This window comes from Allorhizobium ampelinum S4 (assembly GCF_000016285.1).
Taxonomy (GTDB): domain Bacteria; phylum Pseudomonadota; class Alphaproteobacteria; order Rhizobiales; family Rhizobiaceae; genus Allorhizobium; species Allorhizobium ampelinum.
Map to the genome: position 1 here is coordinate 863,677 of NC_011988.1, position 57,671 is coordinate 921,347.

52 protein-coding genes and 1 other annotated feature (2 of these 53 only partly in view) are annotated in these 57,671 nt (G+C 58.9%); of the genes, 30 read left to right on the top strand and 22 right to left on the bottom strand.

What is annotated here, in order from left to right:
* Positions 1–975, top strand: partial view of a saccharopine dehydrogenase family protein gene (locus AVI_RS20935; RefSeq protein ID WP_012654138.1) — the 3' portion only. It extends 267 nt beyond the left edge of the window; 975 of the gene's 1,242 nt are visible here — the last part of the coding sequence; the start codon falls outside the window, past its left edge; its stop codon occupies positions 973–975.
* Between the two features lie 68 nt (positions 976–1,043).
* On the opposite strand, the gene AVI_RS20940 is transcribed toward AVI_RS20935, so the two are convergent.
* From AVI_RS20940 to AVI_RS20960, 5 genes are all read right to left on the bottom strand, one after another.
* Positions 1,044–2,780 (bottom strand): acetyl/propionyl/methylcrotonyl-CoA carboxylase subunit alpha, encoded by a 1,737-nt coding sequence (locus AVI_RS20940; RefSeq protein ID WP_012654139.1) that lies wholly within the window; start codon positions 2,778–2,780, stop codon positions 1,044–1,046.
* Positions 2,781–2,800: 20 nt separating this feature from the next.
* Entirely contained in the window at positions 2,801–4,426 is a 1,626-nt protein-coding gene (locus tag AVI_RS20945; protein WP_012654140.1) for a 5-oxoprolinase subunit B/C family protein, read from the bottom strand.
* A gap of 7 nt (positions 4,427–4,433) precedes the next feature.
* On the bottom strand, positions 4,434–5,240 hold the full coding sequence (locus AVI_RS20950) for a putative hydro-lyase (RefSeq protein ID WP_012654141.1): 807 nt from the start codon (positions 5,238–5,240) through the stop codon (positions 4,434–4,436).
* Between the two features lie 114 nt (positions 5,241–5,354).
* A complete protein-coding gene (locus AVI_RS20955; protein ID WP_012654142.1) occupies positions 5,355–6,119 on the bottom strand; it encodes a LamB/YcsF family protein in 765 nt (254 codons plus the stop codon).
* Positions 6,120–6,153: 34 nt separating this feature from the next.
* Complete coding sequence (locus AVI_RS20960; RefSeq protein ID WP_012654143.1) at positions 6,154–7,431, bottom strand: NRAMP family divalent metal transporter; 1,278 nt, start codon at positions 7,429–7,431, stop codon at positions 6,154–6,156.
* A 285-nt stretch (positions 7,432–7,716) separates the two neighbouring features.
* Between AVI_RS20960 and AVI_RS20965 the strand changes: the two genes are divergently transcribed.
* Positions 7,717–8,382: a GntR family transcriptional regulator gene (locus AVI_RS20965; RefSeq protein ID WP_012654144.1), complete on the top strand. Its 666-nt coding sequence runs from the start codon at positions 7,717–7,719 to the stop codon at positions 8,380–8,382.
* Here the strand turns inward: AVI_RS20965 and AVI_RS20970 are convergent, their stop codons facing one another.
* Entirely contained in the window at positions 8,383–8,847 is a 465-nt protein-coding gene (locus tag AVI_RS20970; RefSeq protein ID WP_012654145.1) for an Lrp/AsnC family transcriptional regulator, read from the bottom strand.
* A gap of 162 nt (positions 8,848–9,009) precedes the next feature.
* On the opposite strand from AVI_RS20970, the gene AVI_RS20975 reads away from it, so the two are divergent.
* Positions 9,010–10,023, top strand: a complete 1,014-nt coding sequence (locus tag AVI_RS20975; RefSeq protein ID WP_012654146.1) for a 1-aminocyclopropane-1-carboxylate deaminase — start codon at positions 9,010–9,012, stop codon at positions 10,021–10,023.
* A 48-nt stretch (positions 10,024–10,071) separates the two neighbouring features.
* Here the strand turns inward: AVI_RS20975 and AVI_RS20980 are convergent, their stop codons facing one another.
* Both AVI_RS20980 and AVI_RS20985 read right to left on the bottom strand, forming a co-directional pair.
* Positions 10,072–10,554, bottom strand: a complete 483-nt coding sequence (locus tag AVI_RS20980) for a hypothetical protein (RefSeq protein ID WP_012654147.1) — start codon at positions 10,552–10,554, stop codon at positions 10,072–10,074.
* 272 nt (positions 10,555–10,826) lie between these two features.
* Positions 10,827–11,765: a GNAT family N-acetyltransferase gene (locus AVI_RS20985; protein WP_012654148.1), complete on the bottom strand. Its 939-nt coding sequence runs from the start codon at positions 11,763–11,765 to the stop codon at positions 10,827–10,829.
* 237 nt (positions 11,766–12,002) lie between these two features.
* On the opposite strand from AVI_RS20985, the gene AVI_RS20990 reads away from it, so the two are divergent.
* Both AVI_RS20990 and AVI_RS20995 read left to right on the top strand, forming a co-directional pair.
* A complete protein-coding gene (locus tag AVI_RS20990; protein WP_012654149.1) occupies positions 12,003–12,926 on the top strand; it encodes a 2-hydroxyacid dehydrogenase in 924 nt (307 codons plus the stop codon).
* Between the two features lie 94 nt (positions 12,927–13,020).
* The gene (locus tag AVI_RS20995) at positions 13,021–14,478 is read left to right on the top strand and encodes an NAD-dependent succinate-semialdehyde dehydrogenase (RefSeq protein ID WP_012654150.1); all 1,458 of its coding nucleotides are present in this window, start codon (positions 13,021–13,023) and stop codon (positions 14,476–14,478) included.
* A 30-nt stretch (positions 14,479–14,508) separates the two neighbouring features.
* Here AVI_RS20995 and AVI_RS21000 read toward each other — a convergent pair whose 3' ends face one another.
* Positions 14,509–15,408 (bottom strand): LysR family transcriptional regulator, encoded by a 900-nt coding sequence (locus AVI_RS21000; protein ID WP_012654151.1) that lies wholly within the window; start codon positions 15,406–15,408, stop codon positions 14,509–14,511.
* 279 nt (positions 15,409–15,687) lie between these two features.
* On the opposite strand from AVI_RS21000, the gene AVI_RS21005 reads away from it, so the two are divergent.
* Genes AVI_RS21005 through AVI_RS21025 form a run of 5 tightly spaced genes read left to right on the top strand, consistent with a single transcriptional unit; the run spans position 15,688 to position 19,946 of the window.
* Positions 15,688–16,464 (top strand): 5-oxoprolinase subunit PxpA, encoded by a 777-nt coding sequence (locus AVI_RS21005; protein ID WP_012654152.1) that lies wholly within the window; start codon positions 15,688–15,690, stop codon positions 16,462–16,464.
* Positions 16,465–16,476: 12 nt separating this feature from the next.
* Positions 16,477–16,719 (top strand): acetyl-CoA carboxylase, encoded by a 243-nt coding sequence (locus AVI_RS21010; RefSeq protein ID WP_012654153.1) that lies wholly within the window; start codon positions 16,477–16,479, stop codon positions 16,717–16,719.
* Positions 16,716–18,104, top strand: coding sequence for an acetyl-CoA carboxylase biotin carboxylase subunit (locus tag AVI_RS21015; RefSeq protein WP_012654154.1), 1,389 nt, complete (start codon positions 16,716–16,718; stop codon positions 18,102–18,104). Before AVI_RS21010 ends, AVI_RS21015 begins: the two co-directional genes overlap by 4 nt.
* Positions 18,104–18,979: a 5-oxoprolinase subunit B family protein gene (locus tag AVI_RS21020; protein ID WP_012654155.1), complete on the top strand. Its 876-nt coding sequence runs from the start codon at positions 18,104–18,106 to the stop codon at positions 18,977–18,979. Before AVI_RS21015 ends, AVI_RS21020 begins: the two co-directional genes overlap by 1 nt.
* A complete protein-coding gene (locus tag AVI_RS21025; RefSeq protein ID WP_012654156.1) occupies positions 18,969–19,946 on the top strand; it encodes a 5-oxoprolinase subunit C family protein in 978 nt (325 codons plus the stop codon). The genes AVI_RS21020 and AVI_RS21025 overlap by 11 nt, the downstream gene beginning before the upstream one ends.
* A 32-nt stretch (positions 19,947–19,978) precedes the next feature.
* On the opposite strand, the gene AVI_RS21030 is transcribed toward AVI_RS21025, so the two are convergent.
* Positions 19,979–20,977, bottom strand: coding sequence for a GntR family transcriptional regulator (locus AVI_RS21030; RefSeq protein ID WP_012654157.1), 999 nt, complete (start codon positions 20,975–20,977; stop codon positions 19,979–19,981).
* A gap of 530 nt (positions 20,978–21,507) precedes the next feature.
* Between AVI_RS21030 and AVI_RS21035 the strand changes: the two genes are divergently transcribed.
* The 12 genes from AVI_RS21035 to AVI_RS21090 all read left to right on the top strand — a co-directional run bounded on the left by AVI_RS21035 (position 21,508) and on the right by AVI_RS21090 (position 33,490).
* A complete protein-coding gene (locus AVI_RS21035; protein ID WP_012654158.1) occupies positions 21,508–22,581 on the top strand; it encodes an ABC transporter ATP-binding protein in 1,074 nt (357 codons plus the stop codon).
* Positions 22,574–23,473, top strand: coding sequence for an ABC transporter permease (locus AVI_RS21040; RefSeq protein ID WP_012654159.1), 900 nt, complete (start codon positions 22,574–22,576; stop codon positions 23,471–23,473). Before AVI_RS21035 ends, AVI_RS21040 begins: the two co-directional genes overlap by 8 nt.
* A gap of 1 nt (position 23,474) precedes the next feature.
* Complete coding sequence (locus AVI_RS21045; RefSeq protein WP_012654160.1) at positions 23,475–24,320, top strand: ABC transporter permease; 846 nt, start codon at positions 23,475–23,477, stop codon at positions 24,318–24,320.
* A complete protein-coding gene (locus tag AVI_RS21050; RefSeq protein ID WP_012654161.1) occupies positions 24,317–25,066 on the top strand; it encodes an SDR family NAD(P)-dependent oxidoreductase in 750 nt (249 codons plus the stop codon). Before AVI_RS21045 ends, AVI_RS21050 begins: the two co-directional genes overlap by 4 nt.
* A 19-nt stretch (positions 25,067–25,085) precedes the next feature.
* On the top strand, positions 25,086–25,853 hold the full coding sequence (locus AVI_RS21055; protein ID WP_012654162.1) for an SDR family NAD(P)-dependent oxidoreductase: 768 nt from the start codon (positions 25,086–25,088) through the stop codon (positions 25,851–25,853).
* 67 nt (positions 25,854–25,920) lie between these two features.
* Complete coding sequence (locus AVI_RS21060) at positions 25,921–27,153, top strand: ABC transporter substrate-binding protein (RefSeq protein WP_041698608.1); 1,233 nt, start codon at positions 25,921–25,923, stop codon at positions 27,151–27,153.
* Positions 27,154–27,362: 209 nt separating this feature from the next.
* Positions 27,363–28,472: an ABC transporter ATP-binding protein gene (locus AVI_RS21065; RefSeq protein ID WP_012654164.1), complete on the top strand. Its 1,110-nt coding sequence runs from the start codon at positions 27,363–27,365 to the stop codon at positions 28,470–28,472.
* Positions 28,473–28,519: 47 nt separating this feature from the next.
* Positions 28,520–29,401: a polysaccharide deacetylase family protein gene (locus tag AVI_RS21070; protein ID WP_012654165.1), complete on the top strand. Its 882-nt coding sequence runs from the start codon at positions 28,520–28,522 to the stop codon at positions 29,399–29,401.
* A 54-nt stretch (positions 29,402–29,455) separates the two neighbouring features.
* Positions 29,456–29,788 carry a hypothetical protein gene (locus tag AVI_RS21075; RefSeq protein ID WP_012654166.1) on the top strand — a complete coding sequence of 111 codons (333 nt, stop codon included), beginning with the start codon at positions 29,456–29,458 and terminating at the stop codon, positions 29,786–29,788.
* Positions 29,781–30,797: a CobW family GTP-binding protein gene (locus AVI_RS21080; RefSeq protein ID WP_012654167.1), complete on the top strand. Its 1,017-nt coding sequence runs from the start codon at positions 29,781–29,783 to the stop codon at positions 30,795–30,797. Before AVI_RS21075 ends, AVI_RS21080 begins: the two co-directional genes overlap by 8 nt.
* A 73-nt stretch (positions 30,798–30,870) precedes the next feature.
* Complete coding sequence (locus AVI_RS21085; RefSeq protein ID WP_012654168.1) at positions 30,871–32,088, top strand: ABC transporter substrate-binding protein; 1,218 nt, start codon at positions 30,871–30,873, stop codon at positions 32,086–32,088.
* Positions 32,089–32,110: 22 nt separating this feature from the next.
* Positions 32,111–33,490 (top strand): amidase, encoded by a 1,380-nt coding sequence (locus AVI_RS21090; protein WP_012654169.1) that lies wholly within the window; start codon positions 32,111–32,113, stop codon positions 33,488–33,490.
* A gap of 6 nt (positions 33,491–33,496) precedes the next feature.
* Here AVI_RS21090 and AVI_RS21095 read toward each other — a convergent pair whose 3' ends face one another.
* Complete coding sequence (locus AVI_RS21095) at positions 33,497–33,973, bottom strand: Lrp/AsnC family transcriptional regulator (RefSeq protein ID WP_012654170.1); 477 nt, start codon at positions 33,971–33,973, stop codon at positions 33,497–33,499.
* Between the two features lie 223 nt (positions 33,974–34,196).
* Between AVI_RS21095 and AVI_RS21100 the strand changes: the two genes are divergently transcribed.
* Both AVI_RS21100 and AVI_RS21105 read left to right on the top strand, forming a co-directional pair.
* Complete coding sequence (locus AVI_RS21100; RefSeq protein WP_012654171.1) at positions 34,197–35,534, top strand: NAD(P)/FAD-dependent oxidoreductase; 1,338 nt, start codon at positions 34,197–34,199, stop codon at positions 35,532–35,534.
* A gap of 75 nt (positions 35,535–35,609) precedes the next feature.
* Positions 35,610–35,665: a sequence feature (sul1 is cis-regulatory element that is thought to sense ions involved in sulfur or methionine metabolism; They are found in Alphaproteobacteria), on the top strand.
* A gap of 86 nt (positions 35,666–35,751) precedes the next feature.
* On the top strand, positions 35,752–37,233 hold the full coding sequence (locus AVI_RS21105; RefSeq protein ID WP_012654172.1) for a SulP family inorganic anion transporter: 1,482 nt from the start codon (positions 35,752–35,754) through the stop codon (positions 37,231–37,233).
* A gap of 268 nt (positions 37,234–37,501) precedes the next feature.
* On the opposite strand, the gene cysG is transcribed toward AVI_RS21105, so the two are convergent.
* The 9 genes from cysG to AVI_RS21155 all read right to left on the bottom strand — a co-directional run bounded on the left by cysG (position 37,502) and on the right by AVI_RS21155 (position 49,719).
* Positions 37,502–38,983, bottom strand: a complete 1,482-nt coding sequence (gene cysG / locus AVI_RS21110; protein WP_012654173.1) for a siroheme synthase CysG — start codon at positions 38,981–38,983, stop codon at positions 37,502–37,504.
* Entirely contained in the window at positions 38,955–41,612 is a 2,658-nt protein-coding gene (locus AVI_RS21115; protein ID WP_012654174.1) for a nitrate reductase, read from the bottom strand. The genes cysG and AVI_RS21115 overlap by 29 nt, the downstream gene beginning before the upstream one ends.
* 5 nt (positions 41,613–41,617) lie before the next feature.
* The gene (gene nirD, locus AVI_RS21120) at positions 41,618–41,953 is read right to left on the bottom strand and encodes a nitrite reductase small subunit NirD (protein WP_012654175.1); all 336 of its coding nucleotides are present in this window, start codon (positions 41,951–41,953) and stop codon (positions 41,618–41,620) included.
* A gap of 4 nt (positions 41,954–41,957) precedes the next feature.
* A complete protein-coding gene (gene nirB, locus AVI_RS21125; RefSeq protein ID WP_012654176.1) occupies positions 41,958–44,405 on the bottom strand; it encodes a nitrite reductase large subunit NirB in 2,448 nt (815 codons plus the stop codon).
* A 5-nt stretch (positions 44,406–44,410) separates the two neighbouring features.
* Complete coding sequence (locus AVI_RS21130) at positions 44,411–45,208, bottom strand: ABC transporter ATP-binding protein (protein WP_041698612.1); 798 nt, start codon at positions 45,206–45,208, stop codon at positions 44,411–44,413.
* 14 nt (positions 45,209–45,222) lie between these two features.
* Positions 45,223–46,116, bottom strand: coding sequence for a nitrate ABC transporter permease (gene ntrB, locus AVI_RS21135; RefSeq protein WP_012654178.1), 894 nt, complete (start codon positions 46,114–46,116; stop codon positions 45,223–45,225).
* A gap of 23 nt (positions 46,117–46,139) precedes the next feature.
* A complete protein-coding gene (locus AVI_RS21140) occupies positions 46,140–47,438 on the bottom strand; it encodes a CmpA/NrtA family ABC transporter substrate-binding protein (protein WP_012654179.1) in 1,299 nt (432 codons plus the stop codon).
* A gap of 409 nt (positions 47,439–47,847) precedes the next feature.
* Positions 47,848–49,119, bottom strand: a complete 1,272-nt coding sequence (locus tag AVI_RS21150; RefSeq protein WP_012654180.1) for a CmpA/NrtA family ABC transporter substrate-binding protein — start codon at positions 49,117–49,119, stop codon at positions 47,848–47,850.
* A 12-nt stretch (positions 49,120–49,131) separates the two neighbouring features.
* Positions 49,132–49,719, bottom strand: coding sequence for an ANTAR domain-containing response regulator (locus tag AVI_RS21155; protein ID WP_012654181.1), 588 nt, complete (start codon positions 49,717–49,719; stop codon positions 49,132–49,134).
* A gap of 468 nt (positions 49,720–50,187) precedes the next feature.
* On the opposite strand from AVI_RS21155, the gene AVI_RS21160 reads away from it, so the two are divergent.
* Positions 50,188–50,913, top strand: coding sequence for a pentapeptide repeat-containing protein (locus AVI_RS21160; protein WP_012654182.1), 726 nt, complete (start codon positions 50,188–50,190; stop codon positions 50,911–50,913).
* Positions 50,914–50,959: 46 nt separating this feature from the next.
* Here the strand turns inward: AVI_RS21160 and AVI_RS21165 are convergent, their stop codons facing one another.
* A complete protein-coding gene (locus AVI_RS21165; protein ID WP_012654183.1) occupies positions 50,960–51,919 on the bottom strand; it encodes a phytanoyl-CoA dioxygenase family protein in 960 nt (319 codons plus the stop codon).
* Positions 51,920–52,158: 239 nt separating this feature from the next.
* Between AVI_RS21165 and AVI_RS21170 the strand changes: the two genes are divergently transcribed.
* Complete coding sequence (locus AVI_RS21170) at positions 52,159–52,809, top strand: DUF922 domain-containing Zn-dependent protease (RefSeq protein WP_012654184.1); 651 nt, start codon at positions 52,159–52,161, stop codon at positions 52,807–52,809.
* A gap of 7 nt (positions 52,810–52,816) precedes the next feature.
* Here AVI_RS21170 and AVI_RS21175 read toward each other — a convergent pair whose 3' ends face one another.
* A complete protein-coding gene (locus tag AVI_RS21175) occupies positions 52,817–53,731 on the bottom strand; it encodes a LysR family transcriptional regulator (protein ID WP_041698618.1) in 915 nt (304 codons plus the stop codon).
* A 151-nt stretch (positions 53,732–53,882) separates the two neighbouring features.
* Between AVI_RS21175 and AVI_RS21180 the strand changes: the two genes are divergently transcribed.
* The 4 genes from AVI_RS21180 to AVI_RS21195 form a co-directional block, all read left to right on the top strand.
* The gene (locus AVI_RS21180; RefSeq protein ID WP_012654186.1) at positions 53,883–55,058 is read left to right on the top strand and encodes an acyl-CoA dehydrogenase; all 1,176 of its coding nucleotides are present in this window, start codon (positions 53,883–53,885) and stop codon (positions 55,056–55,058) included.
* 10 nt (positions 55,059–55,068) lie between these two features.
* On the top strand, positions 55,069–56,220 hold the full coding sequence (locus tag AVI_RS21185; protein WP_012654187.1) for a CaiB/BaiF CoA transferase family protein: 1,152 nt from the start codon (positions 55,069–55,071) through the stop codon (positions 56,218–56,220).
* Positions 56,221–56,326: 106 nt separating this feature from the next.
* On the top strand, positions 56,327–56,815 hold the full coding sequence (locus AVI_RS21190) for a nuclear transport factor 2 family protein (RefSeq protein WP_012654188.1): 489 nt from the start codon (positions 56,327–56,329) through the stop codon (positions 56,813–56,815).
* 211 nt (positions 56,816–57,026) lie between these two features.
* On the top strand, positions 57,027–57,671 hold the 5' portion of the coding sequence (locus AVI_RS21195; protein WP_012654189.1) for a DmpA family aminopeptidase. 405 nt of this gene lie beyond the right edge of the window; only the first 645 of its 1,050 coding nucleotides appear in the window; it begins with the start codon at positions 57,027–57,029; its stop codon lies off the right edge, out of view.

Here is a 57,671-nt window from a genome sequence, read left to right on the forward strand (position 1 = left end):
ACCGCTTTCCTCAACATGTCGGTGCTGCGCGCATGCATGGATACCGGCGTTGCCTATATCGACACGGCGATCCACGAAGAGCCGAACAAGATCTGTGAGACGCCGCCATGGTATGGAAACTACGAATGGAAGCGGGCCGCGGAATGTGAAGAGAAGGGCATTACCGCCATTCTCGGCGCTGGTTTCGACCCCGGCGTTGTCAATGCCTATGCCCGCCTTGCCAAGGATGAATATCTCGACAAGGTCACGGATGTCGATATCGTCGATATCAACGCTGGCAGCCATGGCAAATATTTTGCCACCAACTTCGACCCCGAAATCAACTTCCGCGAATTCACGGGCGTTGTCTATTCGTGGCAGAAGGGCGAATGGCAGGTCAACAAGATGTTCGAGATCGGCAAGGATTACGACCTGCCGGTGGTCGGCACGCGCCGCGCCTATCTCTGCGGTCATGACGAAGTGCATTCGCTGGCCAAGAACATGGACGGTGCCGATGTGCGCTTCTGGATGGGCTTCGGCGATCACTATATCAATGTCTTCACCGTGCTGAAGAGCATTGGTCTGCTTTCCGAACAGCCGGTCAAGTTGGCCGATGGCTCGGACGTCGTGCCGCTGAAAGTGGTCAAGGCCTGCCTGCCCGACCCGTCATCGCTGGCACCTGACTATGAAGGCAAGACCTGCATTGGCGATTACGTGAAGGGGCTGAAGGACGGCAAGGAAAAGACCGTCTTCATCTACAATGTCGCCGACCATAAGGAAGCCTATAACGAAGTCGGCTCCCAGGGCATTTCCTACACGGCTGGCGTTCCGCCGGTGGCGGCTGCCATGCTGGTGGCGACCGGCGAATGGGACGTGAAGAAAATGGCCAATGTCGAGGAACTGCCGCCACGGCCTTTCCTCAACATCCTCAACCATATCGGCCTGCCGACCCGCATCAAGGATGAAGACGGCGACCGGGCGTTGGATTTTTCGTAAGTTTTTTGAAACGGCATTGCCCGTCTCCACCCTTGGTCTTTTCCAAGGGTGGAGAAAATCAAACGTTGTTACGCGACAATCTTCAACAGCAGGCTTCCCGCAGCCAGATAGTCGCCTTCGCTTGCGACGAGACTGACGGTTCCAGCTGTTGTCGCCGTGATCTGCGTCTCCATCTTCATCGCCTCCATAACGGCGAGAAGATCACCTGCCGCAACCCGATCTCCATCCTTCACCTTGAATGATTGTACCGTGCCGGATACCGGGGCTGTGATGGCGCCTTTTTCCGGCGTGTTTCCTGTATCGCCTGCCGCTGTCTGTCCAGCATTGACTGACAGACTGCCAAGCCCGGCGAGAAGCTGGGCCGGAATGCCGAGGGCATGGCGCTTGCCATCGATTTCCACATGGGTGCGGATCAGCGAGGTGTCGATGGCTGGCTCTGGTCGCATGGCTGCTTCAGGCATGGCGGCGAAATCGGTCTCGATCCAACGGGTATGGACCTTGAAACCATCAGTGCCGATGAAATCGACGGTTTCAATGGCGGCACGGTGGAAGGGTAGCACGGTTGCCACGCCTTCGATCTGGAATTCCTTCAGGGCGCGTCTTGCCCTTTGCAGGGCCTGCTCGCGGGTGGCACCGGTGACGATCAGCTTGGCCATCAGCGAATCATAGACGCCGGGAATGGTGGATCCGGTATCCACACCACTATCGAGCCGCACGCCGGGGCCGGACGGGGCCGTAAACCGGGTGATCGTGCCCGGGGTTGGCAGAAAGCCACGGCCCGGATCTTCGGCATTGATGCGAAACTCGATGGAATGACCGCGTGGCGCGGGTGTTTGCGTGATCGCCAAGGGCAGACCTTCTGCAATGCGGAACTGTTCGATGACGAGATCGATGCCGGTGGTTTCTTCCGTCACCGGATGCTCGACCTGTAGCCGGGTGTTCACTTCCAGAAAGGAAATCGTACCGTCAACGCCCAGCAGGAATTCCACCGTTCCCGCGCCGCTATAGCCCGCTGCTGCGCAGATCGCCTTGGCGGCATCATGGATGGATTGGCGCTGCGTATCGGTGAGGAAGGGTGCCGGGGCCTCTTCCACCAGTTTCTGGTTTCGCCGCTGCAAGGAGCAATCGCGGGTGCCGAGCACCAGCACGGTGCCGTGCTTATCGGCAATCACCTGCGCTTCGATATGGCGGGGCCGGTCGAGGAAGCGCTCCAAAAAGCATTCGCCACGGCCAAAGGCGACGGTCGCCTCGCGGACTGCCGATGCGTAAAGCTCCGGAATCTCTTCCATTTTCCAGGCGACTTTCAAGCCACGCCCACCGCCGCCATGGGCAGCCTTGATGGCAACAGGCAGGCCGTGGCGCTCAGCAAAGGCAATCACCTCCTCGGCGGTGTCCACCGGCCCATCGCTGCCCGCCACCAGTGGCGCGCCGACGCTGGTGGCAATCCGCCGCGCCTCAACCTTGTCGCCTAGCGCTTCGATGACTTGCGGATCAGGGCCGATCCAGGTCAGACCGGCATCGATCACCGCACGCGCAAATTCGGAGCGCTCCGACAGAAAGCCGTAGCCGGGATGGACGGCGTCCGCGCCGGATCGTTTGGCAATGTCGATCAGCTTGGCGATATCGAGATAGGTCTCCGACGGCTTGGCACCGGACAGCCCATAGGCTTCATCGGCAAGCTGCACGAACAGCGCGTCGATATCCGGATCGGCATAGACCGCGACGGATTGCAGCCCGTAATCGCGACAGGCGCGGATGATGCGAACGGCGATTTCGCCCCGGTTGGCGATCAGCACTTTCTTCATCGGTGTCTCCTCTTTTATCACTATGCGTTCGCGGCTGGGGCATCGACAGGGGTGATGTCTGCGAAAGGGGCAATGGGCCGGAAGCGGATGCGGGCGTTGATCGGGATCTGTCCCGCAAGATCCAGATGATATTCGGCAACCGTGCCGATGACGGGATAGCCACCGGTCAGCGGATGGTCTGCCAGAAACAGCACCGGCTGGCCGCTATGCGGCACCTGAATGGCACCGGTGGCGGTGCCTTCGCTTGGCAGTTCGGCGCTGTCGATCCGCTCCAGCGGCACGTCGCCCGCAAGCCGGATACCGACGCGGCTGGATTGCGGCGTCACCTGCCAAAGCTGGTCCGTCAGCGTCGCCAGACCTTTTTCGGTGAACCAATCGGTGCGCGGCCCAAGCACGACGTCCAGCGTGACGATATCGCCTGCGCTCGGCAGATCTTGCGGTGGAGATTCATGCAGGGAAACGGCGGCGAGACCCTCGCTGTTGCCCTTCAGCGTCAGAACCGTGCCTGCCGTCACCGGCTCAGGTCCGACCACGGCCAGCGTATCGGTGGCATAGCTGCCCAGCACCGGCTGGACCGCAAAACCACCGCGCACGGCAAGATAGCTGCGCATGCCCTGTGGAGGCTGGCCAAGGCTGACGATATCGCCGGGTTCCAGCGCAATCGGCTGATAGGTTTCAGCTTGCATCACCCGACCCGAGGCATCCCGAATAGCGACCGGGCAGGGCGCACCGGTCAGCGCGATGACGGCGCGGCTATCGCTTTCAAAAGAAAAGCCACCAAGGGTGATTTCCAGACAGGGGAGGCCCGATGGATTGCCCACCACGCGATTGGCTGCCTTCAAGGCTCCCTGGTCCAGAGCACCGGAGGCGGAAACGCCCTGGCCGGTCTGGCCGAGACGGCCAAGGTCCTGGAACACCGCAGGCATGGGGGCGGCAAGCACGGTCAAATGCCCCGCGCCATTCGTCTCGGAAAGCCCATCAGCCGGATTGCTAGGGGCTTCATCGCTTGCAGGAATAACAACCGGATGGACCGCTTTTGCCATATCGGTGAAGCGCACCTGATAGCCGGGCTGAAACAGTGCTGGCGGATCGCGGCTGAGATCCCACATTTTCTCCGGTGTCACGCCGATGATTTGCCAACCGCCGGGGCTGGCCTGCGGATAGACACCGCTGAAGGCACCTGCCAGTGCCACGGCGCCAGCGGGAATGCGGGTGCGCGGGCTTTTGCGGCGCGGCACATGCAAGGCCGGGTCGCCGCCGACGAGATAGCCGAAGCCCGGCGCAAAGCCACAAAAAGCAACCGTAAACGTGCTTTCCGTATGGCGGCGGATAACCTCTTCCACGGCAAGCCCGGTCAGTTCCGCCACGTCGGCCAGATCTTCGCCGTCATAGTCTACGGGTATTTCGACCAGATGATCGGATGGGGCCAGTTTGGCGGACAGGTCGCGGGTGCTAACCTCAGCCGCCAGGGCTTGCGCGCTGATGGTCTGCGGGCGAAACCGGATCATCAAGGTCCGAGCGGCGGGTACCATTTCATCGATGCCGGGGATGGGGCTTGCCTGAAGCGAGGCGAACAGAGCCAAGGTCTCATCGAGATTGGCAAGCTCGACCAGCATCGTCGTCAGGCTGACGGGGAGAAAGCGCATCGGAACCTCAGGCGTGATAGGCGGAATCGAGAATATCGGTGATGAACATATGGCCGGGCGCATGGGTGATGGCAAAGGGGACGCCCGACGCCATTACAGCTGCTTGCGGCGTGACGCCACAGGCCCAGAATACCGGCACTTCGCCCGGCTCGATGCGGACGGGATCGCCGAATTGCGGCTTGGCCAGATCGACAATGCCGATCTGTTCCGGCGCGCCGACATGAACCGGTGCGCCATGCACAGCCGGGAACCGCCCGGAAATCGTCGCAGCATCGGCCACCCGCGAGGCAGGAATTGGCCGCATCGACACCACCATATTGCCATGCAACCGGCCTGCCGGGCGGCAGGGTTGATTGGTCAGATACATCGGCACATTGCTTTTATCTGTCATGTGGCGGATCTCGATGCCGGCCTCCACCATCGGCGTCTCAAAGGTGAAGCTGCATCCGATCAGAAAACTGACGAGATCGGGATGCTCTGCCCAGGCGGCGGTAGCGTCGGGTGTTTCCTCCGCCAGCTTGCCATCGCGCCAGATCCGGTAGAGCGGCAGATCGGTGCGCAGATCGGCACCTTTGGCCAGTTCCGTCAGATGCGAGCCGGGATCGGAAACATCAAGGACCGGGCAGGCCTTGGGATTGCGTTGCGCATAGAGCAGGAAGTCAAAGGCCCAGTCGCGCGGCAGGACGATCATATTGGCCTGGGTGAAGCCAGGGGCGACGCCAGATGTAGGTTCCACGTCTCCACTGCGATAACGGGCGCGGGCGGCACGCGCCGGTTCGACATCCCAATGCGCCAGATGCTTCAAGGCAATCATCGTCTCTCTCCCTAGAGCATGTCGCGCAAAAGTGTGCAGCGGTTTTGCGGTAACGACATGCGTAAAACAAAAACTTAAAGCGTGTTGCTTGAGGCTGATAAGCCGCAACACGCTTTAAGCAGTTACAAATGGCTGGACGGCAATGCCCTCAGCCTCGAAACGCCTGCGGATTTCCTGGGCAATGGCGACCGCGCCGGGGCTGTCGCCATGCACGCAGATTGATTGCGCTTCCACCTTGATCACGCTGCCATCGATGGCTTCCAGCGTGCCTTGGCGGGCAAGCTGCACCATGCGACTGGCGATCTTTTTCGCGTCATGCAGCACCGCGCCCGCTTCCCGGCGCGAGACAAGCTGGCCTTGCGGCGTATAGGCGCGGTCGGCAAAGGCCTCCGCCACGGTGCTCAAGCCGGACGTGCGGGCGAGATCCAGAATAGGAGCGCCTGCGAGACCCATCAGCACCAACGAGGAATCGATGGCTTTGACGGCATCGATCACCGCCTGGCCCTGACGGGCATCATTGGCGATCCGGTTATAGAGCGCCCCATGCGGCTTGACGTAGGTGACGCGGGTGTTGGCCGCCGCCGCCATGCCTTTCAGGGCGCCGATCTGGTAGATCACGTCGGCGGTCAGCTCTTCACTGGTCACGTCCATGTCGCGGCGGCCAAAGCCGACGCGATCAGGATAGGAGACATGCGCGCCGATTGACACGCCATTTTCAGCGGCGGCCTTGACGGTTTTCCAGATGCCGGACGGGTCGCCCGCATGAAAACCGCAGGCGATATTGGCGCTGGAGACCACGGCCAGCATGGCGCTATCGTCGCCCATGCTCCATGCGCCGTAGCTTTCCCCAAGGTCGCTGTTGAGATCGATGGCAGCCATGTGCGTTCCTTCCTTATCTATCGAGAACCAGCTGTTACAGGCCAAGCAGGGCAAAGATTGGCCCGACCGATTTATAGGCCATGTACCATGTCAGCGCGCAGGTGAGGACGCCGAGGATCAAAAGCCAGCGCGGATAACGATAGCCGCCCATCAGGTCGGAGCGCGCCCAGGCGGCATAGATGAAGATCGACAGGCCGATAGGCAGGACGAGACCGTTCAGGCCGCCAACGAAGACCAGCATGGCCGCGGGCGGGGTGGTGATCAGCATGTAGCTTATCAGTGAGAAGGCGATGAAGCCGACAGTGGCAAAATTGCGCTGACGCTCTGTCATGTCCTTCTTGAAGGCAGTTAGAAATGACACGGATGTATAGGCTGCACCGATAATGCTGGTCATGGCCGATGCCAGCAGCACCGCGCCGAACAGACGAAAGCCGATATTGCCGGCAGCCGCATGGAAGGCCTGGCCTGCCGGATTGGCAGCCTTACCAGACAGGTCGATGACCGTGCCGCTGGCGACAACGCCGAGAATGGCGAGAAACAGGATGTAACGTAGCACGCCGGTAATGGCGATGCCGCTGAACGCCGCGCGGTTGACGGCACCGATATTCTCAACGCCGCCCATGCCTTTGTCGAGCAGGCGGTGGGCACCAGCATAGGTAATATAGCCGCCGACGGTGCCGCCGACGATAGTGGTGATGGTGGCGAAATCAATCGTGTCGGGCAAAATGGTCTGGCGCAGCGCTTCGGCAACCGGCGGGCCGGAGACGATTGCTGCATAGAGAATGAGGGCGAGTTTGACGAAAGCCGCGACAAAGACCACCCGGTCCATGGCGACACCTGCCCGGCGAGACAGGAAAATACCGATGGCCGCAAGTGCGCCGATGGCACCGCCGATCTTCGGATCGAGATCGATCATGGCGTTAAAACCCAGACCCGCGCCGCCGATATTGCCGATATTGAAGAACAACCCGCCAATGATGACCAGCACGGCCAGCACGTAGCCTGAGCCGGGAATGGCGCTGTTGGCAATGGCCGGGGCGCGCATGCGGGTGACTGTGACGAGCCGCCAGATGTTCGCCTGGACGATGAAATCGATAATAATGGAAACGAAGATGCCGAAGGCAAAAGCTGCACCGAGCTTGACGGTGAAAGTGGCTGTCTGAGTAATGAAACCTGGGCCAACAGCCGACATCGACATCAGGAACATGGCCGATAGCAAGGCGTAACGCTTTGCCTTGGCCGATTTTGGCGTTCCCGGATCGCCGTTGGCTTCTAAATTCGTGTCTGCGGTGGCGAGCTTATTTTGCCCCATGGATTTGCTCCGTTTTATCGTCATCCGCCCCTCTGCGGATGATCCATGCAGGCAGTCTGCCACGTTTCACAATTCCGTCAATATTGTTGAACAATTTTATTTGATCGTTCTATCATTCTGTTTATTTCCTGAGCGGCTTGCCTGCGATATCGGCAGGTCATGCCAATGGTGTGGGCAAGTCTGCGCTGCTTTCCGCGCTGCCTTGCTCTGCCGGAGGGCATCGGCAATAGTCCCGGCGAAGGATGGCCGCCGCTGAACATGTTCGCGGTTGGACAAGAGGGACCTATGGCAGACGAGGATGAAAGCCTTTCGTTGGCGGAGCGACTGGTAACAAAAATCCGCGATCAACTGATCGCCGGGGAGTTGAAGCCGGGCCAGCGGCTGTCGGAGGCAGCACTCAGCACCCGGCTCGACGTGTCGCGCAATTCGCTGCGGGAAGCCTTTCGGCTGCTGACCAAGGATGGCTTGCTGCGCCACGAGGCCAATCGCGGTGTGTTTGTCGCCACTCCCAGCATGGCCTCGATCATCGATATCTACAGGGTGCGACGGCTGGTGGAGTGCAAGGCGCTGGAGCAGGCGTTTTCCGGACATCCTGCCGTCCGGCGGATGCGGTTGGCGGTGGAAACCGCACGGGCCTGTCGCAATAGCCGTGACTGGCTGGGGGTCGGCAGCGCCAATATGCAGTTTCATGCCGCTATCGTCGATCTCGCCGACAGCAGCCGTCTCAGCGACTTCTATACGCGAATCGCTGCGGAACTACGATTGAGCTTCGGCCTGCTGGACGATCCTGAACTGCTGCACGCGCCCTTCGTGGAGCTGAATGGCGAAATCCTCGGCCTGCTGGAAGCCGACAAGGCGAAAGAGGCGGCTGCCGCTCTCGATTCTTATCTGGTCCGCTCGGAGCGCACGGTGTTGGCAGCATTTGCCCGCGCCACGGCGGATGCTGGCTAATCAGAATTCCAGCGCCCGGTTATCGACCACTTCCTTCATCACGAAGAAGGTTCGGGTTTGCCGCACGCCGGGCAGGGCGATCAGCTGGCTGCCATGAATCCGGTTGAAATCGGCCATGTCGCCGACCCGAATTTTCAGGAAATAATCGAAATCGCCGGCCACCAGATGGCAATCGAGCACGAAATTCAGCTTGGCGACCGCCGCTTCAAACGCGGCAAAACTGTCCGGTGTTGACCGGTCCAGCACCACGCCAACCATGACCAGAGCCGCCCGGTTGACCTTGGCGGGTGCCACCATGGCCCGCACACCGGTGATATAGCCCTGCGCAAACAGTTTTTGGGTACGCCTATGGCAGGTGGCCGGGCTGATCGAGACCTGTTCGGCCAGTTCGGCATTGGTCAGACGACCGTTTTTCTGCAACAGGCGGATCATTTTCAGATCGATGCGATCCAGCGATTCACTCATGGAAGAAGCTTTCGTTTATATGGATAAAATGGCAGAGTCTGCATCATATTCTTCGAAAAAAATGAATTATGAGGCGCTTTATATTGTAAATTAGAAAGCACCTTTCACATCCAAAAGTCTAGCATCTGGCCATTATCAACCCCCATTTTCAATGAGGATTCCATGCTCGACGCTTTTGACCGTTACCCCCTGACCTTCGGCCCAACACCAATCGAAAAACTGGAGCGGCTGACCGATCATCTCGGTGGCAAGGTGCAGCTTTACGCCAAGCGGGAGGATTGCAATTCGGGTCTGGCCTTTGGCGGCAACAAGCTGCGCAAGCTGGAATATATCATCCCTGACGCCATTGCCTCCGGTGCCGATACGCTGGTGTCGATTGGCGGTGTCCAGTCCAATCATACCCGTATGGTGGCGGCTGTCGCGGCCAAGATCGGCTTCAAATGCCGTCTCGTACAGGAAGCCTGGGTGCCGCATGAAGACGCGGTTTACGACCGGGTTGGCAATATCATGCTGTCACGCATCATGGGTGCGGATGTTCGGCTGGTCGATGACGGGTTCGATATCGGCATCCGCCGCAGCTGGGAAGAGGCGATTGAGGAGGTAAAGGCGGCGGGCGGCAAGCCCTATGCTATCCCGGCTGGCGCTTCCGTGCATAAATATGGTGGGCTGGGCTATGTCGGTTTTGCCGAGGAAGTGCGGGCGCAGGAAGCGGCTTTGGGATTTGCATTCGATTACATCGTCGTCTGCACCGTCACCGGCTCCAGCCATGCGGGCATGGCGGTTGGCTTTGCCAAGGATGGCCGCGCCGACCATGTTATCGGCATCGATGCCTCCTTCACCCCGGATCAAACCCGCGCCCAGGTGCTGGAGATTGCCCAGCGCACAGCGGATCTGGTCAAGCTTGGCCGTGAGATGCGCCCGGAGGATATCGTCCTGGTCGAGGATTATGCCTATCCGGTTTACGGCGTCCCTTCGGAAGAAACCAAGGATGCCATTCGTCTTGTGGGCCGTCTGGAAGGAATGATCACCGATCCCGTCTATGAGGGGAAATCCATGCAGGGCATGATTGATCTGGTGAAGAAGGGATATTTCCCGGAAGGCTCGAAAGTGCTCTACGCCCATTTGGGCGGTGCGCCAGCCCTGAACGGCTATGGGTATGCGTTCCGCAACGGCTGAAACCATCAGGTAGACGACCGGCCCGAAAAGGGCCGGTCCGTAAACATGTTAGCCGCGAACGCCAGCCTTCTTGGGGGCAAATGTCGCGCGGGTCGTGGTGGTCGCTGTGGTCGCAGCGGGCATCCGATCCACCGGGCGGCGGTTGCTGTTGGCAGAGACGGTGCGCATGCCGACCGGGCGGATGATGGTCTTGGCCGCGGCGGGACGGGCGACCGGAGTAGGGGCCGGTGCGGGCGCAGCCTTGGCCTTCTGGGCCAGCGTGACCCAGCGCATGATGGCTTCAAAAGCATGGCGGCCTTCGCGGCGCGCGGTGGCGAGGCCCTCTTCACTGAGCAGACAGGTGGCGCCGATTTCTTTCCAGTTCGGACGGCCGCCATGCAAAGGCGGGGTGGCCTGACGAACGATCAGCCCGAGCATATAGCTGCGCAAATTTTGGTAATCGGATTTGGCAAGTGCCGGCGCAAGCCGCACTTCGCAAAAGGTTTCGATTTTCCGATGAAATACCGGAGCGGAAGGGGTCAATCTTGGCATAATACTCGCAACTCATGAATGGCCCGGCGGTGAGATGCCGGGGTGGCGCTGCTACAGCATAATCGGCCCAACCGCAACCGGTCAGGTTGAAAATTATGCAGTATATTGAATATGTTACAGCGTAACGCAGATGTCGTCGCCGACGCATCGCGCTGTAAGACATGGATGTTAAAAAAGTCTTGCATCAGCCTAAGGGAGAGACCGCGAAGCAGCGGTCAATCACCTTCGAACCGATAGGGGAGCGCCGCTTTACGACTGTCCGGGTGTCTTAGTCAACCCAGTGCTTGGCTCGCCAATCCATAAGTTATGGCATGGGGCTCTGAGTGGCCCTTGCCATCGGTGTCGCGTTCCCGTTTTGGCCCGACCGGCCACGGTGCTCGCAGTGACATGGTGGTGACGGTATCGAACAGGGAAAGCCCGGATTCCAGCAGAAACTCCGCAAAGGCACCGGAGCTATGCCGCGTATCCAGCCGCAGGAACCGCCCCTGATGGCGTGCGACATGAGGTCGCGTCACGGCGATGGCATCTTCATCGCTTGCGGCGACCACCGGGCCGATGACATGACCGCGCCCGAAGGGCCGCGACAGCGCGAAAGCGACGATTTTACCGGCGCGCAGCAGTGCCACGCCTTCGGACAGGGGCAGGAGGTTGGCAAGCCAGCGCTGGCGATTTGCACCGAAGGCAATTTCATCCAGCGCAGCGACATCCGGTAAATCCTCTGGTGTTATCGCGCGCAGCTGTGCGCCATCGGGGGGCTTTGTGGTTTCCGGCGGCAGCCTTGCCTCGGATAGCCTTGCCTCGCCTTGGCACTGAAAGACCGGAGCTTCGATGGCAAAGCCGATACTGCGATAGAGGCGTCTTGCCGCACGGGTAGAGTTCAGCCCCAGCCGTGCGAAGGGGATGCTGGCGAGGATATGCTCCATCAGCCAGCGGCCTGTTCCCTGCGTTTGCAGGCGTGGCGAGGTAATCACCATGCCGATGGTGGCGAAATTTTCGTCCATGGGAAACCACATTGCCGAGCCCAGCACCCGGTCAATAGGGTCAATGGCCGCGACGCCCTGGCCATTTGCCAGCAGAAAAGCCCAATCCTCAGTCCGGTGCGGCCAGCCGACAGCGACGGAAAGACCATGCAGGCGGTCGATGCCGACGTCATGAATGTCTGTTAACGTCAGTTCAAAGGATTCCACCTGGATCGACGTTTTCACCGTCACATTGTCTTCCTTGCATTGGGTCGGTTTGCAGAGGATGCCGCCGATCCTTATCTAAAACCGTCCAAGGCAATAGATTCCACTGAAACCGCATGAATTTCCAGCAGGTTTTATCGAAAAAACTGCCAAGAGCGACACTTAGCCTGATGAAAGCGCGTTACGTTCACCTCCAACTCTCATTTTTTGTCGCATCGGCCTCGTCAATGACGCCGGATGGGACCGTCCAGCTCTAGGATAATCATGGCCTTTCTCTTCAACTCAGATCCGGTGCGTGGCGCGGTCTTCGCGCAGGCCTTCGCGCGCGACATGCCCGATGTGGATTTTTATGTCGCGCCATCGCCGGTTGATCCCAAACATGTCCGCTACTTGATGACCTGGGCAATGCCGCAGGAGATCGAGCGTTATGCCAATCTCGAAGTGCTGTTTTGCATCGGCGCCGGTGTTGATCAGTTCGATCCCGGCCGGCTGCCCGATACCGTCAAGCTGGTGCGGATGGTGGAGGATGGAATCGTTCGGATGATGCAGGAATATATCACCCTTGCCGTGCTTTCCGTTCATCGCAAGCTGCCAGCCTATCTTCGCCAGCAGCAGCAAGGTGAATGGCAGTCTTTGCCGATATCTCAGGCGCCTGCTCAACGGGTGACGGTGCTGGGCCTTGGCCTGCTGGGGCAGGCGGCGCTGGAGCGGTTGAAACCGTTCGGCTTTCAGCTGTCAGGCTGGAGCCGTTCGCCGCGTGAAATCGATGATGTCACCTGTCATGCCGGAATAGAAGTGCTGCCGGATCTGCTGGAGCAGACCGATATTCTCGTCTGTCTTTTGCCCCTGACAGCAGAGACCCGGCATTTCCTCAATGCCGAACTGTTTGCCCGCCTGCCGCGCGGAGCATCGCTCGTTCACGCCGGGCGTGGTGCGCAACTGGATCAGGCGGCGTTGCTGGCTGCGCTCGAGAGCGGCCAGCTCGCCAGCGCTTTTCTCGACGTCACCGATCCCGAACCGCTGCCATCGGACCATCCTTTATGGCGGCAGGCGAATGTGATCATCACGCCCCATATTGCCAGCGTCACCCAGCCGGAGACTGCCGCCATAGCGGTGATCGACAATATCCGTCGTCATCGCGCTGGTGAAGAGATGATTGGCCTTGTTGATCGTGAGCGCGGATATTAAAGATTTTCCAATTCCAACGGTGCCAGCGGCGGCATCACTACCTATGTTTCAACGGCAGGACGGACCTTTCGTCTCACTCAATTGAGGACTTCCTATGCATAATCTCAAAGACAAGACCTTGCTGCGCCAGCAGGGCCTGATTGGCGGCGAATGGGTCGGTGCGGCCTCCAACAAGGTGATCGACGTTATCGACCCGGCCACGCAAACGGTGATCGGCACGGTGCCGGATATGGGCACCGATGACACGAGCGCTGCCATCAAGGCTGCCGAAAAGGCCTTCAAGCTCTGGAAGAAAAAGACCCATGCCGAGCGCGCCGGGCTGCTGGAAGCCTGGTACGGCCTGATGATCGAGCATGTCGAGGATCTGGCGCTGATTCTGACAATGGAACAGGGCAAGCCGCTGGATGAGGCGCGCGGCGAAATCCGCTACGGTGCCTCCTTTGTCAAATGGTTTGCGGAAGAGGCCCGCCGCATCGGTGGCCATACCATTCCCTCGCCAACCACCGACCGCCGCATCGTTGTGCTGAAGGAGCCGGTTGGTGTCTGCGGCATCATCACGCCCTGGAATTTCCCCAATGCGATGATTACCCGCAAAGTGGCCCCAGCCTTGGCGGCGGGCTGCACCGTGGTCATCAAGCCCTCGGATTTCACGCCCTATTCGGCGCTAGCGCTGGGTGTGCTGGCTGAGCGCGCCGGTATTCCGGCGGGTGTCATCAATATCGTCACCGGCATGCCGACCGAGATTGGCAATGAAATCATGGCCAATGACGTCGTGCGCAAGATTTCCTTCACCGGCTCGACCCGGGTCGGGTCGCTGCTGATGCGCGGTGCCGCCGATACGATCAAGAAGCTCAGCCTGGAGCTTGGCGGCAATGCGCCGTTCATCGTGTTCGACGATGCCGATCTTGATCTGGCGGTTGAAGGTGCGATCCTCTGCAAATTCCGCAATGGCGGCCAGACCTGCGTTTGCGCCAACCGCATCCTGGTTCAATCAGGTGTCTACGATGCCTTCGCGGCCAAGCTGACGGCCCGGGTCAATGCCATGAAGGTTGGCCCCGGAACCGAGCAAGGCGTTTCCATCGGGCCGATGATCAACGAAGCCGCGATTGGCAAGATTCGTCAGCATGTCGAGGATGCCGTTTCCAAGGGCGCGAAGATCGTCACCGATGCCCACAGATTGCCGCAGGGTGCGCAGTTTACGGCACCGGTGGTCTTGACCGGTGCGACAACCGATATGCTGCTGGCCAGCGAGGAGACTTTCGGCCCGGTCGCGCCGCTGTTCAAGTTCGAAACCGAGGAAGAAGCGCTGGAGATTGCCAATGGCACGCCCTTCGGTCTGGCTGCCTATTTCTACACCGAAAGCCTGAAGCGCTCCTGGCGGGTGGCCGAGGCGCTGGAAGCAGGCATGATCGGCCTGAATACCGGGGCGATTTCCACGGAAGTGGCACCTTTCGGTGGCGTCAAGCAATCCGGCCTTGGGCGCGAAGGCGCGCAGATCGGCATCGAGGAATATCTGGAAATGAAGACCTTCCATATCGGCGGTCTGGCCTGATATTCGCTTATGGTTCCGGGGCAGGGAAACCTACCCCGGAATATGAAAGGCCCGTCGGAAATAGGCGCGGAACGCCTCCATGGCCGGGCTGAAGTCCGCATTGCGTCGCCAGGCAAGGCCAACATCCATGGATGGTACCGGATCGGTCAGCGTGACCGTCTCGATTCGCCTGCCCTCCAGTGACCATGGCCGATGCACCATATCGGAGAGAATGGCGACGCCCTGGCCATTGGCGACCAGCGAGCGCACGGCTTCGACCGAGGATGTCCGCAGCGTGACTTTCGGCTGGTAGGGCGTCGGGCTCCAGTATTTCAGCGTGGTATGCGACGCTTCATCCACCGTCAGCATGATATAGTTTTCCTCCGCCACGTCCTTTAGCCCGACCGAGGGACGGGTCAGTAGCGGATGGCGGGCAGGGAGCCAAAGCCGCCGCTGCGAATTCAGCAGGGTTTCGGTGGTCAGTTCCGGGTTGAGAATGTTTGAGGTCAGCAGCACCGCGACATCATAGCGATTGGCAAGCAGGCCTTCCTCGACGCTTTCCCGGTTGAGTTCGAACAGCTGGATATCGACGCCCGGAAACTGCCGTTTCAACCGCTCGATATGCAGCGGCAGAAAATAACCGATCACCGTATAGCTGGCAGCGACGCTGAGTTTCCCCTGCACCTTGCCGGTGACGGGATTGAGCGTGGTGATGTCGTCAACCTTCCGCAGAATATCATAGGCCTGAGACAGCAGCAGGCGCCCGGCTTCCGTCAGATCCATGCCATGCGGCGTGCGCTCGAACAGCGGCGCACCGACAATGGTTTCAAGCTCCTTGATCGCCGTGGTCACTGCCGATTGCGAGATGGCGAGGTTGACGGCGGCCTGCGAGACCTGCCCGGATTCGGCGGTTGCCACGAAATAGCGGATCTGGCGTAGACTAAGCGACATGACGCGAACTCCCATCGTTATTTTTGATAGTGCCATCTGAAAATCAGAATGAATCATCTTTTGGTTGTAGTATCTGGAAAATTCACCTGAATTATGCGGTCTACGGTCTGAAAATCACTCAAATTTTTCCTCTGGCCTTCAAGGCTTGCCCCATCAGTAAATCAGATAATGGCTTTCTGAAAATACCATTTTTCAAATGACGATTTTCTGCCTAGCTTTTCCTGACGAAAATGATGGCACTTGAGTTTTTTGCATAAAAATAAAGCATAGAGGTTCCCTGTGGCGCTTGAATCTGTCGATATCAATTGTGATCTGGGCGAGGCCTTTGGCCGCTGGCGGGTCGGCGATACCGCCGATCAGGCTTTGATGGGGCTGATCAGTTCCGCCAATATCGCCACCGGCTTTCATGCTGGCGACCCCAACCTGATGGATGAGACCGTGCGGCTGGCGGTGGAGCATGGTGTCGGTATCGGCGCTCATCCCGGTTATGATGATCTCCAGGGGTTTGGCCGCCGCAAGATCAATGGTACGCCGCGCGAATTGGTCAATGATATCGTCTACCAGGTGGGAGCGCTGAAGGAATTCGTGCGCCGTCACGGCGCAAGTCTGCAACATGTGAAGCCGCACGGAGCGCTTTATATGGAAATGGCTGTTAATTCCGAACTGGCGCAGCTGTTCGTACACTATATGCGCACCGCCAATCCCAATGCCTATGTGCTGTGCATGGCGGGTTCGGCCACCGAAATTGCCGCGCGCGAGGCGGGACAGCCGGTGGCGCGGGAATTCTACGCTGACCGCGATTATGACGAAAGCGGCTCTATCGTCTTTACCCGCGATGTCGGGCGTCCCGATCCTGCCACCATTGCCCGAAAAGTGCTGCGTGCCTGTCTGGAGGGCAAGGTCACGGCGGTAACGGGCAAGGATATCGAGGTGCCATTCGAGACCATCTGCTTCCATTCCGACACGCTGGGCGCTTTCGATATCGTCCGCCATATGCGCGACGCCCTGGTCGCTGAGGGCATTCGCATTTCGCCTCTTTCAGACATTCTCAAATAACCGGAGACAGCCATGAGCACCCACGAGATCAGATCGCCCCTGCCTGGCACATTCTACCGCAAGCCGTCTCCCGATGCCCCGAGCTTCAAAAATGACGGAGACGCGGTGGCTGAAGGAGATGTTATCGGCCTGATTGAGGTGATGAAGACCTTTCATGAAGTGCATGCGGATGCCTCCGGCACCGGTCTGGTGTTCGTGGCGGAAGACAATGAGCCGATCATGGCCGGTCAGGTGATCGCGCAGGTGCAGGCATGAGTATTTCGTCGCTGATGGTGGCCAACAGGGGGGAGATTGCCGTTCGGATCATCCAGGCGGCCAAGGCGCTCGGCATTCGCACCGTGCAGGTTCATTCCGCCGCAGACCGTGACATGCTGGCGGTGAAACTGGCCGATCAGGCGGTGGAGATTGGCCCGCCATCGGCGGCCAAATCCTACCTGAATATCGAGGCCGTGCTGAAAGCGGCACTGGAAACCGGCGTTGATGCGGTGCATCCGGGCTATGGATTCCTCTCCGAAAATGCCGCTTTCGCCAAGGCTGTCACCGATGCCGGGCTGATTTTCATTGGTCCGAGCCATGAAGCCATCAGCCTGCTTGGCGACAAGGTCGAGGCCCGCAAGGTGGCGATGCAGGCCGGTGTGCCGACTGTGCCGGGCTCGAATGGCCGGGTGGATGATCTGGATGCAGGTCGTGCGATTGTCGAGACGATCGGCTTTCCTGTGATGATCAAGGCCGCTGCGGGCGGCGGCGGTCGAGGCATTCGGATCGCCGAGACCATGGAGGATTTCGAACGGCATTTCCCGCAAGCGTCCTCCGAAGCGCTGGCTGCCTTTGGCGATGGCGGGCTTTATATCGAGAAGGTCATTACCCGCGCGCGCCATGTCGAAGTGCAGATCCTCGGTGATGGAGAAAATGCCATTCATTGCTTTGAGCGGGAATGTTCGCTGCAACGCCGCCGCCAGAAGGTCTGGGAAGAAGGCCCATCCGTGCGCCTGCCTGATGATGTGCGAAAAGCCCTGTGCGATAGCGCGGTGGCGCTGGCGCGGTCGGTTCACTATCGCGGCGCGGGCACGGTTGAATATCTCTATGATGAGCAGAGCGGCGAATTTTACTTTATCGAGGTCAATACCCGCATCCAGGTCGAGCATCCGGTGACGGAAATGATTACCGGTATCGATCTGGTGCAGGAAATGATCCGCATTGCCGGTGGCGCGTCTTTGTCGCTGCGTCAGGAGGATGTGGTGCTCTCCGGCCACGCTATCGAATGCCGGATCAATGCCGAGGACCCGGCGCGGGGTTTCTTGCCCGGTCCCGGCACGGTCTCAACCCTGCACATTCCCGAGGGCAACGGCATCCGCTTCGATACCATGCTCTATGAAGGCTATCAGGTGCCGCCCTTCTACGATTCCCTGCTCGGCAAGCTGATCGTCTGGGCGGAAACCCGTGAAGCCTGCCTGGAAAAGCTTGGCGCGGCGCTGGAGCATTTCGAGATCGGCGGTCTTGCCACCACCATTCCGCTGCACAAAAAGCTGGTGGCTGATCCCTCCGTGCGAAGCGCCGATGTCCATACCCGGTTTCTGGAGCCGTGGCTGGAAACAGCCTTTCCGCCTGCCCAATCTGTTCCCCTGAAGGAGACTGTCTGATGGCGATGCGCTATACATTCGGCGGTGATGAGCATCTGTTCGTGGAATGCAGCGAGGCGATGTCGCTGGAGGCTTTCTTCACCTCGCTGTCGATGACCAACGGCATTTCACAAGCCCGGATCAAGGGCGTCACCGAAATCTGCCCGGCCAATGCCTCCTTCCAGGTCAAGTTCAACCCTGATGTCATTCATCCCGACGACATCCTGAAGGAAATCCAGGCCATTGAGGTGGCGGCGGCGAAAAGCGATCCGGTGATTGCCACGCGGATTGTTGAAATCCCGGTGTTCTACAACGATCCCTGGACCCATGAGACGCTGATGCGGTTTCGCGAACGCCATCAGGAGCCTGATGGTACCGATCTCGATTATGCCGCCAAGATCAACAATTACCCAAGTGTTGCGGACTTCATTGCCGCTCATTCCGGTTCGCCCTGGTTTGTCTCCATGGTCGGCTTCGTGTCTGGTCTGCCTTTCATGTATCAGATGGTCGAGCGGCAGCGGCAGATCGAAGTGCCGAAATATCTGCGGCCCCGCACGGATACGCCGAGGCTGACGGTCGGCCACGGCGGCTGTTTCGGCTGCATCTATTCGGTGCGCGGTGCCGGTGGCTACCAGATGTTCGGCATTACCCCGATGCCGATCTACGATCCGACCCAGACCACCTCTTACCTGCGCGACTTCATGGTGTTCTTCAAACCGGGCGATATCGTCAAGTTCAAGCCGGTGGATAGAGACGGTTACGATCAGGCGGTGGGAGAGGTGGACAAGGGCATATTCGTGCCGCCGATCCGCGAGGTGCGCTTTGATCTCTCGGAATTCCAGAAAGACATCAGCGGCTACAACGCCAGGCTGGAGGGCCTTCTCCATGGTCATTAAGGTTTTGCATCAAGGGCTTGCCACCACGGTTCAGGATTTGGGCCGTCCCGGCTATTTTCACCTCGGCATTCCCCAGGGCGGGGCTATGGATCGGCTGGCGCTGAAGGCCGCCAATCTGCTCGTCGGCAATGACGAAGGGGCGGCGGGGCTGGAGGCGGTGTTCATCGGGCCAAAGCTGGAATTTGCCGCCGACACCATGGTCGCCGTCACGGGAGCCGAGATGCCGATCCGGCTGGACGGCGAGGAGCAGCCCGGCTGGACCGCCTTCAAGGTGCGGGCAGGTCAGGTGCTGAGTTTCGATTTCCTGAAGGCGGGGGCGCGGATCTATATTGCCGTTGCTGGTGGTATCGATGTTCCGCTGGCGCTCGGATCACGCTCCACCTACGCCATAGGCGCGCTTGGTGGCTTTCAGGGGCGTGCGATTGCTGCTGGAGATCAATTGCCGGTCGGGCAGGCGAAGCCTGTATCGGAAGGCCGGATCATTCCGCAGGCGCTGCGCCGCCGTCCGGGCGCACCTGCCGAACTGCGGGTGTTGCCCGGTCTCTATTGGGATCGGTTGACGGAAGAGGCAAAAGGCAATTTCTTTGAAGACGAATGGAAGGTGGCACCGGAAGCCGACCGGATGGGCTACCGGTTTCGCGGTGGGCGCAAGCTGGACTTCGTGCCCCGCACCCCGCCGTTTGGGGCGGGTTCCGACCCATCCAATATTGTCGATAGCTGCTATCCCTATGGCTCGATCCAGGTGCCGGGCGGCAGCGAGCCGATCGTCTTGCACCGTGACGCCGTTTCCGGCGGCGGCTATTTCATGGTCGGCACGGTGATTTCAGCGGATATGGACCTGATCGGCCAATTGCAGCCTCATACGCCAACGCGGTTCGTCAAGGTGGATATGGAACAGGCATTGGCGGCGCGTCGTGAGCGGCAGGCGATGATCCGTGACATCAGCGCCTCTCTGTCAAACGTGTAGGAGGGCAGGTCATGACGGGGTCGGCGTCACGCTCATTCCTGAACGCGGGTCAGATAGGCCGCCGTGGCGCCGGGATCGGGAATGATCGCGACGATCTTCATCTGGGCGATGGTCCGGTTCAGGGCAGCGTCCAGATGGGTGCCATGCATGGCCGCCGCCGCTGTGGTCGCCCCACGGGCCAGCAACTCGACGATCAGCCTAAATTCGGTAATCGTCGTCAGGTCGCCTGGCAGGCCGAGGCGGGCCAGCAGGCTGGTCGCCGCCGTCACTGGCAGAAGATTGTTGCGGATCAATTCGCGCAGCTTCTCATTGGGCGTGGCGAGAATGCAGATGTCGATGAAGCCTTGCTGCATCTCCATGACATCTCTGAGGCCATCCCCGGCATGATCCCTCTCCAACTGCCGAAGCCGTTCCAGCAGGCAAAGCAGCGCCTCACTGTCGATATGGGGGGCAGCCGTCGTCAATGCCTGCGGCTCCAGCATGGCGCGCAGCCCGAAATGGTCCTTGATGGTCTGGGCGGTCAACGGGCCAGCGATCCAATGGGAGCTTTGGTTCTTGCGCACCAGTCCTCGTTCGCTCAGCCGCGCCAGCACATCGCGCACCACCGTGCGGCTGACATTGAAATGGCTGGCAAGTTCGGTCTCAATGATCCGGTAGCGACCAAACACCACGCATCCGGCCACATCGCGCTCAACGGTGTCGTAAATCCGCTCCCAGGAGGACCGGTTCTGCAAAGCGTCGTCGGCATGTTTGGCGACGGTCAGGCCAATGCTGCGGATATCGGTTCTCAACGGCTCTATGCCAAACCCTGTCGGGCCGACGAGATAGCCGCGCCCGTGAAACCTATGCACCAGCCCGTCTGCCTCCAGCGCCTGCAAGGCGCGCTGTACCGGTGCGCGGGACGTTTGCAGGATCTCGGCGATATGGCCTTCCAACAGCACAAGCCCTTGAGGCAACAGGCCTTCGGCGATGTTGGAGCGCAGCACCGCCTCGGCAATTTCATAGCGGCGTTGGCCGGTTTGTGTCGTCATGGCGCAGGCTGTTCCCGTTGGTCTGCTATCTCTGTAAGGCGAAAACCGCTTTCGAGACTAGAGGTATAAAAATCAGAATGCGCATGAAGCATCTAATTTTTGGATATCGTGTGCAATAGTCATTTTTAAACGCATGTCTGGGTTGGCCAAAGTGTGAGCCTTCCAGATGCCATTGAAGGCGTCCAATTGAAAAGAATCCGAAAAATCGGCAGGTAATGTCGGTTTTTGCAGACCGGCCTGCGCTTTTTTGTTGAGATTTGTAGGGTGTACGCTAGTGGAATCCTTGGTGTTTTACCCTAAAAATCAACTGAATTTAAAAATCATAAAAAAGTATATTGAATACAAAAATCATCCATGCCATGCTTCGTCTGTATCGTGCCAATAGAAGCACGGACAAGCGGAACGAATAGAAAAATGCCCGATTGCCGATTCCTGTGATGCGCCTTTGCTGAAGGGCGCAAGCGCTCTTCCTGTGTTTACCGGGAGGGTGTTCGGGTGCGGCTGGCTGGGCGCAACTGGCGAGAACCGACGTGACATCCGTGCTCGAGCTACATAATCTGGTCAAGACCTATGGCGACACACGCGCCCTGGATGGCTTGAGCCTTTCGCTGCCCGACAATCATTATATTTCTCTACTTGGCCCAAGCGGATCGGGAAAGACAACACTGCTCCGGGTGATTGCCGGTTTCGAGCGCTGCGAGGGCGGTTCTATCCGCTTTGCCGGACAGTCGATGCAGGACGTGGCGCCGCATCGCCGTGGCATCGGCTTCGTCTTTCAGAATTTCGCGCTGTTTCCACATCTGAGTGTGCGGGAAAATATCGCCTTCGGCCTTGCCAATCGTGAGGTGGCACCGGTGACCAATGCTGGCGAAGTGGCCGACAGGGTGCGTGACATCATCGCGCTTGTTGGCTTGCAGGGCTTGGAAACCCGCGCCGTTACCCAGATTTCCGGTGGCCAGAAACAGCGTGTTGCCTTGGCCCGCACCCTGGTTACAGAGCCGAAAATGGTGCTGCTGGACGAACCGCTTGGCGCACTGGACGCCAATCTGCGCGCCCGGATGCGCAATGAGTTGCGCGACATCCGCGAGCGCTGCGGCGTTACCTTCCTGCATGTTACCGGCAGCGAGAGCGAGGCGCTGGCCATGGGCGACATGGTTCTGGTGCTGGATCGTGGGCGGACTGCCCAGACCGGCAGTTCGGACACGATCTATAACCGTCCCATTTCCGCCGATGTGGCGCGCTTCCTGAATTGCTACAATCTGTTTTCCGGCGCTGTGGATGGCAACAGTTTCGTTGCCCCAGCAGGCCGCCTGCCGCTCGGCGGTTTCAGGCAATCCGCTTCGACACCCGCCTACGCCATTCGCCATGACCGCATCTCCATCCGTCCTGTTATCGCCGAGCGCGGCAGTGATGAAGTGGCTATCGAAGCCAGCTTTCTGGCTGAGGAATATACCGGTTCGGCGGTCTATTCGTTTTTCTCGGCCGATGACGGCTCTGTCTTCGAAGTGGAAACCCATTTGAGCAAGGACGCCCGCCCGATCCTCGAACCGCAGACCCGCTACGCGCTGGTCTGGAACAAGGAGCACGCCCTTGTCTATGCATAATCAAGCCCTTAGCGAAACCGTCGTCGCAACAGCGGAACCTGCCGCCAAGCCGTCGCGCATCTCCTTCTGGCTGGTGCTGCCGGGTGTCATCTGGATGCTGCTGTTCCTGGTGCTGCCGATGTTGATGATGGTCTATGTGTCCTTCTGGACGCAGACCACCTTCACCATCAAGCCGGTGTTGACGCTGCAAAGCTGGATCACCTTCTTTTCCAGCGATACCTATCTGGGCGCGCTCTGGACCACGGTCAGGATCTGGCTGCTGGTGCTGGTAGCGACCTTGGCTGTCGGCTATCCGGCGGCGCTGTTTGTCGGGCTGTTCGTCAAAAACAAGACGTTGCAAACCGTGCTTCTGGTGCTCTGCGTCATTCCGTTCTGGACCTCTTTCCTGATCCGCGTCCTCGCCTGGCGGCCAATGCTTGGCAAAGAAGGGGCGATCAACATGATCCTGATGAAGCTTGGCATTGTCAGCCATCCCATCGAAGTCCTGCTGTTTTCCGAACTGTCTGTGATCATCGGCATGACGCAGATCTATTGCGTGTTCATGGTCGGTCCCATCGCCTTCATGCTGGGACGGATCGAGCCGGCAATCATCGAGGCGGCGCAGGATCTCGGGGCCGGTTTCTGGCGGATCTTCCGCACCATCATCCTGCCGATGTCGATGCCGGGCGTGGTGGTGGGCGCGATCTTTGTCTCGGTCATGGTTCTCGGTGAATTCGCCACCTCGGCGGCACTGTCGGGCCGCAAGGTCAATCTGCTCGGCAATATCATTGTTACCCAGGTGGGCTCTTTGAAATGGGCTTTCGCGGCGGTGGCGGGCGTTGTGCTGACCCTGCTGATGGGGCTGGTTGTCGCGGCGCTGCTGCGGGTCGTCGATCTCAGGAAGGAGTTGTAGGATGAATTCCGGAGCGGTCAAACTGGGACTTTGCGTCTATACCACGCTGTTTCTGGTGTTTCTCTACGGGCCTTTGGTGGTTCTCGCCATCCTGTCCTTCCAGACGGGACCGGAAGGCGGTCCGCAATTTCCGATCATCGAATGGTCGGTCTATTGGTACAAGCACCTGTTCGGCCTGACGCCGCCCTCGCGCATTGCGCCACTGCCGATCAACGATGCCTTGGTGCGGTCCATGGGGCTGGCGGTGATGACGATGATCGTCTCCACCGTGCTGGGGGTTATTTCGGCGCAGGCCTTTCGCAGCCGGTTCAAAGGCTCCGGCCTGGTCTTCTACCTGATCGTGCTGGGTATGATGGTGCCGGGTGTGCTGGTCGGGCTTGGCATGGCGCTGGTTGCCAATACACTGGGCATCGACCGGCACTGGTGGGGTACCGCCTTCGTGCTGCATGTGGTCTATACCTTCCCCTTTGCCTTCCTGGTGATGCTGGCGATTTTCAATCGCTTCGACCCAAGCGTCGAGGAAGCGGCCTGGTCGCTTGGCGTCAGCCCGATGCGGACGTTTCGCAAGATCACCTTTCCACTGATCTTTCCGGGCGTGCTGTCGGCCATGCTGTTTGCCTTCACGCTGTCCTATGACGAGTTTTCCCGCACGCTGTTTGCCTCTGGCCGCGATCTCACTTTGCCGCTGGCGATCTATGGAACGTTTTCGGTGGAAGTCCATCCGAATGTCTTTGCCTTCGGCGTGCTGACCACGCTGTTTTCCTTCGCGCTGCTTGGCACTTACGCCGTGCTGATGGGGCTTTCAGTGCGCCGCGCCCGGCGCATCGCCGTGCAGGAGGATGCATGATGGAAAAGTCTGCTTTCCCTTCTGCTATTGTCACCGGAGCGGGTTCCGGCATCGGGCGAGCCATTGCACTCCGGCTGGCAAAAGACGGGTATGGCGTGTTGGTCAACGATCTTGCCATCGACCGTGCGAACGCTGTCGCCGATGAGATTGTGGCGTCGGGCGGCAAGGCCTCGGCCTATGCCGGTGACGTCTCCCACGAGACAGAAGCGGCCGCCATTTGCGCTGCCGCTGTCGTCGCCCATGGGCCGGTGGCGCTGTTGGTCAACAATGCGGGGATCGCCCATCAATCGCTGTTTGAGCATCTTGAAGTCGCTGATTTCGACCGGATGTTTGCAGTGCATGTGCGCGGTAATTTCCTGATGACCCGCGCCGTGTTACCTCCGATGCTGGAGCGGGGAGACGGCGTGATCGTCAATATTGCCTCGCAGCTTGGCCAGATCGGTGGCGTCGAACTGGTGCATTATTCCGGCGCAAAGGCAGCCATTATCGGCATGACCAAGGCACTTGCCCGTGAAGTCTCCTCCCGTGGCGTGCGTGTCAATGCGGTTGCTCCCGGCCCAATCAATACGCCGCTGGTCATGGGCCTTTCGGAAGACTGGCGGAATGCCAAGCGAGCCCAATTGCCGCTTGGCCGGTTCGGCGAACCGGAGGAAGTGGCCGCCGCCGTCTCCTTCCTTGCCTCCCCGGATGCCGCCCTGTTCGTCGGCCAGACACTGGGGCCGAATTCCGGCGATGTGATGCTTTGAACCCTGAAGGAAGAGACAGATGAGCAACCAGAACCAGCGGATCGTCATCATAACTGGAGCCGGGATCGGCATCGGCGCTGCCGCGGCTAAAGCCTTTGGTGCGCTCGGCGATCATGTCGTCGTCACCGATATTTTGGACGCCGAAGGCGAGGCGGTGGCGCAGGCCATTCGCGCTGCTGGCGGCTCGGCAGAGTTTCATCATTATGACGTGCGCTCGACACCAGCAGCCGATGCGCTGGTCGCCGATATCGAGGCACGGCTTGGCCGGATCGATGTGGTGGTCGCCAATGCAGGCATTGCGCATCGCGTGCCGCTGAAAGAGCTGACCGATGAAAAATGGGACCTGACCTTCGATATTGATCTCAAGGGTATCTTCCGCCTCGTGCGGGCGGCTACGCCTGGGATGCGCACCCGCAAAAGCGGGGCGATTGTCGCGCTGTCGTCGATCATGGGCATCGCCTATGGCTGGGATGAGCATGTGCATTATTCCGCTGCAAAATCCGGGGTGATCGGACTGGTGCGCGGTCTGTCCGTCGAGCTTGCCCGCGAAGGGGTGCGGGTCAACGGCATTGCCCCGGGCTATATCCGCACCGCGCAATTGCTGTCGGAGGAAAACTCGCTGGGGCCGGTGGGAGCGGAAAAAGCCGCCGAAATCATCCCGATGGGCCGTCTCGGAACACCCGACGATATTGCCGATGTCATCACTTTCCTTGCCTCCAATGCGGCTCGCTACATGACCGGCCAGGTGCTGGTCGTCGATGGAGGACTGCTGGTTGGGCGCTACTGACAGGAACAATCAACAACAACAAAAACCGGCAAAGCCGGATCGGGAACTCAAAAACTGGAGAACTGCCATGTCATTACTCGAATTAAACCGCAGATCGCTTCTCAAACGCTCCACCGGCATGATGGCGCTGGCCATGGGGGCGGGGACACCCTTCCTCTCGTCGCGGGCGGCCTATGCCCAGGCAACCAGCCTTGCCAGCCAGCAGCTCCGCACCATCGGCCTTTCGGTGACGGTGCAGGAACGCATTCTCAATGACTTCAAGAAAGCCTCCGGCGTCGGTGGCACATCCGGCACGGCGGCAACCTTCCCGGATGCGCAGACCAAGATCCTGTCTGGCTCGAAAGATTACGATTGCTGGGAAATCATCGCCGAGCGCCTGCCTGCCATCGTCATGACCAACAATGTCGAGCCCGTACCGGCCTCCGGCTTGAAAAATTGGGCGAATATCCGCGACACCTTCACCAAGCCATCCGACAAATGGGACTTGAAGGCGCAGATCGTTGGACAGATCTGGGCTGATGAAGGACAGACGACACTGAACATGGTGCCAGCCGTCTATAACTACGATTCCATCGGTTATAACCCGGATGTTGTCTCCGCCGAAGAGGCCAATAGCTGGGCGGCGATTTTCGACAAGAAGTGGAAGGGCAAGTCCGGCCTCAACACCGATCCGCTGATTGCCTTTGGTCAGGCGATCATGGCGATGAACACGCTTGGCCTGCTCAACGTCAAGAACCCCGGCAATCCAAGCGCCAAGGAAATCGACGAGGCCGCCGCCTTCCTGGTGTCGAAGAAGAAAGAAGGTCAGTTCCGGGCACTGTGGGGTGATTTCGGCGAACTGGTCAACCTGATGGCCTCAGGCGAAATGGTGGTTTGCGATGCCTGGCAGCCTGCGGTCATGGCGGTGAAGGCGCAGGGCAAGTCTTGCAAATATGCGGTGCCGAAGGAAGGCTACCGCGCCTGGGCCATCGGGCCGTCGATGATTGCAGGCACCACCAACAAGGAAGCCGTCACCGCCTATGCCGATTACTGGCTGTCTGGCGAGCCGGGCATTGCCGTGTCGGAGCAGGGCTATTACTCGCCCTCCACCAATATCAAAAGCGTCATGGCACCGGAAAAATATGCCTTCTGGTACGAGGGCAAGCCTTGGACCGGCGCGCCGGAGCGCGGCATCAAGGAAGGCGACCTGCGCGATGGCGGCTCGCTGGAAGAGCGCGCCAAAAACGTCGCTTATTGGCATCAATGGCCGGATGAATACGACCATCTGGTGCAGAAGTGGGACGAGTTCCTGAACGCCTGACGAGACCGCCGTAGATCGGTTACTCGGTCTGCGTTCACCCACCGTCACCCTCGGGCTTGTCCCGAGGGTCTACTGCCGAGGGCCAAGCCATGATCGTCACCTGCATATCGCATCACGGCAGATGCTCGGCACAAGGCCGAGCATGACGGCACGTTGTGTGACGGACGTGGCATCTGATCGCCCAAGAGGGCACCGCCTGGAGATTTAGGATGATTTACGACCTGGAACTAATCGATGTGGGCAAGGTCTATGACAATGGCACCACGGCTGTCAGTGCCTTCAGCCTGGCGGTGAAAAAGGGTGAGTTCATCGCTTTTCTCGGCCCATCCGGCTGCGGCAAGACCACGACGCTGAGGATGATTGCCGGGTTCGAGGGGATTTCTTCCGGCGATATGATGATCAAGGGCGTGCGGATGAACGACGTGCCGCCCCAGATGCGTCCGACCGCGACGATCTTTCAGAATTACGCGCTGTTTCCTCATATGAGCGTGCGCCGCAACGTCGCCTATGGTCTTGAAGTCAAAGGCATGGCCAAGGCCGAGCGCGACCGCAAAGTGGAGCGGATCATTGCAACGCTGGGGCTTGAAGACATAGCCGAGCGCAAGCCGGAAAAGCTTTCCGGCGGCCAGCGCCAGCGGGTGGCCTTGGCGCGGGGATTGGTGATCGAGCCTGACATTCTGCTTCTGGATGAGCCGCTTGGCGCGCTTGACGCCAATCTGCGCAAGGCGATCCAGAACGAGCTGAAAATCCTGCAACGGACGCTGGGCGTCACCTTCATCTTCGTTACCCATGCGCAATCGGAGGCGCTGGCGCTGTCCGACCGGGTGGTGGTGATGAATCAGGGCCGAGTCGAGCAGGTCAGCCCGCCGCATCAGCTCTATACCCGGCCCGCCACGCCCTTTGTGGCGCAATTCATTGGCCGAAACGCGATTTTTAAAGGGCATGCCCGCGCCGATGGCACAGGCGACTTACGGGTCGAGACCCCGGAGGGATTGCTTGCAGGCCTGGTCAATGGCCCGGTATCCGACGGTGGCCTCGCCAATCTCGTCGTTCCCGCCGAGGCCATTCAGGTTCATCATGGAAACCGCGAGCCGCTTGAGCGGGTGGCTGTGGCCCATGGTGGCAACGCGGTGCATGCCCGCATTCAACGTGCCGACGTCGTCGGTCATGTCTCGCATATCTCAGCGGTGCTGGCGGATGGGCGGTCTCTGTCTCTCGAAGCTCATGTCGAGAAATATCGCCCGGATGAGTTTCCGGTCGGCTCCGACGTGTTTCTGTCGTGGAAGCCTTCGGATGCCACCATTATCGCCGCACACTGACAGTTCCACACCTGATCAAAAAGTCTTTATCAAAAGGAGAAAACACCATGGCAAAGGAAATCTTTTGCAGCTTCGGCATCGATGTGGATGCGGTGGCCGGCTGGCTCGGCTCTTACGGCGGCGAGGATTCGCCTGACGATATTTCCCGTGGTCTGTTTGCCGGTGAGGTCGGCGCACCGCGCCTGCTGAAATTGTTCGAACGCTTCGGTATCAAGACCACCTGGTTCATTCCCGGCCATTCCATCGAGACCTTCCCGGAACAGATGCAGGCTGTGGCCGATGCAGGCCATGAAATCGGCATTCATGGCTATACCCATGAAAACCCGATTGCCATGACCCGCGAACAGGAAACCGAGGTGCTGGACAAGTGCATCGAGCTGGTCACAAGGCTGTCGGGCAAGCGCCCGACCGGCTATGTCGCGCCCTGGTGGGAATTTTCCAATGTCACCAATGAATTGCTGCTGGAGCGGGGCATCAAATACGACCACTCGCTGATGCATAATGATTTTACGCCCTATTATGTGCGCGTTGGCGATAGCTGGACCAAGATTGACTATTCCAAGAAGCCCTCCGACTGGATGGTGCCTTTGAAGCGTGGCCACGAGACCGACCTGATCGAAATTCCGGCCTCCTGGTATCTCGATGACCTGCCGCCGATGATGTTCATCAAGAAATCACCCAACAGCCACGGCTTCGTCAATCCGCATGATATCGAGCAGATCTGGCGCGACCAGTTCGATTGGGTCTATCGTGAAATGGATTATGCGGTTTTCCCGATCACCATTCACCCTGACGTTGCCGGACGCCCGCAGGTGTTGATGATGCTGGAGCGGTTGTTTGCCCATATGAGCAAGCATCCGGGGGTGAAATTCGTGACCATGAACGAGATCGCCGACGATTTCGCAAAGCGCTTTCCGCGCAAGAAGTAACAAGACGGGGAGGGGCGGCGCGATGCCGTCCCTTGGCCGTAAAAGGAGAGTGTCATGTGTTCGCTTTGCGGTGTGATCGGCGGCAATGAACATTGGGCCGATGCCGTGGCCCGACCCGGAGTCTACACCCGCAATGGCGAGCGGGTGGACCGCCGCCGTGAACGGATGAACCGTGTGAACACTGCCAACCGGGTGCTGAAGGCTTATGGCCTGTCGCTCTCCGACTGGCAGGGCTCATCCTATCTCCTATCCAGCCTGACGGGAAAGACCGAGATCATCGAGGATCTCGGCCATCTCTGGTCGGTTGCTGAGAAAATGTCCGGTCGGGCCTGCGATCCGCTTGATCCGGTGCTTATCATACGGATGGAAATGGCCCGTAATGGCTGATGCAAAGGGTGCTATTCCCCAGTTCACCCCGGTCAATTTGCTGACCGGCTTTCTCGGCTCCGGCAAGACGACGTTGCTGAAGCGTCTGCTATCAGACCCCGCCCTTGCCGATACGGCGGTGCTGATCAATGAATTCGGCGAAATCGGCCTCGATCACGACCTGGTGGAAACGGTCGATGGCGATACGGTGCTTTTGCAATCCGGCTGTGTTTGCTGCACCATTCGCGGCGATCTAGCTGAAGCCGTGCGGACCTTGCATGACCGCCGGGAGCGTGGCGAAATCGCGCCTTTTCGTCGGGTGATGATTGAAAGCACCGGGCTTGCCGATCCGTTTCCGATCTTATCGACGCTGAAAGCCGATCCTGTCCTGCGCCATCATTTCCGCCACGGCAATGTCATCACCACGGTTGATGCCATTAATGGGTTGGGGCAACTGGACGCTTATGGCGAATCGGCCCGGCAAGTGGCGATTGCCGACCGGTTGGTGATCACCAAAACCGATATGACTGAAGCCCTTGAACAGACTGAATTGACCGGACGGTTGATGGCCCGGATCGCGTCGATCAATCCGGATGCAGCGATAATTGCCGCCGCGGCCCCGGATTTTTCAGCTGCCAGCCTGCTGGATGACGATGCCAGCCTGCACAGTTCCACTCTGCAATCGGCCAGCGGTTTTTACTGCGAAGCGCCAGCAGATGCTGGCCATAGCGGCGATTTTCGTTCCTTCGTGGTGACGGTTGACGCGCCGATCGACTGGACCGCCTTCGGCATCTGGTTGACCATGCTGCTTAACCGCCATGGCGCCAGGGTTATCCGGGTGAAGGGCATTTTGAACATCGCGGGTGAGGACCGGCCCGTTGCCATTCATGGGGTCCAGCATCTTGTGCATCCGCCCGTCCATATGGGCGGCTGGCCATCGGCGGATCGACGCTCCAGGCTGGTTTTCATTGTCGATGGATTGGAGACGGCGCTGATCAGGCGGTCTTTCGAGGCCTTTGCGATAAAGTGAGAGGCATGGATGGTGGCAGAGGCTCTATGGTTTTACGATAGCTTTATAAGTGAGTCAGGAATGTCAAACGCCAATGAACACCCATAACCCACCGGCTTCTTTTCCTGCGCCCGCCCTTCATACGCAAGGCAAACCGCGTCTTCGGGTGCTCGGCACGGCGATTTCCTTGCTGGAACCGTTGCGCGTTCAAGCGCAGCAGGATCTTGGCATCGAGGTCGTGTTCGACAACAATGATTTCCTGACCACCCAGCACAAGGCGGCGCAGGCGCCGGATAGTTACGACATCTACGATCAGTGCTTTCATAACCTGGACATCGTCTGGTATTGGCGCGCCATCCAGCCGATAGAACTGAAGCGGATCGACCTCTGGAACGAGATTTCCGATCTCACCAAGACCGGACGACTGGAGTCGAGTGCCCAACTGGGTAAGGGCGATGCACCTGTCAAGAAACTGTTCGTTCAGCCGGACCTGTCGCTGGGCGATAATCCGACCGGCCATATTTCCATGTTGCCCACCACCCATAATTTCGACAGTTTTGCCTATCGCAGCGATCTGGTGAAAAGCCCCAGGTCCGTGTCCAGTTGGGCAAGTCTGTTGGACGAGACCTGGGCGGGCCGGGTGGCCCTGATTGACGAGCCCGCCATCGGTATTTTCGATGCAGCTCTTGCTGCCGAGGCGGCTGGCCTGATGCGGTTCGAGAATATCGGCAATATGACCGTGGCTGAGATCGACCGGCTGATCGCCATTCTGACCGAGAAGAAAAAGTCCGGATTTTTCAGGGACTTCTGGCGCACCGCCGAGGATGCCGCGGCCCTGATGGTCCGGGGCCGTACCGATATCCAGAGCATGTGGTCCACAGGCATTACCATCTTGAGCGGTCAGGGCATGGCCGTGGAGCAGGCGGTGCCGGTCGAAGGCTACAGGGCCTGGCATGGCGGGCTTTGCCTGTCGCGTGGCCTTGAAGGCCGGATGCTGGATGTGGCCTATGACTATCTTAACTGGTGGATTTCCGGGTTGCCAGGTGCTGTCGTTGCGCGGCAAGGCTATTACATCTCCACGCCGCAGCGCTCAAAGGCGTATCTGAGCAAGGCGGAATGGGATTATTGGTATGGCGGCCTGCCCGCCGCGCAGGACTTGCCCGGACCCGATGGCGCAATGCGGATCAAGGCTGGCGAAAGCCGCAGCGGCGGGTCCTACTGGCAGCGTGCCAACCGCATCGCGGTGTGGAACACCACCATGGACGAGCATAATTATCTGGTGCGTCGCTGGCTTCAGCTGATGGCGGCGTAATATTGTATTGAAGGAGTAACCGATGACCCCAAACTTTTCAGGCCAAGGCCTTTCAGGCAAAAGCATTGCCCAGCTTGCTGTCTTGATCCAGTCCGGCGCGCTTGATCCGCAGGATCTGGCCCATCAGACGTTGGGGGCTATCAGGGATTACGCGGATCAGACAATTTTCACCCGGCTAACGCCGGAGCGGGCGATGCAAGAGGCTCAGGCTTCGGCATTGCGCATCCGGGCCGGTTGTTCGCTTGGCCCTCTGGACGGGATACCGATTGCCTGGAAGGATCTCTTTGATCTCAAGGGCGTAACAACCACCGCTGGCTCCGTGGTGCTGGACGATCAGCCACCGGCATCGCGCGATGCGGATGTGGTCGCGGCTCTGGCAAGTGCTGGAATGGTGTCCATCGGTCAGGTCAATATGAGCGAGTTCGCCTTCTCCGGTCTTGGGGTCAATCCGCATTACGGCACACCGCGCAATCCGCACGGCGTGGGTGAGGCGCGGGTTCCCGGCGGCTCGTCCTCAGGCTCGGCTGTAGCGGTGGCTGCCGGGCTGGTGCCGGTGTCGATTGGTACGGATACGGGCGGATCTGTCCGCATTCCCTCCGCCTTTAATGGCATTGTCGGCTATAAGGCGACCCGTGGCCGCTACTCCATGCGTGGTGTCTTCCCCCTGTCAAAAAGTTTGGATTCCCTTGGGCCACTCTGCCGCACCGTGCAGGATGCGGTTTGGGTGGATGCTGCGATGCGCGGGCTGACGCATCCGCAGGTGACCCGTGCCGCCTTGGCTGGACGCCGTTTCGTCGTACCGGAAACAGTGTTTTTCGACGGTGCCGAGGATGGTGTGGTTCAAGCATTTGAGGCTGCGATACGCCGTCTGGAACAGGCGGGCGCCGTGGTGCGCCGTCAGGCCTTCCCGATCATGCAGCAGATCCTCGATGCACTCGCCAAGCATGGCCCGCTGGTGACGGCGGAAGCCTATGTTCTGCATCGCCACCGTCTGCATGGACCGGATGCAGCCCGCATGGATCACCGCGTTGCGACCCGCGCACGGCTCGGCGAAAACATCAGCCTTGCCAACTATGTCGAGCTTGTTGAGCGGCGTGAGCAATTGATTTCGGAATTTACCAGCCAGATCGGAGCGGATGAATTCATCCTGACACCAACCGTTGCGCATGTCGCACCGCTGACCGCGCGGCTTGTGGCTGACGATGACCTGTTCGTGGCCATCAACGGCAAGACATTGCGCAACACGATGCTCGGCAATTTTCTCGATTGGTGCGCGGTCTCGCTGCCGTGCGGCACGGGGGATGCCAATATGCCGGTTGGTCTGCAAGTGTCCGGGCCTGCACGGTCCGATGAGGCCCTGCTTGGTCTGGCGCTTTCGGTGGAAGCGGTGGTTTGCGGCTAAATGAGCCTATACTGGAAACAGGCTGGTGAGGGGCATATGCGATTTGACGATTGGTGATTTCAGCACCACGAAGCTGAAATATTTGTCGATACCGATATCCATGTCGGTCAGCCGCTCCATGATCGACTGATATTCGCCAATCCCCGATGTGACGAATTTCAGCATGTAATCATAGCCGCCGGAGACCAGGTGACATTCGATCACCTGGTCAACTTTTTCAACCGCGGCGAGGAACCGGGCGAAATCGATCTGCCTGTGGTTCTTCAAGGTGATTTCGGTAAACACGGTCAGCGTCTGGCCAAGCTTGCTGACATTGATCTGGGCGGAATAGCCCTCGATATAGCCATCGGCCTGAAGTTTCTTTACCCGCATCAGGCAGGGGCTGGGGGAGAGATTGACCAGTTCGGCCAGTTCCACATTGGTGATCCGACCATTCTTTTGCAGTTCATAGAGAATCTTGATGTCGATCCTGTCGAGCTTCACGCTGCTGTTTCCCTTAATGCCTGTTGGCCAGCATATTATGCTTCGAAAGCTAAAGTGCAAGCGTTCATCATCAGGAAAGCACGCTGGAAAGCTTTGAAAAACCTTATGCAACACAGGGATTGTTTGGGTTTCTAAAAACGGAAGGAAATGCTGAATCTGGCGCAATCGCGGTGCTTTTCACTGATGGAAATGCTTATGCTGATCAGCAATCAAGGAGCTTTTCATGCGTGTACCCCTGTTGCGAGTAGAGACCCACACCACTTTGCCTGAGGCAGCGGATGTCGTGGTGATTGGCGGCGGTATCGTCGGGACCTGCACCGCCTATTTCCTGGCAAAGCGCGGCGTCAAAGTCGTGCTGCTGGAAAAGGGGTTGATCGGGGCGGAGCAGTCCAGCCGCAATTGGGGTTGGTGCCGCCAGCAGAACCGCGATGCCCGCGAATTGCCGATGGCGACGAAAAGCCTGGATCTGTGGGAAAGTTTTGCCAGCGACATTGGCGAGGATGTCGGGTTTCGCCGCTGCGGCCTGCTTTACCTGAGCAATAGCGAGGCGGAAATCGCCACCTGGGCCAAATGGCGTGACTTTGCCAAAATAGTCGGTGTCACCACGCACATGCTTTCGGGCAAGGAAGCAGCCGAAAAAGGCAGAGCGACGCGAAAGCCGTGGCTTGGCGGGGTGTTTTCGCCCAGCGATGGCATAGCGGTCCCCGAAAGGGCTGCCCCTGTCATTGCGCGCGGCGTGATGAAATTTGGCGGAACCGTTATGCAGCATTGCGCGGCCCGTGGGCTGGAAACCGAGGCTGGCCGGGTCAGTGCCGTGGTGACGGAAAAGGGGACGATCCGCACGGGAACCGTGGTGATGGCGGGCGGCGCGTGGGCGTCTTCCTTCTGCAATCAGTTGAACATTCGCTTTCCGCAGGCGTCTATCCGGTCCTCTATCCTTTCTGTCGGTCCTCTTGACGGATTAGGTGCCGAAGCGTTGCCAGACGCCCTGCATACGGCGCGGGTTTCCGTGACCCGCCGGGGCGATGGCGGCTATACCTTGGCGATCAGCGGCCGTGCCAGCGTCGATCTGACCCCCCAGCAAATTCGCTATGGCAAGGCTTTCCTGCCAATGTTCCAGCGGCGGTGGAGAAGCCTGAAGCCGGGTACGATCGAAGGTCTGCGCAATGGCCATGAGACACTGGCGAAATGGGCGTTGGACAAGGCGACGCCGATGGAGCGTAACCGTATTCTCGACCCGATACCGGATCGCAAACTGATCGCCGAAACCTATCGCCGTGCCGGCGAATTGCTGCCTGCTTTGGCTGGCGCAAAGATTTCGGCCAGTTGGGCTGGCTATATCGACAGCACTCCAGATGGTGTGCCCGCCATCGGTGAGGTTCCATCTCTGCCGGGCTTTATCCTGGCGGCCGGATTCAGTGGCCATGGCTTTGGCATTGGGCCGGGGGCAGGGCATCTGATCGCCGACATCATCACCGGTTCCGAACCGATTGTCGATCCCAAAGACTATCGGCCCGAGCGGCTGGCTCATTCTGCCTGGGGCAAGGTCGCGGGCTTCTGACCCCCGCTTCTTCCTGGCCAGTGTGGGTACGGGATTGCAAAGACAGGTGCTTTCTGCGTATAGAAAGCCATGAACCACGGACCCGGTGAAATTCCGGGTGGCTATTCTGGCCGCCAATCCGCCAGACAACGCACGACATTTCTGAAACGTGATGATCCGTTTATTCGGCAAGATCTGAGCGTTTGTGAAAAATCTTCCCCGTTGCGAAACAATCTCCATGAAAAAAATTGAACGATACCAGCGAGACTGGTTCTCGAATATCCGTGGCGATGTCCTGTCGGGCATTGTCGTGGCCCTCGCCCTTATTCCCGAAGCTATCGGCTTCTCGGTGATTGCCGGGGTCGATCCGAAGATCGGGCTGTTTGCCTCGGTTATCATCGCTTGTGTATCCGCCTTCTGCGGTGGGCGTCCGGGCATGATTTCCGCTGCCACCGCCGCAACCGCTGTATTGATCGGTGGATTGGTCAAGGATCACGGCATTCAATATTTGTTTGCCGCAACGGTGCTGATGGGCCTGCTGCAAATTCTGGCGGGCTTCCTGAAGCTGGGGCGGTTGATGCGCTTCGTATCGCGTTCGGTGATGACGGGCTTCGTCAATGCGCTGGCGATCCTGATCTTCATGGCGCAATTGCCGGAATTGCTTGGTCGTCCACCATCGACGTTCGTGATGATCGGTGTGGCGCTTGCCATCATTTATCTCTTCCCGCGCCTCACCAAGGTGGTGCCGTCACCGCTGGTGGCTATCGCCGTTCTGACGGCTGCGACCTGGTGGTTCGGGTGGGATGTCCGCAGCGTCAGCGATCTCGGCGAATTGCCATCCAGCCTGCCATTGTTCGGTTGGCCGCAGGTGCCGCTGACCTTCGAGACGTTGCAGATCATTTTCCCTTATTCCATCGCGCTCGCCGCTGTCGGCCTGCTGGAATCGCTGCTGACAGCGCAGATCGTCGATGACATGACGGATACGCAAAGCAACAAGAGCCAGGAATGCATCGGCCAGGGCGCAAGCAATATCGCTTCCGGCCTGTTCGGTGGCATGGGCGGCTGCGCCATGATCGGCCAGTCGGTCATCAATGTCTCGTCCGGTGGGCGAGGGCGCCTTTCGACCTTTGTCGCGGGTGCATTCCTGCTGGTCCTGCTGCTGGTCTTGGACGATATCCTGCGCGTTGTGCCGATGGCGGCTCTGGTGGCGATCATGATCATGGTGTCGATTGGCACCTTTTCATGGCGGTCTATCCTCGATCTGCGCCGCAATCCTCCGTCCTCCTCGCTGGTCATGCTGGTGACAGTGGTGACCGTGGTTGCAACCCATGACCTGTCCAAGGGCGTGCTGGCCGGTGTGCTGCTGTCGGGGGTGTTCTTTGCCGGCAAAGTGGCGCGGATGGTGCATGTGAAGGCGGAAGACCAAGAGGATGGGTCGAGGCTTTACCGGGTCGATGGCCAGATCTTCTTTGCCTCCGCCGATGCCTTCATTGCCGCCTTCGATTTCGATGATGACGTGAAGGCGATTACCATCGACGTCACCCAGGCGCATTTCTGGGACATTACCGCTGTTGGTGCCCTGGATAAGATCGTGCTGAAGTTTCGCGCCAAGGGGGCCGAGGTCGATGTTAAGGGCATGAACATCGCCAGTGCGCATATGATGGACCGGTTTGCTGTTCACCGCGATCCGCAGGCCGTTCTGTACGCAGGGGGGCATTGACGGTTCGAGCAATTCGCTACGCGCATAGCGCATGGCTGGCGTGCGAAAAACTGCCTCGAAAATGTGCGAAAATCAGGTATAACTCTTTTCATCGAAGCGATGCATCCTCCTCCCGCTGAGCTTCGATACACCGGGCCAGCTTCTCCTCCTCCCAGAGCGGCCCGTCGGAATGACGGAACTCCTCCTCCCAGCCGTCGTTCGGTTCTTTTCGAAAAGCCTGCCGCACCTCCTCCCGCGGCAGGCTTTTCGTTTTTGGAGGTGTTTTCTTTCAATAGGCCGCCAATTGCTGTTCTGCCTGTTGGGGATAAGCACAGGGCATCGCTGTGCCTGGCTGGGCAAAGGCGGTGCCGACGCCGATGAGGATCGGGTTGCTGACGCCAAGTATAGCGACCGCATCGGCCAGTTCGCCGACCGTTCCCCGCCAACTCGTCTGTTGCGCACGGCTGATTGAGGTCATCGCCACCGCTTGCGTGTTGGAAGCCATGCCTGCGGCCATCAGATTGTCGGCAATCCGGCCTGCCATCCGACCACCCATGTAGAAGATTGTCGTGACGGATGGATCGGCCATATCGCGCCAGTTGAGGCTTTCCGGCAGGTCGCCATGCCGGGAATGGCCCGTCACCAATCGCAGCGATTGAGCGTGATCGCGGTGGGTGAGTGAAATACCAAGCGCCGCCGCCATGGCGCTGGCTGAGGTGATGCCGGGTACGACATCCACGGCAATGCCCTCATCCGCTAGCCGGGAGATTTCCTCGCCTGCTCGCCCGAAAATCATCGGATCGCCGGATTTCAGCCGCACCACACGTTTTCCAGCCTTGGCAAACCGCACCATCATCTCATTGATATCGTCCTGCTTACAGCTTTCCCGCCCGCCACGCTTGCCAACCAGCATGCGTTTGGCTTCACGGCGGGCAAGTTCGAGAACGTCAGGGGAGACGAGATCGTCAAACAGGATGACATCGGCGGCTTGCAGCGCCCGTACGGCTTTCAGGGTCAATAGTTCCGCATCGCCCGGCCCCGCGCCGACCAGTGTGACCCGCCCCAGTGCCGGGGCGTTTGCGAGCCTGGCGGTCTCGTTCAGCAGCAAATCCTCCTCATTGTCCTGCGGCGGTGCATTGCCAGCGAAGGCGCGGTCCACGAAGCGCTCCCAAAAGGCGCGGCGCGGTGCGCCGGGTGCCAGCTTCTCATTGATCCGGCCACGGATCGCTTGCGCCAGTTCTGCCCATGGTTTGAGCGCTGGCGGCAGCAGCGTTTCAATCCGCCGCCGGATCGCCTGCCCGAGGATTGGTGCCGCGCCATCGGTGGAAATCGCCACCACGACCGGCGAGCGGTTGACGATGGAGCCGAACTGGAATTGGCAATAGGCGGGCTTGTCGATGACATTGACCGGGACGCCCGCAGCTTTCGCCGCGCAATAAAACGCCTTGGCCTCGTCCTCCGTCTCGCAATCGGCAAGCGCCAAAGCGGCGTTTTCAAAAATGCCGATATGCCAGCAATGGGGATGAAGGACCATGCGGTCCGGCTCTTCAAGGAGGGTGCGGAAGGTATCGGACAATTCGTCCTCGGCGCAGAACACCTCGACATCAGCGCCGCAGGCAGCCAGCAATTCCGCCTTCCAGGCTGCCCCATCCGAACCACCGGCGACGATGACGCGCTTGCCCTCCAGCGCCCAGAACACCGGCAGTTTTGCGAGCGGCGCGACCCGTTCCGGGCGGCGGGAGTTATTCTGCGGCAAGGATTTGAACGGCATCGATAATCCTCCTGATTTCGGCGCGGCAGGAGCCGCAATTGGTTCCGGCTGACAGGGTCTGACCGACGGCTTCGACCGAGCCGCAGCCGCCCCTGACAGCACTGGTGATCTGGTTGATCCCCACGGAGAAACACGAACAGACAATTGCCCCCGGATCGATCTGGCCAGCGCCGGGCCGCCCGGCAATCAGCGCCAGCCGGGTGCGGCGATCGGTAAAGTCGTCGTCAAGCCGGGCGCTGGCCCAATTGCGCGACACCGCAACCGGTTGGCTTGCCATGAACAGCGCGGCGCAAAGCCTGCCTGCGTCAAAAAATGCCAGCCGGACATCGCCACTGGCATGGTCGCTATAGCCGATCATCTCTGCGGTGGCGGGTACGGCAAGCGCGGTTCTCGCCCAGTTTTCCCAATCCTGGCCATTTTCGAAAGCCAGCTCCAGCCGCCAGCCATGCTCGGCCTTGGCCAAAGCCCAATAGGATGCGTCCAGCGCCTGCGGCTTATGAGCTGAGACGGCAAAACCATAGGCGATTGCCGCATAGGGCTTTGCCGCAACACCCACATGTTTCAGCGCTGGTTGGCCGGAAACCGGGTCCACCCGCGAGGGTACGAGGCTATCGATGCGGGCCAGTGAGGCGGTTTCGCCGGTCCAGTGCATTGGCACGAAAATGGCGCCACGGCTCTGGCGGCTGGTCAAAAGGGCGCGAACGATCACCCGGCTGCCGGTCTGGCTGGAAATCTCCACCAGTTCCGCATCGGCAATGCCGAGATTGGCGGCGTCCAGCGGGTGGATTTCCGCGAAGGGTTCGGCCAGATGCGCTGACAGCCTCGCGCTTTTTGCCGTCCGTGTCATCGTATGCCAATGATCGCGCACCCGCCCGGTATTGAGCGTGAGGGGAAAGTCCTGGCTTGCCCTATCCGGTATTGCAGTTTCGCAAGCAATGAAACGCGCTTTGCCATCGGGATGATAAAAGCCGCCATTGGCGAAAAACCGGCTGTCCGCCGCTGGCTCGCCCTGTCTCTGTGGCCATTGGAAGGGGGCAAGCGCCTGATAGTCTGTTTCCGTGATCGCGCCGTAAGCGCCGATATTGAAATCGCGGGTGCCAGTATTTTCAAAACCCGATAGGGCGGCATGTTCAGCAAAGATGTCGGCGGGTGACTGATAGCGAAAGGCCTTGCCAAAGCCCATGCGGCGGCCAATTTCCGCCATCTGCCACCAGTCTGCCCTGGCCTCGCCGGGGGCCGGTTTGAAGGCTCGCTGGCGGGAAATCCGCCGCTCGGAATTGGTAACGGTGCCGGATTTTTCACCCCAGCCAGCCGCTGGCAGCAGCACATGCGCCAGCTTTGCCGTATCGGTATCGGCCTGCATGTCGGAGACGACAACAAAGGGGCAGGCGGCAATCGCCGCCTTGACGGCATCGGCATCGGGCATGGAGACAACAGGATTGGTGGACATGATCCACAGCGCCTTGATCTTGCCATCGGCCACCGCCTTGAACATGTCCACGGCCTTCAGGCCCGGCTTGTCGGCCATGGTGGGGGAGGCCCAGAATCGCTGCACGCGATCCCGATCCCTGGGATTGCCCAGTTCCATATGGGCGGCCAGCATGTTGGCGAGGCCACCAACCTCGCGTCCGCCCATGGCATTCGGCTGGCCAGTCAGCGAAAACGGTCCCATGCCGGGCCTGCCGATTCGGCCTGTGGCCAGATGGCAATTGATGATCGCATTGACTTTGTCCGTGCCAAGCGATGACTGGTTGACGCCCTGGCTATAGCAGGTCACGGTTTTTTCCGTTGCGGCAAACAGCTGGAAAAACTGCCGCAACTGCATGGCGGGCAGGCCGGTCTTCTCCATCAAATCGCCAAGCGATTGACCGGCAGCGGCGGCAAACGCGTCCGCAAAGCCGTTTGTATGGGCGGCAATATAGGATTGGTCGATGCTGCGGTTTTCGACCAGATGCGCCAGCAAACCGTTGAACAGTGCCACATCGCCATCCGGACGGATGGAAAGATGCAGGTCGGCAATGTCTGAGGTTGCGGTGCGGCGCGGATCGATCACCACCACTTTCAGGCCGGGGCGCTTGGCCTTTTCCGCAGCAATCCGCTGATAAAGCACCGGATGGCACCAGCCCATATTGGATCCCACAAGCACGATGAGATCGGCCAGTTCCAGGTCGCGGTAGGTGCCGGGAACGGTATCGGAGCCGAAGGCCCGCTTATGGCCTGCGACCGAAGACGCCATGCAGAGACGGGAATTGGTATCGATATTGGCCGAGCCGATAAACCCTTTCATCAGCTTGTTGGCGACGTAATAATCCTCGGTCAGCAATTGGCCGGAGAGATAGAAGGCGACCGAATCCGGGCCATGCTCGGCAATACTGCGGGAAAACCTATCGGCAACGAGATCGAGCGCCATATCCCAACTTTGGCGCTCGCCGTAAACGGTCGGAGTGAGCGCCCGGCCATCCAGATCCAGCGTTTCACCCAGCGCCGAGCCCTTGGAACAGAGCCGGCCAAAATTGGCCGGATGATCCGGGTCGCCCTTGATGCTGACGGTACCATTTTCCTCGACCTTGGCAATCACGCCGCAGCCGACGCCGCAATAGGGGCAGGTGGTTTTCGTCTCGCCGGACATGATGCTCACTCCGCCGCCTGCAACAGGCTTTCCGTGGCTATGGAGAGCATGCCTTCGACATTGCGCACCGCAATCGTGCGCACGGCCCCTTCATCGGCACCCAGCGCCTTGCCGCTTTCCAGTGAGATCACCCAATTGTGCAGCGGGCAGGTGACCGCCTTGCCGTGGACGATGCCCTGGCTAAGCGGTCCACCCTTGTGCGGGCAATGGTCCTCGATGGCGAAGACCTCGTTTTCGGCAGTGCGAAACACCGCGATCTTGCCCTGAGGAGTTTTTACGCAGCGCGCGCCGCGCAGCGGAATGTCGTCGATATGGCCGATTGAGGTCCAGTTCTGATTCATGATCTCACTCCGCTGCCTGGGTGTAACCGATGGTCGCCATCGGCTTGAACTCATGCTTGTCCTTGCCGGAGACCCGCTCCGACCAGGGATCGACCTGGGCAAACTTCTGGCTGAAAACGAAGCGGTCGAAATAAGCCTTGCGCTTGGTTTCATCCTCCATGATCTGGCGGCGGACTTCATCATGGCCAATGCGTTTTGCCCATTTGTAGATCCGCTCCAGATAGCGGCCCTGTTCGCGGTACATCTGCGTCAGCGCAACGATATGCTCCAGCGCTTCTTCTTCTGTTTTGACCAGGCCCAGAACATCGGTACCCTTGATGTCGAGACCGGCGGCACCTGCGAAATGGATCTCAAACCCGGAATCCACACAGATGACGCCGATATCCTTGCATGTCGCCTCAGCGCAGTTGCGCGGACAGCCGGAGACGGCCAATTTCAACTTGGCGGGCGTCCAGGAGCCCCACATGAATTTTTCAAGCTTGATGCCAAACCCGGTGGAATCCTGCGTGCCGAACCGGCACCAGTCGGAGCCGACGCAGGTCTTTACGGTGCGCAGACCCTTGGCATAGGCCTGGCCGGAGACAAAGCCTGCCTTGCCAAGATCGGCCCAGACGGCGGGCAGGTCTTCCTTTTCGATGCCCAGCAGGTCGATGCGCTGGCCGCCGGTGACCTTGACCATGGGGATTTCGAACTTGTCGACCACATCGGCAATGGCCCTGAGTTCGGCAGCATTGGTGACGCCGCCCCACATGCGCGGCACGACCGAATAGGTGCCGTCCTTCTGGATATTGGCGTGGACGCGCTCATTGATGAAGCGTGACTGATAGTCATCGGCATATTCATCCGGCCAATCGCAGACGAGGTAATAGTTGAGCGCCGGGCGGCATTTGGCGCAGCCGCAGGAACTCTTCCATTCCAGTTCCTGCATGACGGCGGGGATGGTCTTCAGGCCCTTGGCCTTGATCAGCCGGCGCACGTCATCGTGACCAAGGTCGGTGCAGGCGCAAATCGGCGTGACGGCCTTTGGGTTATAGGCATCACCCAGCGTCAGCGCCATGACCTGCTCGACAAGGCCGGTGCAATTGCCGCAGGAGGCGGAGGCTTTCGTATGGGCGCGAACCTCATCCAGCGAGGTCAGGCCTTTGCCTGTAATGGTCGAGACGATCTTGCCCTTGCAGACGCCGTTGCAGCCGCAGATTTCCGCATCATCCGGCAAGGCTGCAACGGCCACCATAGGGTCCAGCGGAGTCCCCCCCTGGTAGGACTGGCCGAAAATAAGCGTGTCGCGCATCTGCGAAATGTCGGTGCCGCGCTTCATCAGATCGAAGAACCACGAGCCATCGCCGGTTTCGCCGTAAAGCACGGCGCCGATAATGCGATTATCCTTCAGCACCAGCCGCTTGTAGATGCCGGATGAGGCATCGCGCAGCACGATTTCTTCGCGGTCCGGGGCTTCTGCAAAGTCACCAGCTGAAAACAGGTTGATGCCTGTGACCTTCAGCTTGGTATTGACGACGGAGCCGTGATATTCGGCATGGCCGCCGGTCAGCCTATCGGCCAGCACCCGGGCGCTTTCATAGAGCGGCGCGACCAGACCGTAGCACATGCCGCGATGTTCAGCGCATTCGCCAAGTGCAAAGATCGAAGCGTCCGACGTCTGCATGCCGTCATCGACAACAATGCCACGATTGACGGCAAGACCGGCATCCTTGGCCAGCTGTGAAGCCGGACGGATACCAACCGCCATCACCACCATGTCGCCTGCAATCACCCGACCGTCTTCCAGCTCAATGCCTTCGACTTTTTCTGTGCCGAGGATCGCCTTGGTATTGGCCTTGGTGATGATTTCGATACCCCGCTCGCTCAGTGCCTTTTCCAGAAGATAGGCGGCGGCGGGGTCGAGCTGGCGTTCCATAATGGTCGGCATCAAATGAATGACGGTGACCTCCATGCCCTGACGCTTCAAGCCATAGGCGGCTTCAAGCCCCAGCAGCCCTGCGCCGATGATGATGGCCCGGCCCTGGCCCTTGCTGATCTCCAGCATTTTTTCGACATCATCGAGATCGCGATAGGCGAGCACGCCGGGCAATTGATGGCCGGGGACCGGGATGATGAAGGGCAGGGAGCCGGTGGCGATCACCAGCTTGTCATAGGCGGCGGTGATGCCGTTTTCCGAGGTCACGGTTTTTGCCTGCCGGTCGATGCCGGAGACTTTCGCACCGCGATGCAGGGTCACGCCATGGGTTTCATACCATTGATCGTTGTGGATGATGATGTCTTCATAGGCCTTTTCGCCCGACAGCACCGGCGAGAGCATGATGCGGTCGTAATTGACGCGCGGCTCGGCATTGAAAACGGTGACATCATAAAGGCCGGGCGCTTTTTCGAACAGCTCTTCCAGCATCCGTCCCGGCGCCATGCCATTGCCGATGATGACAAGTTTTTCCAGCATGGGGGTTACTCCGCGGCTTCGACGAAGCGGTGACGTTCGTAAAGGAACTTCAGCACGGCTTCGCGGGATTTGAGATAGGTCCGGTCTCCGGCCAATGCGATGCGGTCACGGACGCGTGGGATCGGTACATCAAGCACTTCACCGATCTTTGCGGCGGGGCCGTTGGTCATCATCACGATCCGGTCGGAGAGCAGCACGGCCTCATCGACGTCGTGGGTGATCATGATCATCGTATTGCCGAGGCGCGCATGGATTTCCATCACGGCGTCTTGCAAATGGGCACGGGTCAGCGCGTCCAATGCCCCGAACGGCTCGTCCAGCAGCAGGATTTTCGGCTCCATGGCCAGCGCCCGGGCAATGCCGACCCGCTGTTTCATGCCGCCGGAAATTTCCGCGGGACGCTTGTCCTTGGCATGGCCCATCTGCACGAGATCGAGATTGCGCATCACCCAGTCATGCTTTTCCGCCTTGGTCTTGCGGCCCGCAAACACCTTGGAGACGGCGAGATTGACGTTTTCATACACCGTCAGCCACGGCAGCAGCGAATGGTTCTGAAACACCACGGCCCGTTCCGGCCCCGGTGCGTTGACCTCGGTGTTTTCCAGCAGGATCGCGCCTGCGGTCACGCGGGTCAGTCCGGCAATCAGGTTCAGCAGCGTGGACTTGCCGCAGCCGGAGTGGCCGATGATCGAGACGAACTCGCCCTTGCCGATGGACAGCGAGACATCCTTCAAGACCTCGGTCTTTGTGCCTGATCGTTCGAAGCTTTTGTCGATATGGTCGATTTTGAGATAGGCATTCATTAGCAGGCCTCCCTTTAGTTCTTCGCGGTGCCACGGGTGATGACACTGCCAAGGAGAGCGACGAGCTTGTCGAGGACAAAGCCGGTCACGCCGATATAGGCAAGCGCCACAATGATGTCGGAGAGCCGCGAGGAGTTCCACGCATCCCAGATGAAGAAGCCGATGCCGACGCCGCCGGTCAGCATTTCAGCGGCAACGATGGCCAGCCATGACAGGCCGACGCCGATGCGAAGCCCGGTAAAGATGTAAGGGGCGGCGGCAGGCACCATGATGCGGATGAAGAATTCCAGCGGGTTGAGCCGCAGCACCCGGGCAACATTGCGGTAATCGTCGGGAATATTGCGCACACCGACGGCGGTGTTGATGATCACCGGCCAGATCGAGGTGATGAAGATCACGAAAATTGCCGACGGATTGGAATTCTGGAAGGCCGCGAGTGACAGAGGCAACCAGGCAAGCGGCGGCACGGTGCGCAAGATCTGGAAGATCGGGTCAAGGCCCCGCATTGCCCAGATGCTCTGGCCGACCACCGCACCGAGAAAGACGCCGACAATCGCCGCCAGCCCGAAGCCGATTGCCACCCGCTCCAGCGACACCAGAACGCGCAGGCCAAGGCCGATATCCTGCGGCCCATTGTTGAAGAAGGGGGCCGTGATCAGGTCATGGGCTTCTTCCCAGACCTGGCTTGGCGGCGGCAAGGTCGCGCCAGCATGGGAACAGGCGATCTGCCAGATGCCCAGCAGGATGGCGAGAACGACGAATGGTGGCACGACATTGCGCAGCACATTTGCGCCGATGCGCTGGCTGTTGAACCTGCGAGTGGGGCGGCGTGCCATGGCAACCACCGTTCCAGCTGATTGAGGGGCGGTGATGGTTGCGGGTTCTGCTTTGCGAAGACTTGCGGACATGAGTTTTCTCCTGTTGCGCGCGGTCACGCCGCAGCCTTGATGGTCAGGCTGTCGAGATAGGCCTTGGGGTTTTCAGGGTCGAAGACCTTGCCGTCAAAGAAGGTTTCCTTGCCGCGCGAGGTCGATGCCGGAATATCGGCGCTGGCGACCGACAGATCCTTGGCGGCAGCCCGCCAGATGTCTTCACGGTTGACCTTGTCGACCAGTGCATTCATGTCGAGATCGGCGGCAAACTTGCCCCAGCGGATATTTTCGGTGAGGAACCACAGGTCATGGCTCTTGAACGGGTAGGAGGCATGGTCCTGCCAGAATTTCATCTGCAAGCCGGTGTTTTCCACCACGCGGCCATTGCCGTAATTGATATTGCCCTTCAGGCGGCCAAGCACATCCTTGGGCGGCACGTTAAACCATTGGCGCTTGCCGAGAATATCGGCCATTTCGGCCTTGTTTTCCATGCTGTCGCACCAGATTTGCGCTTCCATGATCGCCATCATCAGCGCCTTGGTGGCGTTGGGGTTCTTTTCCACCCATTCGGTGCGCATCGAGAAGGCCTTTTCAGGATGGCCCTTCCAAAGCTCGCCGGTGGTACAGGCGGTAAAGCCGATGCCCTGGTTGACCAATTGCTCGTTCCAGGGTTCGCCGACGCAGAAGGCGTCCATGGAGCCGACTTTCATATTGGCGACCATCTGCGGTGGCGGCACGACGATGGTTGAGACGTCCTTGTCGGGATTGATGCCGCCAGCGGCAAGCCAGTAGCGAATCCACAGATCATGGGTGCCACCCGGAAAGGTCATCGCCACCTTGACTTCGCCGGTCTTGGCTTTCTTGGCGGCAAAGGCGTCCTTCAGCTTGGCGGCGTCAAGGGCGACGCCGGTTTCTGCATATTCCTTGGCGACTGAAATGCCCTGGCTGTCGAGATTGAGGCGTGCAAGGATGGACATAGGCACCGGCACATTGTTCTGCGTGACTTTGCCGGTTTGCATCAGGTAGGGCATTGGCGTGAGGATATGTGCGCCGTCAATGCCATTGGATGCGCCGCCCAGCACCAGGTTGTCGCGGGTCGCACCCCAGGAGGCCTGCTTCGACACGTCCACGCCGGTCATCCCATATTTGGCAAACAGGCCTTTTTCCTGCGCGATGATCAAGGGTGCGGCATCCGTCAGGGCGATGAAGCCAAGTTTGGCGCTCGTCACTTCCGGTGTGGCGGTGGCGGCCAGCGCGCCTGATGGCAACAGGATGCGGGCGGCGGCAAGCGTGGCAACAGCACCTGTTGCCTTGAGAATGGAACGGCGATTGATAGCGTGATGGGCGATGCGGGTCATGACGGGCTCCTGTCGGGCGGGCAAAAGGGCAAAACGCAAAAAAAACGCCGCGAAGATTCCTGCGCGGACCGGGAGGTGTCCGCTCAAAAACCTTGCGACGTCGATGTCTCAGGGAAAGCGCAGCGTCTGCGCTATTTCGCGTTGGTCGCCGTTGACCACGCAAATCTATAGAAGCAAAGCCCGTGCCAGTTTTGTAAAATTCCGGCGAATGCCGCGTGTTTTTCTAGCGAGAGGTGAGTTTTTAAACGTTAAGTTGATGAAATTGAATGCATAAAAATAAAAGTGAAATGTATCGCATTTTTTCGAATTGCCGGCGGATCAGCTGAGGGCGCTCGAAAATCAGCCGAGGTACTCGTCTAATTATTGCGCAGTGCTTATTTACGTGGCGAAAAAATTGCCCGAAATCCGTTCAAATTTCTTCTGGTCTCGCAGATGTTGCAAGATGGGCGCGCACCGGGAATTGCCCGGCATAGGAGGCGAGTTTGGCAGGATCGAAGACAAAACCATCGATGAAACGGTCCCCCTCGCGCAGTCCTTCTACCCGTAAATCGTCTTCTGCCAACTGATCGGGCAGCCCAAGGGCGGCGCGGTAGATATCCGGGCGAAACGCGCTGGCTGCTTTTTCCACATCGGCTTCGTCGTAGCGCGCCTGTCCCCAGCGGATCATCTGGCTATAGATCCACAAGGCCTGGCTTGGGCGAGGGTAATTTGCGTGCTCGGCATGGAAGCGGAAATAGTCGTCGATGACCCGGCGATTGCCTTTGGCATCCAGATGGAAGACACCACCCAGCACATGGCGGATGATGTCGCCAGGCGCGCCGATATAGCGCGGTGCGGAGAGCATTTCGGCCAGCGCATCGCGGTTGTCGGGTGCGTCGCACCAGCGGGCAGCCTCATCGAGAGCCGTGATCAACCTGTTAACAGTCTCCTGGTTTTCCGCCGCCCAATCCGGGCGCATGCCCAGCACTTTTTCAGGGGCCGACGGCCAGATGTCCTGCTTGGCAGCAACGATCCGGCCAACGCCGCGCTCTGACGCCACCATGTTCCAAGGCGCGCCGACGCAAAAGCCATCGATGGCGCCTGCGGCCAGGGCATCGGAGGTGAGCGGCGGCGGTACCACGACCAGCTTCACATCGCGGTCCGGATCGATGCCGCCAGCGGCCAGCCAATAACGAAATTCGTAATTATGCGAGGAAAACGGATAGGTCATGCCCAAGGTCGGCATGGGCTCACCGCGTTCGCGCATGGTCTCCAGCACACGGGCCAGCGCCCGGACATTGTCCAGCGCGCTTGCCTGCGCTGCAACCAACCCGGTTTCTTCCATCCGCTGAAACAACCGGATCGACAGTGTGATGGCATTGCCACCCTGTCCCAGCGAGAACGCCGTAATCGTTGGGGAGGGGTTGGAGCCAAGGCCGAGCATGGAAGCGACAGGCATTGGCGACAACATGTGGGCGACATCGAATTGCTGGAAAGCCAGACGGTCACGCAGATTGGCCCAGGACACGTCCTTCACCAGCTCCAGCGTCAGACCATGGCGCGCCGCAAAGCCGAATTCAACGGCTGCGATCAGCACTGAGGCATCGACCAGCGGAATGAAGCCAACGCGCAGGTGACGGGTTTCCGTCCGGCCTGCGACCGCTGCGGAAAGAATGGTCGTCTGTGTGGCGGCCTCGGTCATGGTCTGGCGTCCTCACATCAAAAGGCTGGCGGCGGTGACAACGCTCTGGGCGATCTCCACCATTTTCTTTTTCTCGTTCATGGCGCTTTGCCGCAGCAGGGCGAAAGCCTCTTCTTCCGAAAGGCCACGCATTTTCATCAAGATACCCTTGGCCTTCTCGATCACCTTGCGCTCTTCCAGCGCCGTGCGCGCTTGCGTCAATTCGCGCTGCAATCGCTCAAAGGCCCGGAACCGGATGACGGCCATATCGAGGATCGGCTTGACACGCTCCTTGCGCAACCCATCGACGATATAGGCGGACACTCCGGCATCGACGGCAGCAGCGATCGATTCCGTATCGGCCCGGTCAACGAACATTGCAATCGGTCGGCTGACGCTGCGGCTCAGTTGAAACAGATGCTCCAGCATATCGCGATTGGGGCTTTCCAGGTCGATGATGATCACATCTGGCGCCAGCGTTTCGATGCTGCGGGCGATACCCTGGACCTCGTTGATAACAGTGACATGCAGATGTCCTGCCTCCCGCAGCCCTTCTTCGATAATCGAGGCGCGGATGGCATTTTCATCGATGACAAGAATGGTCAGGTCGCTGTGGGTCACGCATCAGGCTTACCGCACTGCGAAATACTTGACAATTGCATTGCACACCAATGATCCTGACAAGGTGTCCAAAAGGATCGTCGCTCGGCATGATTTGTGAGCATGACAGTTAGTCGGTGTGATGATTTTCTTGATGAGGCAGGGTTTTAGGACTGCGATCAACTGTTTTGGAGAAAAATCGCGCCGGTATAGAGTGATTTAAGCAGAGACTCCTTGGGTAACCAGGCAAGGTCTGGTTAGATAGGTTGATCGCAGACTTGACGCCTCTATCCTTTCCATATGTGAATGGAGGCTGGAGATACGCAAAAAACAAGATGCGTAAAAACAAAGGGCTATAGCACGTTAAATTGCTGCATGATTTTCTCCTGACATCAGGTGGGATTTAAGGAATCATGCAGTGGGGGGAATGCATGGTGACCGTGCGGTCGATTGCTGTGCATGGCCAAAAGGTGAGGTTGGACGAGATCTATGCAATTCGCTTTGTTCCAGGATGTTAAAAACACTGCCAGGCTTGCGTCCTGCCTGTTCTCTCTCGTTGTCGTCTCTATGCTCGGAACGAACATTGCCCAGGCAGCCGATTGCCGAAGCGGCCCAGCCAGCAAGGTGGATTGGTCAGAATGCCGCAAACGGCAGTTGATGCTGGGCGGAAGCGACCTTCGCGGTGCCAATCTCTATGATGCGGACTTGAGTTTTACTGATTTGAGCAATTCCAGTTTGCAGGCAGCCGATCTGGAAAAGGCGACGTTGATCCGCGCCTCTTTTGCTGGCGCCAATGCCGACGGAGCGAAATTCGACCGTATCGAGTCCTATCGCGCTGAGATGTCGGCAATGTCTGGAGTGGACGCCAGTTTTGTCTCCGCTGAAATGCAGCGCGTCAATTTAGGTGGCGCCAATCTGGCTGGTGCAGACTTTACCAAGGCGGAACTCAGCCGGGTCAATTTCGAAAAATCCATCCTGATGGGAGCCAAGTTCACAGTGGCAAACCTGTCCCGCGCCAGTTTCAATTTGGCGCGGCTGGATGGTGGAGTCGATTTTGAAGACGCATTCCTGTTTCGCACCCGTATTGAAGGTGTGGACCTGTCGACAGCCAAAGGGCTGAAACAGGACCAGGTCAACCTTGCCTGTGGCGATGCAAAGACCAAGCTTCCCGCAGGCCTGACCAATCCGTCCGATTGGCCCTGTCCTGCGGATTAATAATGTCCTGCGGATTAATGTCGCGTGGATTATTGACTGGCAGCGTTCAGCGCAAGATCGGTTCGCCGTGGAAGCGGCGCTTTGACGGTTTGGAAACGCCGAAGCCGACCTCCATCATCAAGCGTGGCTTAGCCGTTGGCACAGTACCCATATGGAAGCCGAAAGGGTCTTCGACAAAGCCCGATCCTGCTGGTCCGGTAAGTGTGACAGCGCTGTCCTTGCCGTAATAGTCAAGCACTTCTTCCGCCGGGTGGCCGACCAACAAGGTCAACTGGTGTTTCAGCCGGCGGCGGCGATGGCTACCCTTGACGTAAATATGCGGCCCTGTCCCCTCATCAACGCTATTGATATTAAAAAAGAATTTCAACATGCGCCAGTCGTCGAGGTCGAAATGAAACTTGTCGAGCGAGGCCATGCTGCGGTCTTTCTCGGTGGCGGCAGTGGGAAAGCTCCACCAGAGACGGGTGGTGATCAACTGTGCCTGGCCGCCGAGATAGTTTTTGGCGATATCGATCAGCAACGGATCTCTTTGAATGGCGACAGCCGCTTCGCAATTCAATGTCCGCTCGAACAAGTGACCGCTCAGGATTGGGCGTCCGAATGTCTTCTCGGCTTCGGCATGATCGCCTGCCTTGAATTCCAGTCGCCGGTCGAAGTTGCCGAAGCAGGGCGTTTTTAACGCATGGTCATGAATGGATTCATGGATGTCGCTTGGCAATTGCAGGCCGGTGAAAATTCCGTCCTTGCGCAAGGCAAGCGTGGCGGATCCGCTGTCTGCCTTGAACATGCTGGGTTGGGTGTTGGAGCCTGGTTTGTGCTTGCGAGCTGTCAGCCAATGCAACTGCCGACCCGGCATGGTTCTGGCCAGCATAAACATTGGCAGCCAGGCAGGGTTTTCCTTCACGTCGGCAATATATGTCGGAATGCGCACAGCCATGCGTCGAAAGGCACTACCTTTGCGAGCGATGGATTCGAGATCCTGCGGGTTCGATTCAATTGTCTGCATCACTGAAGTCTCCTGGCGAATGCTGCCAAACAGCACGATTCGATGGATAGGAGTTATGCGTCACCCACGCCTGACACAGAACATTACATTGTGGCGAAATCGTGACATTTCTTTTATTTCAATGAGTTAGAGTATTTTCTGGCAAAAAAACGCTTGCTTTCGCAGGTGTGTTTGAGGCAGGAAAATAAACCTTACTATTGTTTGAGTAACGAGCCCTTGTCACAGGATCATGAACAACCATGCTTGATCGCTTTTTTGGCAGTAACAACCTATCGGGTGTATTTCGCTCGAAAAAAATGGCTATTGGCGTTATGGCATGGCTTTTTTTAAATGTCGCAAATCCAACATTTGCAGACTGGCAAGCGGTCGAGCAGATTGCGACTTACCCCGTTTCAGGTCAAAGCGGGCCGCAACTCTATCAATCCATCGGAGAAAAAGGCCCGGTTATCGGCACTGACAAACGGATACATGTCATTGCTCATACCACATTCAAGCTGACATGGACACGCAAATATGTGCCGCATGGCAGCACTTGTGTGCTGGAGACGGCCATTCCCAAATTGACTGTTATCTATACGCTGCCTCGTCCATCCCAGTCGCTTACAAGTCCGGTTCGGGAAAACTGGGCAAAATTTATCGCCGGGATTGAGACGCACGAGCGTGTCCACGGGCAAAACATCAAGGACATGGTCAAGGCGATCGAGGCGGCAAGCATCGGTCTGACCGTGCCGGATGATCCCGACTGCAAGAAGATCCGCACGGACCTGACAAAGCGCCTGGGAGAAATCTCCGATCGAAAGCGTGAGCGGGATCGGATCTTCGAGCAATCCGAAATGGCGCCGGGCGGGCCGATCCAGCAGCTTATTCTGGCGCTGGTCAATGGTGGCTAAAAGCTGATTAGCCTGCGTCTCTGGTCGTGAATGCCTTTACTTCTTGGAGCAGCCATTGTGAAAAGGCCGCCAGCGGCTTCGATAGCGGCCTGTTGTCGGGTGATACAAGATAATAATTGCTCTGGCTGTTGACGCTGTGCTGAGATGCCAGGACAAGCTGACCGCTTTCCAATTCCGGCCCGATCAGAAATAGCGGCATCAGCGCAACGCCAAGCCCGGCAATGCAGGCTTGGGCCACATTCATGAACTGCTCGAAACTCATGGCGGCGCGCGGCGTGGCGGTGATGCCGAGACTGTCGAACCAATGATCCCAGGCCAGCGGTCTCGACTTCATCTGGATCAGCGGCAGGTCGGCCAGATCGCTGTCCGCTTTGATATGGTGGCTGACTAGAAAAGCCGGGCTGCACACCGGGGCAACGGTCTCGTCCATCAGGAAGGTGCAGGTGGCACGCGGCCAGTTCGGCTTGCCGATATGGATGGCAGCATCCAATTGTTCGGCATCGAAATCAAATATGCCGATGCGGGTTGCGAAATTCAGGTTGATATGCGGATGGGCGGCGACAAAGCTGGAAATACGCGGCAAAAGCCAGCGTGTCCCAAAGGTCGGGAGAATGGCGATGTTCAGGGCGTTGCCCTGCGAGCCGGTCATGGCTTCCAGGGAAGCATCCTGAATCAGAGACAGTGCGGACTGGACGGCGCGGTGAAAATTCTCGCCACGCGGCGTCGGGACCACGCCGCGACCATTGCGCAGGAACAGTTGCGTTCCCAATTGCTCTTCAAGCGTTTGGATCTGCCGGCTGATCGCGCCCTGCGTCAGGTTCAATTCGCTGGCGGCAGCGGAAAAACTGCCCAGCCTCGCCACGGAGTCCAGGGTGACAAGAGCGCTGGTGGACGGCAGCAGGCGGCGTTGAATGAGCTTCATCAGCTATGATTATAACTCATATCCCGTTTCGTAAACATTGTTTTGCGATTCCGGTTTGATCTGCGAGACTGAGTTAGAACGCATTTCCGGACGCAAAACCGCTACACACTTTTGCTGGAAATGCTCTAAGAATTTTTGATACGAGGATGCCATGAGCTTTGTGTGGGACGATCCCTTTCTGCTGGAAGACCAGTTGAGCGAAGAAGAGCGGATGATCCGCGATGCGGCGGCGGCGTTTGCCAAGGCTGAACTGAGCCCGCGCGTCGAGGACATGTATCTCAACGAAAAAACCGAGCGCGGACTGTTTCCACTGATGGGCAAGGCGGGCCTGTTAGGCGTCACCCTACCGGAAAAATATGGCGCGGCGGGTGCCAATTACGTCAGCTACGGGCTGGTGGCGCGCGAAGTAGAGCGGGTGGATTCCGGCTTCCGGTCGATGATGAGCGTGCAATCCTCTTTGGTGATTCATCCGATCTTTGCCTATGGCTCCGAGGAGCAAAAAGATAAATATCTGCCGGGTCTGGTGTCCGGTGAGTTGATCGGCTGCTTCGGCCTGACCGAACCCGATGCGGGCTCCGATCCGGGTGGCATGAAAACCAGAGCCGAAAAGATCGAGGGCGGTTATCGCCTGCGCGGTTCTAAAATGTGGATTTCCAACGCGCCAATCGCGGACGTGTTTGTGGTCTGGGCGAAATCCGAGGCGCATGATGGCGCCATTCGCGGCTTCGTGCTGGAGAAGGGCATGAAGGGCCTGTCCGCCCCGAAGATCGGCGGCAAGCTGTCGCTACGCGCTTCAATTACCGGCGAGATCGTCATGGACGGCGTTGAGGTTGGTGAGGATGCCTTGCTGCCTGGCGTCAGTGGGTTGAAAGGCCCATTCGGCTGCCTGAACCGGGCGCGCTATGGTATTTCCTGGGGCGTCATGGGCGCTGCCGAAGATTGCTGGGTGCGCTCGCGTCAATATGGTCTCGACCGCCATCAGTTCGGCAAGCCGTTGGCCGGGATGCAGCTCTATCAAAAGAAGCTCGCCGATATGCAGACCGAAATCGCGCTGGGCTTGCAGGCATCGTTGCGGGTTGGGCGGTTGATGGATGAGCATAAGCATGCGCCGGAAATGATTTCCCTCATCAAGCGCAACAATTGCGGCAAGGCGCTGGACATTGCCCGCATGGCCCGCGACATGCACGGCGGCAACGGTATCCAGATCGAGTATCACGTCATGCGGCATTCGCAGAACCTGGAAACGGTCAATACCTATGAAGGCACCCATGATGTGCATGCGCTGATCCTGGGCCGCGCCCAGACCGGTATCCAGGCATTTTTCTGAGGACGGATCGATGTCGAATGCGCCACTTTCGGGATTGAAGGTCATTGAACTGGCCCGGATTCTGGCCGGTCCCTGGATCGGCCAGACGCTGGCCGACCTCGGCGCTGATGTGATCAAGGTGGAAAGCCCGCAAGGCGACGATACCCGTAGCTGGGGACCGCCGTTCATAGACGACGGCGTGGAAAAGGCCGCTGCCTATTTCCATGCCTGCAATCGCGGCAAACGGTCGATCACGGCGGATTTTACCAGGGCTGAAGATATCAAAACCCTTCGCGATCTGATTGCCTCCGCCGATGTGGTGATCGAGAATTTCAAGGTTGGCGGTCTTGCCAAATATGGCCTCGATTACGACAGCCTGAAGGAGCTTAATCCTAGGTTGGTCTATTGCTCCGTCACCGGCTTTGGCCAGGATGGGCCTTATGCGCAACGTGCCGGATATGATTTCATGATCCAGGGCATGAGCGGCATCATGGACCTGACCGGAGAGCCAGACGGTGCGCCGCAGAAGATCGGCGTTGCCTTTGCCGATATCTTCACCGGGCTTTACGGGGTCATCGCTATTCAGGCGGCGCTGGCGCAACGTCTTCAGACCGGGCGCGGTCAGTTCATCGACATGGCACTGTTCGACTGCATGTCGGCGGTATTGGCCAATCAGGCGATGAATTACGCAGCGTCAGGCATTGTGCCGAAGCGCATGGGCAATAACCATCCCAATATTGCGCCCTACCAGACCTTTCCGGTTGCCGATGGCCATATCATCATTGCATGCGGCAATGATGGCCAATTTGTCCGGCTGTGTGGTGTGCTGGGCCTTTCTGAGCTGGCGACAACACCTGAATTTTCCACCAATTCTGCCCGTGTCGCCCATCGGGATCAATTGACCACCGTGATGGAAGACAAGACCCGGCAATTCGAGCGCAACGACCTCTTGGCGCGGCTGGAGGCGGCGACCGTTCCGGCCGGGCCGATCAACACGGTGGCGGACCTGTTTGCCGATCCGCAATTTGCCTTCCGGCAAATGAAAATCATCCCGGATGGCGTGCCGGGTATCCGAACCCCCATCGTCTTTTCTGAAGCCGAGCTTGAGACGACGAGGCGCGCACCGCGCCTGGGAGAGCATACGGCTGAGGTGCTTGCGGAGATACGGCACGACAAGGATTGAAAGGGGCTGGTTTCCTTTTGGTTTCTATGGGTTGGAAAACTGCCGTCTTGCATGGGGCGCTGGCGTGTGATCTCAAAGCGTCCATCATTCACTGACGGGATTTGCCATGAAAATCTTTCTTTCCATCGTCGCGCTGTCGCTCAGCCTCGCCTCGGGCGTTTTTGCACAGGAGCCGGTTCGTGGCGTTGATAATGCCGAAGCGCTGTTTACCAGCCCCGATCCGGTGCTGAACCGCAACAAGCAGACGACGTATAAGATCCTGAAGGAACTGCTGGAGGCCAACCACTGGGACCGCGCCGATCTCTATCTGACCGAGCGCTACATTCAGCACAATCCCAATGCGGCCTCGGGCCGTCAGGGCGTGATCGATTATTTCACCAAGGTGCGAAAAGTCACGCCGTCGCCGATCCCGGAAAAGATGCAGACCAAAGTGGTCTCGGTGGTGGCTGAAGGGGACATTGTCACTGTTGCCTTTCCCCGCGAACTGAAGGATCCGAAAGACCCGACCAAGACCTATACCACGACCTGGTTCGACAGCTGGCGTTTCGTGGACGGCAAGGCGGACGAACATTGGGATTCGGCGACCAAGCCCTAATATGATCAGTCGTTGAAGATGCCTGATCATATTCCTTTTGCAAATCTCTCAAGCCCCGGCTGCCTTTGAGAGATTTGCAATGTCTTCAAGGCGAGGATGCGTCAGCATCTTCGAGCCTTTCGACAACATCGTGGATATCCCTAGATTTGCCGTGATATTTGTCAGGGCCGGGCGTAGGGTGCCGCCGATTTGACGGTTGGCGGAGCAGGATGTGACGGAAAATTCGCGTGCGCGGTTCAGGGAGCTTTGCAGCCCCGTTGGCCATTATCCCGCCGGACCGCTCAACGCCATTACCGATGTCACCGGCGTTTCGGTTGGTCATATGACCTTGATCGACGGAGATCGGACGCGGACTGGTGCCACTGCTATCCTTCCGCATGGCGGCAATCTGTTTCAGGACAAGGTACCTGCCGGTTTCGCCGTTTTGAATGGTTACGGAAAATTTGCCGGTAGCACCCAGATCGTCGAGCTTGGCGAGATCGAGACCCCGATTGTGCTGACCAACACGCTTGCGGTCGGGCGCGCCATCGAGGCGATCAATCTTTATACGCTGGCCCAGAAGGGTAACGAGCGCGTCACCTCGCTCAACGCCGTGGTCGGAGAAACCAATGACAGCCGCCTGAATGATATCAGCGCTGCCCGTCCCGATGTCACGGAGATTAGCGCGGCGATTGTGGCGGCACAGCCTTGTCCGGTAGAGGAGGGTGCTGTTGGCGCTGGCGCGGGAACCGTCGCTTTCGGGTTGAAAGGCGGTATCGGCACCAGCTCGCGGCTGGTTGAGATCGGCAATGCCCGATATACACTCGGCGTTCTCGTGCAGTCCAACTATGGCGGCCATCTCATCGTTGCGGGCAAG

Coding starts and splice junctions, on each gene's coding strand:
- AVI_RS20970 (WP_012654145.1), bottom strand. CDS start 8,847: ATGAGTGAATCGCTGGATCGCATCGATCTGAAAATGATCCGCCTGTTG.
- AVI_RS21055 (WP_012654162.1), top strand. CDS start 25,086: ATGAGCAACCAGAACCAGCGGATCGTCATCATAACTGGAGCCGGGATC.
- AVI_RS21090 (WP_012654169.1), top strand. CDS start 32,111: ATGACCCCAAACTTTTCAGGCCAAGGCCTTTCAGGCAAAAGCATTGCC.
- AVI_RS20980 (WP_012654147.1), bottom strand. CDS start 10,554: ATGCCAAGATTGACCCCTTCCGCTCCGGTATTTCATCGGAAAATCGAA.
- AVI_RS21060 (WP_041698608.1), top strand. CDS start 25,921: ATGTCATTACTCGAATTAAACCGCAGATCGCTTCTCAAACGCTCCACC.
- AVI_RS21165 (WP_012654183.1), bottom strand. CDS start 51,919: ATGCAGACAATTGAATCGAACCCGCAGGATCTCGAATCCATCGCTCGC.
- AVI_RS21070 (WP_012654165.1), top strand. CDS start 28,520: ATGGCAAAGGAAATCTTTTGCAGCTTCGGCATCGATGTGGATGCGGTG.
- AVI_RS20965 (WP_012654144.1), top strand. CDS start 7,717: ATGGCAGACGAGGATGAAAGCCTTTCGTTGGCGGAGCGACTGGTAACA.
- ntrB (WP_012654178.1), bottom strand. CDS start 46,116: ATGTCCGCAAGTCTTCGCAAAGCAGAACCCGCAACCATCACCGCCCCT.
- AVI_RS21010 (WP_012654153.1), top strand. CDS start 16,477: ATGAGCACCCACGAGATCAGATCGCCCCTGCCTGGCACATTCTACCGC.
- AVI_RS21130 (WP_041698612.1), bottom strand. CDS start 45,208: ATGAATGCCTATCTCAAAATCGACCATATCGACAAAAGCTTCGAACGA.
- AVI_RS21080 (WP_012654167.1), top strand. CDS start 29,781: ATGGCTGATGCAAAGGGTGCTATTCCCCAGTTCACCCCGGTCAATTTG.
- AVI_RS21045 (WP_012654160.1), top strand. CDS start 23,475: ATGAATTCCGGAGCGGTCAAACTGGGACTTTGCGTCTATACCACGCTG.
- AVI_RS20975 (WP_012654146.1), top strand. CDS start 9,010: ATGCTCGACGCTTTTGACCGTTACCCCCTGACCTTCGGCCCAACACCA.
- nirD (WP_012654175.1), bottom strand. CDS start 41,953: ATGAATCAGAACTGGACCTCAATCGGCCATATCGACGACATTCCGCTG.
- AVI_RS21050 (WP_012654161.1), top strand. CDS start 24,317: ATGATGGAAAAGTCTGCTTTCCCTTCTGCTATTGTCACCGGAGCGGGT.
- cysG (WP_012654173.1), bottom strand. CDS start 38,983: ATGCCGTTCAAATCCTTGCCGCAGAATAACTCCCGCCGCCCGGAACGG.
- AVI_RS20990 (WP_012654149.1), top strand. CDS start 12,003: ATGGCCTTTCTCTTCAACTCAGATCCGGTGCGTGGCGCGGTCTTCGCG.
- AVI_RS21180 (WP_012654186.1), top strand. CDS start 53,883: ATGAGCTTTGTGTGGGACGATCCCTTTCTGCTGGAAGACCAGTTGAGC.
- AVI_RS21030 (WP_012654157.1), bottom strand. CDS start 20,977: ATGACGACACAAACCGGCCAACGCCGCTATGAAATTGCCGAGGCGGTG.
- AVI_RS21065 (WP_012654164.1), top strand. CDS start 27,363: ATGATTTACGACCTGGAACTAATCGATGTGGGCAAGGTCTATGACAAT.
- AVI_RS21160 (WP_012654182.1), top strand. CDS start 50,188: ATGCAATTCGCTTTGTTCCAGGATGTTAAAAACACTGCCAGGCTTGCG.
- AVI_RS21175 (WP_041698618.1), bottom strand. CDS start 53,731: ATGAAGCTCATTCAACGCCGCCTGCTGCCGTCCACCAGCGCTCTTGTC.
- AVI_RS21025 (WP_012654156.1), top strand. CDS start 18,969: ATGGTCATTAAGGTTTTGCATCAAGGGCTTGCCACCACGGTTCAGGAT.
- AVI_RS20960 (WP_012654143.1), bottom strand. CDS start 7,431: ATGGGGCAAAATAAGCTCGCCACCGCAGACACGAATTTAGAAGCCAAC.
- AVI_RS21140 (WP_012654179.1), bottom strand. CDS start 47,438: ATGACCCGCATCGCCCATCACGCTATCAATCGCCGTTCCATTCTCAAG.
- AVI_RS20995 (WP_012654150.1), top strand. CDS start 13,021: ATGCATAATCTCAAAGACAAGACCTTGCTGCGCCAGCAGGGCCTGATT.
- AVI_RS21150 (WP_012654180.1), bottom strand. CDS start 49,119: ATGACCGAGGCCGCCACACAGACGACCATTCTTTCCGCAGCGGTCGCA.
- AVI_RS21115 (WP_012654174.1), bottom strand. CDS start 41,612: ATGTCCGGCGAGACGAAAACCACCTGCCCCTATTGCGGCGTCGGCTGC.
- AVI_RS21015 (WP_012654154.1), top strand. CDS start 16,716: ATGAGTATTTCGTCGCTGATGGTGGCCAACAGGGGGGAGATTGCCGTT.
- AVI_RS21105 (WP_012654172.1), top strand. CDS start 35,752: ATGAAAAAAATTGAACGATACCAGCGAGACTGGTTCTCGAATATCCGT.
- AVI_RS21000 (WP_012654151.1), bottom strand. CDS start 15,408: ATGTCGCTTAGTCTACGCCAGATCCGCTATTTCGTGGCAACCGCCGAA.
- AVI_RS20950 (WP_012654141.1), bottom strand. CDS start 5,240: ATGATTGCCTTGAAGCATCTGGCGCATTGGGATGTCGAACCGGCGCGT.
- AVI_RS20940 (WP_012654139.1), bottom strand. CDS start 2,780: ATGAAGAAAGTGCTGATCGCCAACCGGGGCGAAATCGCCGTTCGCATC.
- AVI_RS21170 (WP_012654184.1), top strand. CDS start 52,159: ATGCTTGATCGCTTTTTTGGCAGTAACAACCTATCGGGTGTATTTCGC.
- AVI_RS21075 (WP_012654166.1), top strand. CDS start 29,456: ATGTGTTCGCTTTGCGGTGTGATCGGCGGCAATGAACATTGGGCCGAT.
- AVI_RS21100 (WP_012654171.1), top strand. CDS start 34,197: ATGCGTGTACCCCTGTTGCGAGTAGAGACCCACACCACTTTGCCTGAG.
- AVI_RS21085 (WP_012654168.1), top strand. CDS start 30,871: ATGAACACCCATAACCCACCGGCTTCTTTTCCTGCGCCCGCCCTTCAT.
- nirB (WP_012654176.1), bottom strand. CDS start 44,405: ATGCTGGAAAAACTTGTCATCATCGGCAATGGCATGGCGCCGGGACGG.
- AVI_RS21040 (WP_012654159.1), top strand. CDS start 22,574: ATGCATAATCAAGCCCTTAGCGAAACCGTCGTCGCAACAGCGGAACCT.
- AVI_RS20955 (WP_012654142.1), bottom strand. CDS start 6,119: ATGGCTGCCATCGATCTCAACAGCGACCTTGGGGAAAGCTACGGCGCA.
- AVI_RS21185 (WP_012654187.1), top strand. CDS start 55,069: ATGTCGAATGCGCCACTTTCGGGATTGAAGGTCATTGAACTGGCCCGG.
- AVI_RS20945 (WP_012654140.1), bottom strand. CDS start 4,426: ATGCGCTTTCTCCCCGTCAGCCTGACGACGATGCTGGTCGAGCTTGCC.
- AVI_RS21190 (WP_012654188.1), top strand. CDS start 56,327: ATGAAAATCTTTCTTTCCATCGTCGCGCTGTCGCTCAGCCTCGCCTCG.
- AVI_RS21020 (WP_012654155.1), top strand. CDS start 18,104: ATGGCGATGCGCTATACATTCGGCGGTGATGAGCATCTGTTCGTGGAA.